The sequence below is a fragment of the Ensifer sp. ENS07 genome, from assembly GCF_014852185.1.
Lineage (GTDB): Bacteria > Pseudomonadota > Alphaproteobacteria > Rhizobiales > Rhizobiaceae > Ensifer > Ensifer adhaerens.
In genome coordinates, this window is record NZ_JACVBE010000001.1 from 509918 (window position 1) to 564598 (window position 54681).

60 protein-coding genes (1 of these 60 running past the window's edge) are annotated in these 54681 nt (G+C 62.7%); 37 read left to right on the forward strand and 23 right to left on the reverse strand.

Annotated features, from left to right (window positions below; all coding sequences use genetic code 11):
* Window positions 1–139 precede the first annotated feature (139 nt).
* The gene (locus IB277_RS02450; protein ID WP_034789290.1) at window positions 140–754 is read left to right on the forward strand and encodes a TetR/AcrR family transcriptional regulator; all 615 of its coding nucleotides are present in this window, start codon (window positions 140–142) and stop codon (window positions 752–754) included.
* 57 nt (window positions 755–811) lie between these two features.
* Here the strand turns inward: IB277_RS02450 and IB277_RS02455 are convergent, their stop codons facing one another.
* The 5 genes from IB277_RS02455 to gstA all read right to left on the reverse strand — a co-directional run bounded on the left by IB277_RS02455 (window position 812) and on the right by gstA (window position 4888).
* Window positions 812–1330: a DUF1697 domain-containing protein gene (locus IB277_RS02455; RefSeq protein WP_060516230.1), complete on the reverse strand. Its 519-nt coding sequence runs from the start codon at window positions 1328–1330 to the stop codon at window positions 812–814.
* Between the two features lie 70 nt (window positions 1331–1400).
* Window positions 1401–3509 carry a S9 family peptidase gene (locus IB277_RS02460; RefSeq protein ID WP_034789294.1) on the reverse strand — a complete coding sequence of 703 codons (2109 nt, stop codon included), beginning with the start codon at window positions 3507–3509 and terminating at the stop codon, window positions 1401–1403.
* 147 nt (window positions 3510–3656) lie between these two features.
* Window positions 3657–3869: a 4-oxalocrotonate tautomerase family protein gene (locus IB277_RS02465; RefSeq protein ID WP_060516229.1), complete on the reverse strand. Its 213-nt coding sequence runs from the start codon at window positions 3867–3869 to the stop codon at window positions 3657–3659.
* A 9-nt stretch (window positions 3870–3878) separates the two neighbouring features.
* Window positions 3879–4274: a nuclear transport factor 2 family protein gene (locus IB277_RS02470; RefSeq protein WP_034789298.1), complete on the reverse strand. Its 396-nt coding sequence runs from the start codon at window positions 4272–4274 to the stop codon at window positions 3879–3881.
* Window positions 4271–4888 carry a glutathione transferase GstA gene (gene gstA, locus IB277_RS02475; protein WP_371813559.1) on the reverse strand — a complete coding sequence of 206 codons (618 nt, stop codon included), beginning with the start codon at window positions 4886–4888 and terminating at the stop codon, window positions 4271–4273. Before gstA ends, IB277_RS02470 begins: the two co-directional genes overlap by 4 nt.
* Window positions 4889–5022: 134 nt before the next feature.
* On the opposite strand from gstA, the gene IB277_RS02480 reads away from it, so the two are divergent.
* Window positions 5023–5454 carry a helix-turn-helix domain-containing protein gene (locus IB277_RS02480; RefSeq protein ID WP_051659156.1) on the forward strand — a complete coding sequence of 144 codons (432 nt, stop codon included), beginning with the start codon at window positions 5023–5025 and terminating at the stop codon, window positions 5452–5454.
* On the opposite strand, the gene IB277_RS02485 is transcribed toward IB277_RS02480, so the two are convergent.
* Window positions 5414–6346 (reverse strand): LysR family transcriptional regulator, encoded by a 933-nt coding sequence (locus tag IB277_RS02485; RefSeq protein WP_090294693.1) that lies wholly within the window; start codon window positions 6344–6346, stop codon window positions 5414–5416. The two genes, IB277_RS02480 and IB277_RS02485, sit on opposite strands and share 41 nt — an antisense overlap.
* Before the next feature lie 135 nt (window positions 6347–6481).
* On the opposite strand from IB277_RS02485, the gene IB277_RS02490 reads away from it, so the two are divergent.
* The 3 genes from IB277_RS02490 (at window position 6482) to IB277_RS02500 (ending at window position 8155) form a co-directional block, all read left to right on the forward strand.
* Complete coding sequence (locus tag IB277_RS02490) at window positions 6482–6754, forward strand: DUF2798 domain-containing protein (RefSeq protein WP_060516228.1); 273 nt, start codon at window positions 6482–6484, stop codon at window positions 6752–6754.
* 164 nt (window positions 6755–6918) lie between these two features.
* The gene (locus IB277_RS02495) at window positions 6919–7284 is read left to right on the forward strand and encodes a hypothetical protein (RefSeq protein WP_090294691.1); all 366 of its coding nucleotides are present in this window, start codon (window positions 6919–6921) and stop codon (window positions 7282–7284) included.
* Between the two features lie 112 nt (window positions 7285–7396).
* Window positions 7397–8155, forward strand: coding sequence for a class I SAM-dependent methyltransferase (locus IB277_RS02500; RefSeq protein WP_192370708.1), 759 nt, complete (start codon window positions 7397–7399; stop codon window positions 8153–8155).
* A gap of 64 nt (window positions 8156–8219) precedes the next feature.
* On the opposite strand, the gene IB277_RS02505 is transcribed toward IB277_RS02500, so the two are convergent.
* Window positions 8220–10379, reverse strand: coding sequence for an inverse autotransporter beta domain-containing protein (locus IB277_RS02505; protein ID WP_162731932.1), 2160 nt, complete (start codon window positions 10377–10379; stop codon window positions 8220–8222).
* Between the two features lie 166 nt (window positions 10380–10545).
* Window positions 10546–11385 (reverse strand): SDR family oxidoreductase, encoded by an 840-nt coding sequence (locus IB277_RS02510; RefSeq protein WP_110818470.1) that lies wholly within the window; start codon window positions 11383–11385, stop codon window positions 10546–10548.
* A 118-nt stretch (window positions 11386–11503) separates the two neighbouring features.
* On the opposite strand from IB277_RS02510, the gene IB277_RS02515 reads away from it, so the two are divergent.
* On the forward strand, window positions 11504–11872 hold the full coding sequence (locus IB277_RS02515) for a winged helix-turn-helix transcriptional regulator (RefSeq protein ID WP_371813560.1): 369 nt from the start codon (window positions 11504–11506) through the stop codon (window positions 11870–11872).
* A 61-nt stretch (window positions 11873–11933) separates the two neighbouring features.
* On the opposite strand, the gene IB277_RS02520 is transcribed toward IB277_RS02515, so the two are convergent.
* Window positions 11934–12812, reverse strand: a complete 879-nt coding sequence (locus IB277_RS02520) for a VOC family protein (protein WP_090294683.1) — start codon at window positions 12810–12812, stop codon at window positions 11934–11936.
* A 300-nt stretch (window positions 12813–13112) separates the two neighbouring features.
* Here IB277_RS02520 and IB277_RS02525 point away from each other — a divergent pair, with 300 nt between their 5' ends.
* Together IB277_RS02525 and IB277_RS02530 are read left to right on the forward strand one after the other, a co-directional pair.
* Complete coding sequence (locus IB277_RS02525) at window positions 13113–13535, forward strand: universal stress protein (RefSeq protein WP_029742913.1); 423 nt, start codon at window positions 13113–13115, stop codon at window positions 13533–13535.
* Between the two features lie 65 nt (window positions 13536–13600).
* The gene (locus IB277_RS02530) at window positions 13601–13945 is read left to right on the forward strand and encodes a TraR/DksA C4-type zinc finger protein (protein WP_029742914.1); all 345 of its coding nucleotides are present in this window, start codon (window positions 13601–13603) and stop codon (window positions 13943–13945) included.
* Between the two features lie 2 nt (window positions 13946–13947).
* Here the strand turns inward: IB277_RS02530 and IB277_RS02535 are convergent, their stop codons facing one another.
* Complete coding sequence (locus IB277_RS02535) at window positions 13948–14418, reverse strand: GNAT family N-acetyltransferase (protein WP_090294680.1); 471 nt, start codon at window positions 14416–14418, stop codon at window positions 13948–13950.
* A gap of 243 nt (window positions 14419–14661) precedes the next feature.
* Here IB277_RS02535 and IB277_RS02540 point away from each other — a divergent pair, with 243 nt between their 5' ends.
* Complete coding sequence (locus IB277_RS02540) at window positions 14662–15318, forward strand: hemolysin III family protein (RefSeq protein WP_029742916.1); 657 nt, start codon at window positions 14662–14664, stop codon at window positions 15316–15318.
* Window positions 15319–15325: 7 nt separating this feature from the next.
* Here IB277_RS02540 and IB277_RS02545 read toward each other — a convergent pair whose 3' ends face one another.
* The 3 genes from IB277_RS02545 to IB277_RS02555 form a co-directional block, all read right to left on the reverse strand.
* On the reverse strand, window positions 15326–15850 hold the full coding sequence (locus tag IB277_RS02545; protein ID WP_060604052.1) for a hypothetical protein: 525 nt from the start codon (window positions 15848–15850) through the stop codon (window positions 15326–15328).
* 106 nt (window positions 15851–15956) lie between these two features.
* Window positions 15957–16364, reverse strand: coding sequence for a peptide-methionine (R)-S-oxide reductase MsrB (msrB, locus tag IB277_RS02550; RefSeq protein ID WP_034789321.1), 408 nt, complete (start codon window positions 16362–16364; stop codon window positions 15957–15959).
* 85 nt (window positions 16365–16449) lie between these two features.
* On the reverse strand, window positions 16450–18042 hold the full coding sequence (locus IB277_RS02555) for an EAL domain-containing protein (RefSeq protein WP_244546711.1): 1593 nt from the start codon (window positions 18040–18042) through the stop codon (window positions 16450–16452).
* Window positions 18043–18465: 423 nt separating this feature from the next.
* Here IB277_RS02555 and IB277_RS02560 point away from each other — a divergent pair, with 423 nt between their 5' ends.
* The 7 genes from IB277_RS02560 to mnhG are packed head-to-tail and all read left to right on the forward strand — an operon-like array spanning window position 18466 to window position 24398.
* The gene (locus tag IB277_RS02560; protein WP_090294679.1) at window positions 18466–20826 is read left to right on the forward strand and encodes a putative monovalent cation/H+ antiporter subunit A; all 2361 of its coding nucleotides are present in this window, start codon (window positions 18466–18468) and stop codon (window positions 20824–20826) included.
* On the forward strand, window positions 20823–21242 hold the full coding sequence (locus IB277_RS02565; RefSeq protein WP_034789325.1) for a Na(+)/H(+) antiporter subunit B: 420 nt from the start codon (window positions 20823–20825) through the stop codon (window positions 21240–21242). Before IB277_RS02560 ends, IB277_RS02565 begins: the two co-directional genes overlap by 4 nt.
* Window positions 21242–21619, forward strand: coding sequence for a Na+/H+ antiporter subunit C (locus IB277_RS02570; RefSeq protein WP_060604062.1), 378 nt, complete (start codon window positions 21242–21244; stop codon window positions 21617–21619). The genes IB277_RS02565 and IB277_RS02570 overlap by 1 nt, the downstream gene beginning before the upstream one ends.
* Before the next feature lie 7 nt (window positions 21620–21626).
* Entirely contained in the window at window positions 21627–23189 is a 1563-nt protein-coding gene (locus tag IB277_RS02575; protein ID WP_090294677.1) for a Na+/H+ antiporter subunit D, read from the forward strand.
* On the forward strand, window positions 23186–23662 hold the full coding sequence (locus IB277_RS02580; protein WP_034789330.1) for a Na+/H+ antiporter subunit E: 477 nt from the start codon (window positions 23186–23188) through the stop codon (window positions 23660–23662). Before IB277_RS02575 ends, IB277_RS02580 begins: the two co-directional genes overlap by 4 nt.
* Window positions 23659–24042 carry a cation:proton antiporter gene (locus IB277_RS02585; protein WP_090294676.1) on the forward strand — a complete coding sequence of 128 codons (384 nt, stop codon included), beginning with the start codon at window positions 23659–23661 and terminating at the stop codon, window positions 24040–24042. Before IB277_RS02580 ends, IB277_RS02585 begins: the two co-directional genes overlap by 4 nt.
* A complete protein-coding gene (gene mnhG, locus IB277_RS02590) occupies window positions 24039–24398 on the forward strand; it encodes a monovalent cation/H(+) antiporter subunit G (protein ID WP_060584314.1) in 360 nt (119 codons plus the stop codon). The genes IB277_RS02585 and mnhG overlap by 4 nt, the downstream gene beginning before the upstream one ends.
* A 121-nt stretch (window positions 24399–24519) precedes the next feature.
* Here mnhG and IB277_RS02595 read toward each other — a convergent pair whose 3' ends face one another.
* Window positions 24520–24711, reverse strand: a complete 192-nt coding sequence (locus IB277_RS02595; protein WP_210187433.1) for a hypothetical protein — start codon at window positions 24709–24711, stop codon at window positions 24520–24522.
* A gap of 88 nt (window positions 24712–24799) precedes the next feature.
* Here IB277_RS02595 and mucR point away from each other — a divergent pair, with 88 nt between their 5' ends.
* Complete coding sequence (gene mucR, locus IB277_RS02600; RefSeq protein ID WP_034789336.1) at window positions 24800–25231, forward strand: exopolysaccharide biosynthesis transcriptional regulator MucR; 432 nt, start codon at window positions 24800–24802, stop codon at window positions 25229–25231.
* Between the two features lie 132 nt (window positions 25232–25363).
* Here the strand turns inward: mucR and IB277_RS02605 are convergent, their stop codons facing one another.
* The 3 genes from IB277_RS02605 to IB277_RS02615 form a co-directional block, all read right to left on the reverse strand.
* Window positions 25364–25786, reverse strand: a complete 423-nt coding sequence (locus IB277_RS02605; RefSeq protein WP_034789482.1) for a SufE family protein — start codon at window positions 25784–25786, stop codon at window positions 25364–25366.
* A gap of 174 nt (window positions 25787–25960) precedes the next feature.
* A complete protein-coding gene (locus IB277_RS02610; protein WP_090294674.1) occupies window positions 25961–26671 on the reverse strand; it encodes a hypothetical protein in 711 nt (236 codons plus the stop codon).
* 185 nt (window positions 26672–26856) lie between these two features.
* Window positions 26857–27303: a DUF5330 domain-containing protein gene (locus IB277_RS02615; RefSeq protein WP_060604068.1), complete on the reverse strand. Its 447-nt coding sequence runs from the start codon at window positions 27301–27303 to the stop codon at window positions 26857–26859.
* Window positions 27304–27944: 641 nt separating this feature from the next.
* Here IB277_RS02615 and IB277_RS02620 point away from each other — a divergent pair.
* The 4 genes from IB277_RS02620 to IB277_RS02635 all read left to right on the forward strand — a co-directional run bounded on the left by IB277_RS02620 (window position 27945) and on the right by IB277_RS02635 (window position 31871).
* The gene (locus IB277_RS02620; protein WP_192370868.1) at window positions 27945–29510 is read left to right on the forward strand and encodes a HAMP domain-containing sensor histidine kinase; all 1566 of its coding nucleotides are present in this window, start codon (window positions 27945–27947) and stop codon (window positions 29508–29510) included.
* Entirely contained in the window at window positions 29482–30444 is a 963-nt protein-coding gene (locus tag IB277_RS02625; RefSeq protein ID WP_060584318.1) for a peptidoglycan-binding domain-containing protein, read from the forward strand. Before IB277_RS02620 ends, IB277_RS02625 begins: the two co-directional genes overlap by 29 nt.
* 78 nt (window positions 30445–30522) lie before the next feature.
* Window positions 30523–30882, forward strand: a complete 360-nt coding sequence (locus IB277_RS02630) for a DUF1491 family protein (protein WP_090294672.1) — start codon at window positions 30523–30525, stop codon at window positions 30880–30882.
* 65 nt (window positions 30883–30947) lie between these two features.
* Window positions 30948–31871 carry a MerR family transcriptional regulator gene (locus IB277_RS02635; RefSeq protein WP_110818468.1) on the forward strand — a complete coding sequence of 308 codons (924 nt, stop codon included), beginning with the start codon at window positions 30948–30950 and terminating at the stop codon, window positions 31869–31871.
* Between the two features lie 62 nt (window positions 31872–31933).
* Here IB277_RS02635 and IB277_RS02640 read toward each other — a convergent pair whose 3' ends face one another.
* Window positions 31934–33007, reverse strand: a complete 1074-nt coding sequence (locus IB277_RS02640; protein WP_090294808.1) for a DUF2336 domain-containing protein — start codon at window positions 33005–33007, stop codon at window positions 31934–31936.
* A gap of 294 nt (window positions 33008–33301) precedes the next feature.
* Here IB277_RS02640 and IB277_RS02645 point away from each other — a divergent pair, with 294 nt between their 5' ends.
* The 3 genes from IB277_RS02645 (at window position 33302) to IB277_RS02655 (ending at window position 34932) form a co-directional block, all read left to right on the forward strand.
* Complete coding sequence (locus IB277_RS02645) at window positions 33302–34003, forward strand: SH3 domain-containing protein (protein ID WP_090294668.1); 702 nt, start codon at window positions 33302–33304, stop codon at window positions 34001–34003.
* A gap of 154 nt (window positions 34004–34157) precedes the next feature.
* A complete protein-coding gene (locus IB277_RS02650) occupies window positions 34158–34439 on the forward strand; it encodes a hypothetical protein (RefSeq protein WP_060516210.1) in 282 nt (93 codons plus the stop codon).
* Window positions 34440–34761: 322 nt separating this feature from the next.
* Entirely contained in the window at window positions 34762–34932 is a 171-nt protein-coding gene (locus IB277_RS02655) for a hypothetical protein (RefSeq protein WP_164475067.1), read from the forward strand.
* A gap of 182 nt (window positions 34933–35114) precedes the next feature.
* On the opposite strand, the gene IB277_RS02660 is transcribed toward IB277_RS02655, so the two are convergent.
* The 3 genes from IB277_RS02660 to IB277_RS02670 all read right to left on the reverse strand — a co-directional run bounded on the left by IB277_RS02660 (window position 35115) and on the right by IB277_RS02670 (window position 38613).
* On the reverse strand, window positions 35115–35660 hold the full coding sequence (locus tag IB277_RS02660; RefSeq protein ID WP_034789350.1) for a membrane protein: 546 nt from the start codon (window positions 35658–35660) through the stop codon (window positions 35115–35117).
* On the reverse strand, window positions 35653–36240 hold the full coding sequence (locus IB277_RS02665; RefSeq protein ID WP_034789353.1) for a DUF1214 domain-containing protein: 588 nt from the start codon (window positions 36238–36240) through the stop codon (window positions 35653–35655). The genes IB277_RS02660 and IB277_RS02665 overlap by 8 nt, the downstream gene beginning before the upstream one ends.
* Before the next feature lie 156 nt (window positions 36241–36396).
* Entirely contained in the window at window positions 36397–38613 is a 2217-nt protein-coding gene (locus IB277_RS02670; RefSeq protein WP_090294666.1) for a transglycosylase domain-containing protein, read from the reverse strand.
* Window positions 38614–38765: 152 nt separating this feature from the next.
* Between IB277_RS02670 and IB277_RS02675 the strand changes: the two genes are divergently transcribed.
* Window positions 38766–39233, forward strand: coding sequence for a YcgN family cysteine cluster protein (locus tag IB277_RS02675; RefSeq protein WP_034789489.1), 468 nt, complete (start codon window positions 38766–38768; stop codon window positions 39231–39233).
* Between the two features lie 56 nt (window positions 39234–39289).
* On the opposite strand, the gene IB277_RS02680 is transcribed toward IB277_RS02675, so the two are convergent.
* Both IB277_RS02680 and IB277_RS02685 read right to left on the reverse strand, forming a co-directional pair.
* Complete coding sequence (locus tag IB277_RS02680; RefSeq protein ID WP_034789357.1) at window positions 39290–39628, reverse strand: MmcQ/YjbR family DNA-binding protein; 339 nt, start codon at window positions 39626–39628, stop codon at window positions 39290–39292.
* Window positions 39629–39942: 314 nt separating this feature from the next.
* Window positions 39943–40083 carry a hypothetical protein gene (locus tag IB277_RS02685; protein WP_164475066.1) on the reverse strand — a complete coding sequence of 47 codons (141 nt, stop codon included), beginning with the start codon at window positions 40081–40083 and terminating at the stop codon, window positions 39943–39945.
* A gap of 808 nt (window positions 40084–40891) precedes the next feature.
* On the opposite strand from IB277_RS02685, the gene IB277_RS02690 reads away from it, so the two are divergent.
* The 12 genes from IB277_RS02690 to IB277_RS02745 all read left to right on the forward strand — a co-directional run.
* Complete coding sequence (locus IB277_RS02690) at window positions 40892–41146, forward strand: hypothetical protein (RefSeq protein WP_034789359.1); 255 nt, start codon at window positions 40892–40894, stop codon at window positions 41144–41146.
* A 140-nt stretch (window positions 41147–41286) separates the two neighbouring features.
* Window positions 41287–41958, forward strand: coding sequence for a two-component system response regulator FeuP (gene feuP / locus IB277_RS02695; protein WP_034789361.1), 672 nt, complete (start codon window positions 41287–41289; stop codon window positions 41956–41958).
* A complete protein-coding gene (locus IB277_RS02700; protein WP_034789363.1) occupies window positions 41948–43333 on the forward strand; it encodes a HAMP domain-containing sensor histidine kinase in 1386 nt (461 codons plus the stop codon). Before feuP ends, IB277_RS02700 begins: the two co-directional genes overlap by 11 nt.
* Before the next feature lie 237 nt (window positions 43334–43570).
* Window positions 43571–44011 (forward strand): membrane protein, encoded by a 441-nt coding sequence (locus IB277_RS02705; RefSeq protein WP_034789364.1) that lies wholly within the window; start codon window positions 43571–43573, stop codon window positions 44009–44011.
* A gap of 130 nt (window positions 44012–44141) precedes the next feature.
* The gene (gene ccmI / locus IB277_RS02710) at window positions 44142–45284 is read left to right on the forward strand and encodes a c-type cytochrome biogenesis protein CcmI (RefSeq protein WP_034789365.1); all 1143 of its coding nucleotides are present in this window, start codon (window positions 44142–44144) and stop codon (window positions 45282–45284) included.
* The gene (gene ccmE / locus IB277_RS02715) at window positions 45281–45733 is read left to right on the forward strand and encodes a cytochrome c maturation protein CcmE (RefSeq protein WP_034789366.1); all 453 of its coding nucleotides are present in this window, start codon (window positions 45281–45283) and stop codon (window positions 45731–45733) included. The genes ccmI and ccmE overlap by 4 nt, the downstream gene beginning before the upstream one ends.
* Window positions 45730–47718: a heme lyase CcmF/NrfE family subunit gene (locus tag IB277_RS02720; protein WP_034789367.1), complete on the forward strand. Its 1989-nt coding sequence runs from the start codon at window positions 45730–45732 to the stop codon at window positions 47716–47718. The genes ccmE and IB277_RS02720 overlap by 4 nt, the downstream gene beginning before the upstream one ends.
* Window positions 47715–48170 carry a cytochrome c-type biogenesis protein gene (locus IB277_RS02725; RefSeq protein WP_034789377.1) on the forward strand — a complete coding sequence of 152 codons (456 nt, stop codon included), beginning with the start codon at window positions 47715–47717 and terminating at the stop codon, window positions 48168–48170. The genes IB277_RS02720 and IB277_RS02725 overlap by 4 nt, the downstream gene beginning before the upstream one ends.
* Before the next feature lie 327 nt (window positions 48171–48497).
* Window positions 48498–50057, forward strand: coding sequence for a Do family serine endopeptidase (locus IB277_RS02730; RefSeq protein WP_090294665.1), 1560 nt, complete (start codon window positions 48498–48500; stop codon window positions 50055–50057).
* Between the two features lie 189 nt (window positions 50058–50246).
* Window positions 50247–50945, forward strand: coding sequence for a response regulator transcription factor (locus tag IB277_RS02735; protein WP_034789385.1), 699 nt, complete (start codon window positions 50247–50249; stop codon window positions 50943–50945).
* A complete protein-coding gene (locus IB277_RS02740; protein WP_090294664.1) occupies window positions 50942–52348 on the forward strand; it encodes a HAMP domain-containing sensor histidine kinase in 1407 nt (468 codons plus the stop codon). The genes IB277_RS02735 and IB277_RS02740 overlap by 4 nt, the downstream gene beginning before the upstream one ends.
* A gap of 82 nt (window positions 52349–52430) precedes the next feature.
* Window positions 52431–54681: the 5' portion of a bifunctional [glutamine synthetase] adenylyltransferase/[glutamine synthetase]-adenylyl-L-tyrosine phosphorylase gene (locus IB277_RS02745; RefSeq protein WP_192370709.1), read on the forward strand. 704 nt of this gene lie beyond the right edge of the window; the window shows 2251 of its 2955 coding nt (coding positions 1–2251); it begins with the start codon at window positions 52431–52433; its stop codon lies beyond the right edge, outside the window.

The following is a 54681-nucleotide window of genomic DNA, read 5'->3' on the forward strand; positions in this document are numbered from 1 at the left end:
GACGACTTGCGGTATACTATTGCTAATATACTAAATTAGTGTCGAAAAATCAGTGACTTACTGGCTTGCAGCCGCCGCTGCGCTAGGAGCTGGCCGCCGAGTAATTGCTGGAAACCGTACCAATGGTAGGGAGCAGCTAATGCGAAAGGGTGAGGAAACGCGCGCCAGAATCCTCGACGTCGCCGAGGCGGCGGTGCTTGCCAAGGGTTTCGGCGCGACTTCGATCGACGAGCTGATCGCCGAGACCGGCATCACCAAGAGCGGATTCTTCTACCATTTCCGCGACAAGAACGAACTCGCGCGGGCTCTGCTCGAGCGCTACATCGAGAACGACGAGCGCATCTACGACGAGATCTTCGGCCGCGCCCATCAATTGTCAGACGACCCGCTGCAGGCTTTTCTTCTGGGACTGAAGATGCTGTCGGAAATTCTCGCTGACCTGCCGAACGGCCATCCCGGCTGCCTGGTCGCGGTCATGTGCACGCAGGAGCGTGCTTTCGATCGCGAGATCCAGGAGATCAACCGGCAGGCGGCGCTGATGTGGCGTCGGCGTTTCGGCACGATGTTCGAGGCGATCATGCAAGTCTACCGGCCACGCGAGCCGCTCGACGTCGACCAGCTGGCCGATATGGTTTCGACCGTGCTTGAAGGCGGCATCATCCTGTCGAAGGCGCTGAAGCAGCCTGAAAGCCTGCCGCAGCAGCTGCTCGTGCTCCGATCCTTCGTCCGGCTGCTGTTCCAGCCGGCAGCCTGAGCAATTCCAGGAAAAGTGTGGCGCGGTTTTCCGTCCGGAATGGCGCCTTGCGGTGCGTCAACCTTCCATCTCAAGCGCCAAGGCAGCAAGCTTGCGCACCGTGTTGAGGTTGCGCGCGGTGCCTGGCTTGGCGGCCGGCAGCTTGAACTTCGAACGGCCGGAGCCGTTCGGGAAGTGGATATAGATCTCAGCTCCGGCAACCTGGGCTTCTTCGCCATCGGGTGCCACGAGTTTGTCGAGCGCGTCTGATGGTGCCGGCTCGCGCAGGAAAACGACAAGCAGCAGATTGGGCTTGGCGTCCGGGAAGGGGGCCTGATCGGCGATCGCCTGCAATTGCGCGCCGGTCCTGATCATCACGCCTGGCGCCTTACCGAGCTTTTCCTGAAGTGCGCTGTCCAGCATTGCCGCCGCGTCTGCCGCCGGCAGATCGGAGCGGAACAGCACGTTGCCGCTCTGGATGTAGGTCTTGACGTCGGCAAAGCCGAGCCCCTCGCAGATCGCCTTGAGGTCGGCCATTGGAAGCGATCCCGTACCACCGACATTGACGGCTCGCAGCAGGGCGACGTGGACGGGCATGGCGGGACCTTTCACATCAGGTGGCAATGGGATGAGAAAAACGCAAACAGGTTTCCTCATCCCGATCCGTTTACATCTTGCCGGCGACCTTGATGGCAAAGGCGTATTCGAAGGCGATCTCCTCGAGCCGCTGGAAGCGACCCGAAGCGCCGCCATGGCCGGCGTCCATGTTCGTCTTCAACAGGATCGGCGCGCTGCCCGTCGTCTTCTCGCGCAGCCGCGCGACCCACTTCGCCGGCTCCCAATAGGTGACGCGCGGATCGGTGAGACCGCCGAGTGCCAGGATCGCGGGATAGGACTTCGCCTCGACATTGTCGTAGGGCGAGTAGCCGGCGATGATGTCGTAGAACTCGCGGCTCTCGATCGGGTTGCCCCATTCCGGCCATTCCGGCGGGGTCAGGGGCAGGGTGTCGTCGAGCATGGTGTTGAGCACGTCGACGAAGGGTACGGCCGCGATAACGCCGGTGAACTTCTCCGGCGCCATATTGGCGATCGCGCCCATGAGCATGCCGCCGGCGGAGCCGCCTTCTGCGACGATCTTCGCGTAGGACGTGAACTTCTGTTGATTCAGATAGTCAGCGGCCGCTATGAAATCCTTGAAGGTATTGGTCTTCTTGGCCATCTTGCCGTCTTCGTACCAGGCAAAGCCGCGATCCTTGCCGCCGCGGATATGGGCGATGGCATAGACGAAGCCGCGATCGGCCAGCGACAGGCAATTGGTGTTGAAGCCGGCCGGAATGGTGATGCCATAGGCGCCATAGCCATAGAGCAGGCAGGGCGCCGAACCGTCGAGCGGCGTGTCCTTGCGGTAAAGCAGCGTCACCGGCACTTCGGTGCCATCCCAGGACGGCGCGAAGACGCGGCGGGTGACATAGTCGTCCGGGTTGTGGCCCGAAGGCACTTCCTGGGTTTTCAAGAGCGTGCGCGCGCGCGTCGCCATGTCGTAGTCGAAGAGCTGCGACGGCGTGGTCATCGACGAGTAGGAGAAGCGGATGACGTCGGTGTCGTATTCGGCAGCACCGGAAAGGCCGAGCGAATAGGCCTCTTCGGCAAAGGCGATCGCGTGCTCTTCGCCGGTCTTGCGGTCGCGGATGACGATCTCCGGCAGGCCTTCGCGGCGCTGCAGCCAGACGAGGTGGCGGGCATAGGCCATGTGGCTGAGGATCAGTGTGCCGGGCTTATGCGGCACCACCTCGCGCCAATTCTCCTTGCCCGGTGCCGTGACCGGCGCTTCGACGATCTTGAAGTCCTTGGCGCCGTCGGCATTGGTGAGGATGTAGAAGACGTCGCCGCCTTCGGTCATCGCGTATTCGAGCCCGGTGACGCGCTCGGCGACGAGCTTCGGCTCAGCCGTCAGATCCTTTGTCGAGAGCAGTCGGTATTCGCTCGTCTCGTGATCGTGGATGTCGATGTAGATGAAATCGTCGAGCAGCGAGCCGCCGACCGACATGAAGAAGCCGGGATCCGTCTCCTCGAAGACCAGCCGGTCGTCGGTCTGGGCGGTGCCGAGGATATGGTGGAAGATCTTCGACGGGCGGTGGTTGTCGTCGAGCACTGTGTAGAAGAAGCTCTTGCCATCGGGCGCCCAGGCGCCGCCGCCGCCGGTGTTCTCGATCACGTCTGCCAGGTCTTCGCCCGTTGCGAGGTCGCGCACCCGAAGCGTGAAATACTCCGAACCCTTGTCGTCATAGCCCCAGATGCCGAGGCTATGGTCGGTCGAATGGTCGAGCCCGCCAAGGCGGAAATAGGCCTTGCCTTCGGCTTCCTTGTCGCCGTCGAGCAGCAATTGCCGGATCGCCTCGTCCTTGTGGTCGCCGTCACGGGGAATGCGGAAGTAACGCGGCTGCTCGCCGCCGGTGACATAGGCATGGCCGTAGGCGAAGGGACCGTCCTTGACCGGGATCGAGCTGTCGTCCTCCTTGATCCGGCCGCGCATCTCGGCAAACAGCGTCTTCTGAAGAGCCTTGGTGTCATCCATCGCCGCGTTCATGTAGGCGTTTTCGGCCTCCAGATGCTTGCGGATATCAGGATCGAGGATCGAGGGATCCTTGAACATCGCCTGCCAATTGTCCGCGCGCAGCCAGGCATAGTCGTCGGTGCGGGTAATGCCGTGGCGCGTGTCGCTGACCGGCTTCTTTGCGGCGACGGGAGCTTTGGGGAGGTTGCTGAATACGGACAAGATACGTCTCCGGGATCAATGCGGCGGGAGACAATGAGATAGAGACCCTGTCGAAAGCGATCAAGCGCAATCGAGCTACGCGCGGATCACCGCGGCATCGGGTGGGCTGCTGCCCCTTCCATCGTGGTGGGTAGGGGCAGCGTGTTGCTACGATTTTTCGCCGACCTTTCGCCGGTACGCATCAACCGGCAATCCACCGACGCCCCAGTCTTCGAGCGCCACTTCGTCGATGACAACGAAGGTGGTGGCCGGATCCTTGTTGAGCACGGTGTGAAGCAGATCGGTGACGCCCTTGATCAGGGTTGCTTTCTGCTCGGGGGTTGCACCCTCGCGGGTTATCTTGATGTTTACGTAGGGCACAAGCTTCTCCTATTGCGCGGATGCGATGTCGTAATGGAAGACCTTGGCGATGATCTGCCAGCGGCCGTCAAGAAAGACCAGGGACAAAAAGTCGGTGAAGGCCTTCTCGCCGATGGCGCATTGCACCTTGGCAAATGCGGTTACGGGGCCTGCGAACTCAATGGAAAGAATACGGTCGATGCGCGCTTCGTCTCGGCTTTCGGGCGAGGGACGTTTTTCGACGATCGGAAAGTACCTGTTCATGTCGAGTTCGAGCAGGGTTCCGTCCGTTGCGGTGGCATAGAGCGCCTTCGGGTGGAAGACTTGCCTGAGAATGTCGGTGTCGCTGCGATAGAGCCCGTCGAAGTAGCGTTGCAGGACGTGGACGATGGCTGCGAACTGCGGATCCTTCGGTGACGCGCTCATGCCGCGACCAGGCCTTCCGCCTGCATTGCGCTGCGCACGGCAGGACGTGTGCCGATCCGTTGCATGTAGGCTGCGAGATGCGGCCATTGCGTGAGCGCGATCCCGGTGCCGCTGCTCCAGTTGACGACCGTGAAGAGATAGGCGTCGGCGACGGAGAAGACCTCCCCGAGCAGGTAAGGGCGCCCGTCCGCGAGCAGGCTTTCGACATGGGTCAAGCGTTTCGCCACCTGCAGCGTGGCTGCCTCCTTTGCATCGGGGGATGCGGTCGGGTCGAACAGCGGCGAGAAGGCCTTGTGCAGTTCCGATGAGATGAAGTTCAACTGTTCCTGAAGGCGGGTGCGCGCCAGCGTGCCGTTTTCAGGCGCAAGTTTCGCCGCCGGAAAGCGATCGGCGATGTACTGCACCACAGCAGCACCTTCGGTAACGACCTCGCCGCTTTCCAGCACCAGCGCCGGTACGTAGCCCTTGGGGTTGACCGCCTTGTAATCCGCACCGGTCTCGGTGCGATGAGTCTTGGTATCGACCCGGACGATCTCGAAATCGGCACCGGCCTCGTGCAGGCTGATATGGGGGGAAAGCGGACAGGCGCCGGGGGCGTAATAGAGCTTCATCATCTGGTTCCTTCTGAAATGATTGTCCGTTTGTCGAGGACGGCGGAACCTAAGCGGAAGCGGTAACCTTTGTATATCAGATAACCTTATGTTACCTCCCTTTCCGGTTTCCCCGCGGTAACTGGAAAGTTTTGCCCATGAGCTTGAAAATTCGGAAAAATCGGGCCGCGGCCTTGCCGCCGAACTGCCCGGTCGGCGAGTGCATGGTGCTACTCGGCGGCGCATGGACGCCGAACATCCTCTGGTCCTTGAGCGCCGGGCCGCGCCGCTTCAGCGAACTGAGGATCGACGTGCCCGGTATTTCGGCAAAGGTGCTGAGCACTCGGTTGAAGGAACTTGAGGAGAAGGGTGCTGTCGAGCGGCGGATCATGCCGACGTCGCCGCCTTCCGTGGAATACAGCCTCAGTGAGCTCGGCGCGGAGTTCATCCCGGCCATCCATGCCATCGTCGAGGTCGGCTATCGGCTGAAGCAGCGGCGAGGCGTCGAGGTCGTGCGCAAGGAAACGGCTGCCGCTCCGGTCCCGGTCACTACCAGCGCCCCTTCAGGCTCTGCACCGCATGCTCGATGAACGCGCGCACCTTCGGCGTTTGCGCCTGGCGGTCGGCAAAGCAGGCATAGAAATCGAAGGGCTCGTGGTCGGTGCTGGCCAATCCCTCCTGCGGCAGTTCGCCGAACAGCGGCACCACCAGCCCGCGTTCGATCAGCGGCGCTGCGATGAAGGCGCCGAGCCGGGTGATGCCGGCGCCGGCGATCGCCATCTCGGCGAGCGTGTCGATATCGTTGCTGACGATCGTCGCCTTCAGTTCCGGCTCGAAGCGCAGGCCGTCGCGGGTAAACGCCCAGCGAAAGATCCGGCCATGCCCCGCATAGCGGTAGACCAGGCAATCGTGGTGCACGAGATCTTCCGGTTGCTGCGGGCGGCCGCGTCGCTCCAGATAGGAGGGGGCTGCACAGATGATCATCGGCACGGAGGCAAGCTTGCGGGCAATCAGCCCCTGTTCGAGCTGCAGACCGAAGCGCACGCTGATGTCGATGCCTTCGCCGATATGATCGATCTCGCGGTCGGTGACGACGAGCTCGATCGAGACATCCGGATACCGGGCGGCGAAGGAGGGAACGAGCGGCGCCACCACATGGCGGCCAAAGGCGACGGATGAGGCGATCTTGAGCGGCCCGCGCGGCTCGGTGCTGAGTGCCGAAACGGCGGCGGCTGCAAGCTCCAGCTCGTGTACGACGCCGCGCACCCTCTCGTAGTAAATCCGCCCGCTCTCGGTCAGGCCCAACTGGCGCGTGGTGCGGCTGAGCAGCCGGCTGCCGAGCGTTCGCTCCAGGCGGGCGATGTTCTGGCTCGCGGAAGCGGGTGTAATCCCGAGCTTTCGTGCCGCCGCGGCGATGCTGCCTTCCTCGACGCTCCTGACGAAACTCTCGACGCCGCGCAAAGTGTCCATAATCCAAACCATCGAATAGAAACATCCATTCGATGGTTTTGCCTGTTTCTGAACAAGGCTGCAATGGCCTACCTGGCTGCGACGCGATCCGTATAGTGCGGCCAGAAACGAGGGGGTGGTCCCCTCGATCAAACCAGGAGACTTCTGATGGAAGACACCCTATCGGCGCCGCGGCTCGCGCGCAGCCGCAAGCTACCGCCGCGTGCGGCCCCCGTTGCCTTCGCCTTCTTCATGTCGGCGATCATGGCGTTCCTGATGTGCTGCGTCATCGTCGGCGTCAACACCGGCATCGACGCCGGCTACCCGGCCCGCGTGCTCGGTTCCTACGCGCTCGCCATGCCCGTCGCCTTCGTCTGCGTGCTCATGGTCCGCCCCGTGGTCGCGCGGCTGGTCGGCGTCGTCTGCCGCCTGCCGGGCTGACAAGACCCCGTCCCGGAAAACCGGGGCGGGCGGCATGCCCACGTCGTCATGGGATAAGGGGCGCTCTCGTCGTGAATCCATTCAGTTGCAATTCAGCCGAGGGGTCGCATTCTGTTTTCTGCCGCAACGACTGGCGGTCTGATCAAGGGGCAATGGAGATGGGCATGTTGAACAAGCTGGTGCAGGCGGCCATTCTGGCCGGGTCGCTCTCCACCGCACTTCCCGCTACCGCAAGCACGTTCGCCGCCTGGGAAGTGTCCGGGGTCGACTGGAACGACGTACTCAACGCGCGCGCCTGGCCATCCTCCTCCTCGGCGATCCGCGCCGGCTATCCCAACGGCACGAAACTGCAGATGACCGGCCGCTGCATGAACGGTGTCGATCTCAAGCGCATCGCCCGCTGGTCGGCTTCGGCCCAGCGCCAGGCCGTGCGGGCCACCTGGTGCCAGATTTGGCACGATCCGCAGCGCAGTGGAAACTGGCAGGAGGGCTGGGTTTACGGCAAGTTCATCCGGCCGGCGCGCTTCTGACACGTTTGGGCGGTGACGATAAAGCGTCGGCGTGGCTGGCAAACAACAGCCCTGGTCGCATACTCCCGTATAAAGCACAGCGTTGCTTTGTTTTATCGGGAGCAGAGGTATCGTGAACAATACCTATGGCAGACTTGCCTCTCATGTTTATAATTTAGACAAATATATTGGTAAGTCTTTCGGCGACATCGAGTATTATCGGCAGAGGCTCGAGGGCTATCGTGGGCCGATCCTCGAACCAGCCGTCGGCAACGGCCGAGCGCTGATCCCGTTGCTGGAGGCCGGTTTCGATGTCTGCGGGTTTGATGCCTCGCAGGACATGCTCGACTATTGTCTCGCCCAATGCGCCGGCCGCGACTTGGCGCCGGCCCTGTCTCGCCAGACCTTCGAGACCTTCACCTATGCAAAGCGCTTCGATGCGATTGTCGTGCCCACCGGTTCGTTGCAGCTGATCGCCGACCATGCAGCGGCATCAGCCGTGCTGAAGCGCTTTTACGATCACCTGGCGCCGGGTGGTCGATTGATCTTCGATCTTTACCCGGGCGACATGGTCGCCGACCTGCAGCCGAATATCCGCAGCTGGCAAACGGAGGCGGGCGACGTTTTGACCCTGACCAGCCAGCGGGTGAAGACCGACATCCTCGGCCAGACGACCGTTTCGCACCTGCGCTACGACCTCTGGCAAGAGGGACGGCTGGCGTCGAGCGAGCTCGAATTCTTCACCATGCGCTGGTGGGGCGTTCAGGAAATGGCACTGACGCTGCAGGCAGCCGGTTTCGCCGATATCGTCGTTTCCGGCGATTATGCCTTCGGTAGAGTTCCACGAGATGGTGACCACGTGGTCACCTTCGAATGCCGACGCCCGGTATAGATCGCGCGGCGAAGCAAACCGGACAAAAGAGCCACGCCCGGTCGCCCGGGCGTGGCTTCGGTTATCAGCGGCAACGGGCCGCGGCGTTGCCCTGATCGAGCTTCACGCCGTTGACGGTCAGCACCGAACCCGGCGACTGGGTAATCGTCCCGGCCGACCAGCCGTTGTCGAGCAGGCAATCCTTCGGCGTGTTGCTCACGCTGACATTGCCGACGATGTCTTCGGTCGGGCCCGAGAAGTAGAGGCCCGCCTTGCCGGCTTTGTCGACGGTCATGTTCTTCAGCACGACGTCGCGCACCGGTCCTCCAAGGAACTCGAACTCGTTGCCGTAGATGAAGGCGCCATAGGTGCCGGCATTCGTTACCTTGACGTCCTCGAGCGAAATCCCGGAGACGGGATTGAAGAAGATGCCGGCGTTGCGGGTACCGTCGACGGTCAGTCCCTTGACGTTGACGTTGGTGGTCGTCGCATCGAGGTTCGGGCTCGAGACCAGCATCAGACCGTTGATGCCGCCAAAGAGCCGCATGTTGTTGATCGCGACGTTGGAGGTGCCCTGCAGCACAACGAGATCCATGTCCCGGTCCTGCTTGGCATTGTCGACCGTTACACGGTTGAGCCTGACATCCTTGCCGGCGACGAGCAGCACGCCTTCGCGGCGGGAGTTGCTGATCGTCACGTTGTCGAGCGTGACGTTCTGCGTGCCGGTGACCAGTTCGTAGTCTGTCCGTCCGACCTTCCTGAACTCGCCGCCGGCAAAGACCCCATAGGTGACCTTGTCGATGACAGTGTCGCGCACCGTCACGTTTCGGCTGCCGACGGAGCTGACGGCGGCATAGGGCGCCTTGTTGGGGTTGTAGATCGAGAATTCGCAGGTCGTGTTGTTCTCGCAAATGTAGAGGTCGTGGATGCGGCTGTCCTGAACCAGTGCGCCATTAACGCGCGTGAAGCGAATGCCGTCGTGGTTGGTGGCGGCAATGTCGACCTTGTCGACGGTGACATCTGCGGCGTTCGTGGCCGAAATGCCGGCTAGGCCGCCGCGGACCGAAAGCGACGAGATGGTGCTGCCCGACGCCATGGCAATCACGTCCTGGGCCGGGTTGTAGCCGGTGATCGTGGTGGCCGCACCCTGATTGACGAAGGTTGCGGTCGCGCCGCTGCGCGCGCCGCTAACGGCAATTGCGCCGCCGCCGCCAAGGAGTGTCTGGCCGTTGCCGAGCGCGAGTGTGCGGTCGAGACCGAGGTTGCCGTCCGCGAGGATCAGCGCGTCGGCGCCGGCAGCCCCGATCAGGGCGTTGATGTCGGAGGCATTGCCGGAAGCCGAGGAAACGGTCACCACCCGGCCGGCGTTACGGCCGGTGCCGGCAAGCTGCGCGGCCTCGACATCGCCGGTGGCGCCCGCATGGGTGCGGATGCGGGTGGCGCGCTCGACACGCTGGGTCATCGGATCGAAGGCGTCGGCGGTCGAGCCGGTCGCGCCGAACGGGATGCGCAGCCGTGCCATGACGGCGCCCTTCAGCTTGTCCTCGTTGTCATAGGTGCCGGTCACGCCGAGCGAGACGGTCGATCCCTCGGAAAGGCCCGGCAAGTCGGCAAAGGTCAGTTCCGCACGCAGCTTGGCGCCGAACATGTCGCCGAGGTTGCGGCCGCCATACCAGTAGCTGCCGCCGAAAACCTTCAGCTGAACGTTGGAGTCTTCCGCAAAGACAGGCAGGCGCCCGCCGATTTCGGCGTCGATGCCGCGTCGCGCCCGTTCCTTGCCTTCCTGGAGGACGAGCACGTGGTCGCGCACATAGGCGGCATTGAAGGCGCTCAGCGTCTTGGCGCCGGTCAAAGGCAGATAGAAGTTGCTGCGCATTTCGAGGTCACCGCTGAGCGCCTCGAAGCCGAAGGACAGCTGGCTGAAGGCGTTGCCGTGGTCGCTCTTCAGATAGTCGTAGTAGCCGTAGCCGCCGATGACCCATTGGTCGTTGGCACGGAACCGATAGCCCACGCCGACGGAGCCCTGGCGGACGGAATCGTTGGCAATGGCCCCGCGTGTATCGATGAAAATCGCATCGCCCGAATCGAGCACGAAGGGGAGGAAAAAGCCGCCGCCGGCAGCTGACCCGCCGCTGAAGAAGCCGCCTTCGATTTCCGCCTGCGGACGAAAATCCACCGCCAGCGCGGGGCTCGAAAGAAGGGTGCTGCTCGCCAGGGCAGCCGCAAGAAAATTCTTATTTTTCATATTATTAACTCCGCATGAATGCGACCTTGGGCGAGGCCGATTGGGCATGCGGTTAAAATATGTGAGTATAATACTCAAGTTTATTGATCGGTTGTCTGGGAACTATCCAGCGGCGTGTTGACGCAGGCCGCCCGCGCGGGAACGAGCGGCCATCGTCCGGGTTCGGTCAGGCCCTGAGAGCCTCGGCATTGTCCTTGGCGTAGGTTTCCAGGCTACGCGGCTCGTGGCCTGTCAATATCTTTACGTCGCCGGTAGGGTTTGCCACCCAGCCTTCGCGCACGGGATGGAAGATCGACGCGAGGAAGCGGGCGTAGTCCTCGGGCACCCCGGCGCCGACCAGCACGCCGACGAAGGTCTCGTCATCGACAGGCGTGTAGGCGATGGGCTTAACGGTCACGCGTGACAGGATCGCTGCCGCCTCGCCGTAGCTCAGCGCTTCCGGCCCGGTGAGGTTGAAGGCGCGGCCGTTGAAGGCTTCGCTGGTCAACGCTGCCACGATGCTTTCGGCAATGTCGCGTGTATCGATGAAGCTCGTCTTGCCTTCGGCCGCCGGAACCGCGATCGCGCCGTGGCGGATACCCTCGATCCAGTAGCTCTGGAAATTGTCGGAGAACCAGTTTGGCCGGAGGATGACGAAGGGTGTTCCGGTTTTCTCGAGCTGCAGCTCAAGTTGGCGATAGGGGATGTTGTCGTCCGCATCGACGCCGATGACGGTCATCAGCACGACCTTGATGCCGCGCGCGGCAGCGGCGGCCATGATCGGTCCGACCAGCCCGACCGGGTCGAGATATCCCGCCGGTGTCAGAACGAACAGGCGGTCGACGCCGTCGAGCGCCGGGCCAAAGGTCGTGGCATCCTCGTAGTCGAAGGCGACGGCTTCCGCGCCATCAACGGCTGTCGCCTTTCGGGACGCAGCCCTGACCGTTTCGCCACGCGCGACCAGCGCCCGTACCACCTTGCTGCCGATCGTCCCGTTCGATCCAAGAACCAGAATCTTGCCTGCCATCACCGTTCTCCTAAGTATCCAAATGAAACCATGTTGCGGATGGACACTGGATATTGGTCCGGGAAAATGCTGTAAAGGAGGCAGTTTTTGGTGACATGGTTTCCGCTCGGAAACCGCGATGGGGTGCCCGATGGAGTACGACGTCTATATCCAGACCTGTCCGACCCGCCTGGTGCTGGACAGGCTTGCCGACAAATGGGCCGTGCTGGTGCTTGGAAAGCTCGATGAACAGCCGGTGCGCTTCAACCAGTTGAAGCGCGAGATCGACGGCATCTCGCAGAAGGTGCTGTCGCAGACCCTGAAGAAGCTGGAGCGGGACGGGCTCGTCAGCCGCAGCGTCTTTGCGACGGTGCCGGTGACCGTGGAATATGCGATCACGCCGCTCGGTCGCACGCTGACCTCGACGGTCGCGGCGCTGACGCGCTGGGCGGAGGAGAACATCGAGGCTGTGCTGCAAGCCCAGCAAAAATACGACCGCAGCACCTGAGGCGGCTGCGGCCGGCAAGTTTGCCACTGGCGCAAAGGCGCCTGTGGCCTGGGAGAGAGGATCAGGCGACGAGCTTGAGGCCGATGCCCCAGGGGTCGACGAGGCTTTGGCCATTGCCGTTGCGGCTGACAGCGATTTCCAGCGTATCGAGCTTCGCGAGCGCCGCTGTGAGCTCGCCCGGCTCCTTGTACTGGATCGTATAATCCGAAAGTCCGGTCATGTGGCCTTCGCGCTTCGGCGCACCCCGCGAGTTCCAGATATTGGCGGCGACGTGATGGTGGTACTTGCCCGCGCCGAAGAAGCTCGCGCCGGGATAGCGTGCCATCAGCCCCAGGCCCAGCACGTCGCGGAAGAAAGCATCGGCCTGAGGAATATCGGACACCTGCAGATGGATATGGCCGATGGCCGTCCCGTCCGCCATGCCGCCCCAATTGTCCTTGGGTGCTTCGTCGTAGAGCGCCTGCAGATCGAGCGGCAGCGTATCCATGCCGACGGTCCCATCCGGCTTAAACGTCCATTCGCTCCGCGGCCGGTCGCGATAGACTTCGATGCCGTTGCCTTCCGGATCGGCGAGGTAAATCGCCTCGCTGACCAGGTGGTCGGACGCGCCCTGCAGCCTGATATTGTTGTGCGCGATATGGGCGAGCCAGCGGCCGAGTTCTTCGCGGCTCGGAACAAGAAAGGCGTTGTGGAAGAGGCCAGGCGTGTTGCGTGGCGCCCGCGCGGCGTTGCCTTCGGTCGTCAGGGTCAGCAGCGGGTGGCCATTGACGCCCAGCGTCTCGCCGCTCTTGCTCGCTTCGATCGGGCTCAGGCCCATGATCTTCTGATACCAGGCGGACACGGCCGGCAGATCCTGGACGACCAGATGCGCATGCTCGACATGCGCGGGCATGGCAAGCGCATGGTCGGTTGGCATGTCGAAAGTCTCCTGCGAGGTCATGTCTGTCTCCTTGGCATCGAAGCTACGGCCGGTTCGCCGTTTCAGTTTCATCGAAACTGTTGGGAATATGGGCCGCCTCGTTCGTTCACGGAAGCCTGTCAGTCACTTGATGTTGTGTTCGACGCGCGTTGACAGTGGTTGTCGTCGCCCTACCTCATTTCGAGTGGGGCCATGCGCGCGCAGCGCTTTCGATTTGATTTCAATCAAAGCCGAAGATGCCGTCGAGGCGCAATCTTGAGACGAGGGATTGGCCTGTGGCAACAGCCTGGCGATCCGCGTGGGCAACAGAAGGAGTACAGCATGTACAAGAAGATCATCGTCCCGATTGCCATGGATCAGCTCGAACACGGCGAGTCCGTGCTCGGCATTGCCGAAAAGCTGATCGATGAGGGGGGCGAGATTATCCTGCTGAACGTCGTCGAGGATCTGAACGCCTATGCGCAAGGCTACATGATCGTGGATTTCCCGCTGGAAATGGTCGAGGAATCCCGAAAGCAGGCGTTAAAGACGCTCGAGGCGCTCAAAACCAAGCATGGGATCAAGGGCCGCATCGAAATCCGCACCGGCGGGGCCGCCGGCACCATTAACGCCCTTGCCAGCGAAGAAAACGCCGATCTCGTCATCATCGCGTCCCATCGGCCGGGCCTCATCGACTACTTCATCGGATCGACGGCAAGCCGGGTCGTCAGCCATTGCCCCTGCGCCGTTCTCGTCGACCGGTAAGCCACGAACAACAAGAGCGCATGCGGCGCGAGACCTTCGCGCCGCCACCGCCAAGGAGTCTTCAGATGGACAAACATGGGCTTGACGACTTTCACGACCGCCTGACACGCCGCAAGGCGGAGCTGCAGGGGCGTCTGGTCAGGATCGAGCACGATCTCGATGAGCCGATGAACGCTGATGTCCCGGACCGGGTGACCGAGCGGGAAGGGGACGAGGTTCTCGAAGGCCTTGGTCTTGCGGGCCAGGAGGAGATCCGTGCGATCGATGCCGCGCTCGATCGGATCGCCGCCGGCACCTTCGGAACCTGCGTGCGCTGCGGCCTGCCGATTTCGGCGGCGCGCCTGCAGGCTGTGCCTCATGCGCCACTATGTCAGGAGTGCGCGGCCGAGGTCGCCCGCGGCGGGCGTTGACGTCAGGCGGTCGGACCGCTCCCCAAATCCACTTTCAGTCGGGGAAGGAACCGCCCGGGGATCACGCTCGACGCGACGACCCCGTCATCGATTGCCCCCATGCGGCGGTAAAAGTCGGCAGCGCCGGGATCCGCATCGATCGTCATGACCATTGCGCCGCGCTTGCGGGCGGCTGCGACGCACCAGTCGAAAAGCTGCCGGCCAATGCCTGCCGCCCGTGCTTCCGGCTCGATGAACAGCTTGTCCAGTTCAACCACCTGTCCGCTCCCGCGGACCTGCGCCAGACCGAGGATGCGCTCGCCCTCCATGGCGACCTGAAGCTCCGAATCCATCCAGTCGTCGGCTGTGAGCGTCAAAGCCGCCCGGCATGCCTCAAGGAAGGCGGCGTCATAACCCCAAACGGCCTTTGATCGCACGCAGAGGTCGCTGAGCGCGGCCGCCTGATCCGGCTGAGGGCTACGCAAGACTGACATGATGATCCTCCCGATCGCATCCTTCGGCCGTTCATGTGGTCATCGCCGTGGCCTTCGGCAAGTCTCCCGTCAAACTTCTCAGACCGGTCATGCGATTGTTGTAATGCGTTGCAAAAGTTGATGCTTTTGCCACGTCCCTGCTTCTTTGCCGCGGCGCGGCCTTGTGGCAGGATGGTGGAAACGTTGCGGTGCGATGGGGCATGCGCGCCGCCGGAGAAGAAAAGGCTCGGGGAGAGGGAAGACGTGGAATTCGCAGGCGTCAAATGGAACTATGACCGTTCGGAACTGATTGCCGACGGCATCGTTCACGGCATCGGCCTGGCGGCTGCCTTGGTTGGCGTGACCGCGCTGATCTTCTACGCAACGCTGTGGAGCACGACCGGCCAGCTTGCCGCCGCCGCCGTCTATGGCGCGGGACTGCTCGCGACGCTCTCGATCTCGTTTCTTTACAACCTCTATCCGGTTTCGCGCACCAAGTGGTTCCTGCGCCGCTTCGACCACTCCTCGATCTTCGTACTGATCGCCGCGACCTATACGCCCTTCCTGCAGCGCGGCCTCGATGATCCCTTCCTGTTCGTGATGCTGATCGGCATCTGGGCGATCGCCGGCCTGGGCGTCGCCATCAAGTGCTTCTTCCCGGGCCGCTTCGACCGGCTGGCGATCCTGCTCTATCTCGCCATGGGATGGAGCGGCGTGCTCGCGGTCGGCCCGCTGCTGTCGGCGCTGACGGCAACGACGCTCGTGCTGATCCTGATCGGCGGCATCATCTATTCTGCCGGCGTGATCTTCCATGTGTGGGAAAAGCTGCGCTTCCAGAACGCCATCTGGCATGGCTTCGTCGTAACCGGAGCGGCGGTACACTATTCGGCCGTGCTGACCTGTTTCAGCGCCGCGTCCTGAGCGGCGATCAGTTTGGCGCTTCGCCGGCGGCCGCGGCGACCGGTGGATGCTGGCAACCTTCTGAAGGTCTCAGCGCCTCTGCCATGCGCGAAATCACGCCATCGAAGCTGGTGAGCCGGGTCTTGCGGTACTGCAGGCGGAAATAGGCGGCGCTGCCGTCACAGAGCGCGATCGCCCGGGTATAGAACACTTCGTCACCGCGCGCGCCCGAGAAACTCGCCCAGGCGGCCGTCACACGCGAATAGGAAATCCGCCAGTCACCCTCCCGCTCGTAGCCCATGCGGTCGTTGACGTCGGTCTCGAAGTCACCGTCCATGAGCGTGCTGCCAAAGACCGAAAGGGTCGCGCCGTTGTCGTTGGCGTGAAAACTCGCGCCATCGCCATTGTCGCCCTGGCTCTGCAGCTCGAAACCGGGAGGAATGTCGAGCACGTAGCCAAAGCGGGCGTTGGCGTAGGGAACCCAGTCTTCGGCCGCCGCCGCTGTGAGGGCGGAGGGAAGCAGCAATGCGAGTGCTGTCAGGATGCGTAGCATGCGGACCTCCTCTCGCTTGCTCGATCTATAGCTTCTAGCGCGGCTGGCGCCATGGGACCGTTCCCGGCGGAACAGCATCCCATGCCACTCCTTCCGCGCCCCGGTGTCAATCCTCGGTAAACGTCATCGCATGGCCGTTCAGGCAGTAGCGCAGCCCCGTCGGCGGCGGGCCGTCGGGAAAGACGTGGCCGAGATGCGCATCGCAATCGGCGCAGCGGATTTCCGTGCGCACCATGAAGTGGGAGCGGTCCTCGATCTCGCGGATCGCCTGATCGTCGACCGCGGCGAAGTAGCTCGGCCAACCGCACCCGGAATCGAACTTGGTGTCGGAGCGGAACAACGCCCGGCCGCAACAGACGCATTCGTAGGTGCCCGTCTGTTTGTTGTTGAGGAACGGACCAGTGAACGGACGCTCGGTGCCCTGCTGTCGCGTGATGCGATACTGCTCCGGCGAGAGCTGTGCCCGCCATTCCGCATCGGTTTTCACCACTTTCGGCGTCTTTACGGTCGTCATGAACGTCTCCTGTCGTTGCCGCGACTATATAGGAATGCAGGACCGCGCGCGCAAACATCACCAGGCCGCGTCCGCGTGAAGGGCCTCAAGCGATTTCGCGGCGGATCACCGCCGGCCCGGCCCCGAGCCTGCGTTTGCTGTCATTGTAGAAGGCAATGAACTCGGCCGCCGGCAGCGCCTTGGAGAACAGCCAGCCCTGGCCGTATTGCACGCCGCGCCCAATGAGATAGTCGGCCTGTTCCTGCCGCTCGATCCCCTCGGCAACGATGTAGAGATCGAGCGAATTGGCGATGTCGATGATATGCGGCGTGATCGAGCTGGTGGCCGAATCGGTGCCGACCGTATCGATGAACGACTTGTCGATCTTCAGCGCATCGAGCGGTAGCTCCTGCAGGTATTGCAGGCTCGAATAGCCGGTGCCGAAGTCGTCGATAGCCACGGAGTGGCCACGCCGGCGCGCCTCCTCGATCGTCGCCCGGGCGGATTTGACGTCCATGAAGCCGCGTTCGGTTGCCTCCAGCCAGATCTGTTCTGTAAGCACGCCGGTGTTTCGAAGCGCCGCCTCCATTACCGGCAGGATGCGTCCGGATTTCAGGTCGTCGGCGGCGAGGTTGATCGCGATGTGCAGCGAGCGGTCGGCGACGAGCACGCTCTTCAATTCGGCGATCATCGCAATGAGGACCTGATCGGTGATTTCCTCGATCAGTCCGTTTTCTTCCGCAAGAGGGATGAAGAGATCTGGCCGGACCATCTGCCCATCGGGGCGCCGCCATCGCACCAACGCCTCCGCGCCGACGCAGATGCCGCTCTTGAGCTCGATCAGCGGCTGGTAGTGCACAATGAACTCGCGCCGCTGCACGGCAATCGAAAGCTCGCCAAGCGGCGACAGACGACGCCGGGATAGCCAGACGACAAGCCCGACCATCAGCGCCGCGACCAGCGCCCCGACTGGCAGGAGCAGCAGGCGTTCCCGATCCATGTCGCTGAGAATGGCGATGCTGGGCGCAGTGGCAACGGCGATCCAGTCGGCGTCCCGTGATGTTGCAAACAGGTCCTCGGCATTGCTGCCGGTCTTCGGAAGATCGGCGAGCCGTTCCGTCAGCGACGGGTCAGGATCGTTGAGGGTGCTGACCAGCACGCCGTTTTTGGTGGCGACAGCAAGCCGGGTGCCGGGCTCGGCGATCACGTCGACGAACCGGACCGGGTTGGTCAGCACCGTGTAGGAGCGATACCGGAACGCCGTCATGGGCGCGCCGGTGCTGATTGTCGGATACATCCGCGGGATGACTTCGACGCCGTTGCTCGCAAAGAAATCGGCAGGCGGCGAGCGGGTGAGCCGACGCGGCGGGTAACCCCACGAGGTGCATCTGAGCAACCCGTTCTCGAAGTAGCCGATATCCTCGATGGCGGTCGTGTTGACGACGAGGGAGCGCAAGGCTGCGATATGCGTGGCCATGCATGGCGGCATGTCGAACCGGTCGGCCGTCTTCAGCGCCCGGGACGCTTCTCCGAGCGCGGCGTCTGCGCGCATGATGGCATAGTCGGCCAGGCGGGCGAGCCGGGCCTGTTCGCCGCGCACGGCGATCGACCAGGAAAGATAGTAGGCCGCAAGCATCGGCAGGATCGCGCCGAGGGCGGCCAGGATACTGGCGATGACGACTATGCGAGATCGTTCCAAGCGGGTCCCGCCCTATTCGAGATAGTGATGTTCTGTTCCGTGCCTGTCGTTATCGATACTGAAGCGGGCAACCGCTTCTGAGCCGTTGCAAGGTCTGCCGGCGGAGGCTTGTGGTCGGTTCGCTCTGAATTGAGAAAGTCTGCAAATACAACTATCACGTCTTGCAGTTCCGTTTCCAGAACGTTCGATCTATCCCCCGCCGCCCGATGAATATTTTGCTAACAGCATTTTAATTGTTGTTGGCGGACACCGCGTAAATCGCGCGAATCTGGTAATGCAAGGCCTCCGCTTCGGTTCGTCCGGCCGAACTGACGGATATATAACGCCGATTTTATCCGGATAAGGCTTGAGACCCCAACACCCTTCTTTTATGTCGGGAGTCCGATCGATCATACGATGAAATAAAAGGAGCAGGCCAGGACGATGGATGTTGCGGCCCTGACATTTCTGGCCCTCGCACTGCCTTTCGTCGCGGCATTGCTCGCGCCGCTTCTGACACGTCTTCTCGGGCACAACGCCGCCTGGGTGCTTGCGCTGTTTCCCTTGGCGATCGTGCTGCACTTTATCCGTTTTTGGCCGGAAGTCGCCAAGGGCGAGGTGGTTACGGGCGGCTATGCCTGGATACCCTCGTTCAACGTCAGCTTTTCCTGGCTGATCGACGGCCTGTCGCTCACATTCGTCCTGCTGATTGCCGGCATCGGCGCGCTGATCGTGCTCTATTCCGGCGGCTATCTGAAAGGCCACCCGCAGCAGGGGCGGTTCTTTTCCTTCATCCTGATGTTCATGGGCTCGATGCTCGGGGTCGTCGTCTCCGACAGCTTCCTGATGCTCTTTGTGTTCTGGGAACTGACCTCGATCACCTCGTTCCTGCTGATCGGCTTCGATCATTCGCGCGAGGCGGCAAGGCGCGCGGCCCTGCAGGCGCTGGTCGTAACCGGAGGCGGGGGCCTGTTCCTGCTTGCCGGACTGCTGATCATCTGGAATGTCAGCGGCGTCACCCAGCTCTCGCTGCTGTCTGCCTTCGGGTCGGAGATGCGCGAAAGCCCGTTCTATCTGGCGGCGCTGCTCCTGGTACTTGGCGGCGCCTTTACCAAGTCGGCCCAGTTCCCCTTCCATTTCTGGCTGCCGAACGCGATGGAAGCCCCGACGCCCGTCTCGGCCTATCTGCATTCGGCGACCATGGTGAAGGCCGGTGTCTATCTGCTGATGCGGCTGAACCCGGTGCTCGGCGGCACACCCGAATGGCAGATCCTTTTGCCGCTCTTCGGCGGCGCCACACTCGTCATCGGCGCGGCGCTCGCTTGCCGCCAGACTGACCTGAAGCTGATGCTCGCCTACACGACGATGGCGTCCCTCGGCCTGCTGGTCATGCTGACAGGGCTTGGCGCACCCCACGCGATCGAAGCGGCGGTGCTCTATCTTGTCGCCCATTCGCTGTTCAAAGGCGCCCTGTTCATGGTCGCCGGCATCATCGACCACGAGACCGGCACGCGCGACGTGACGAGGCTCGGGGGGCTTCGCTCCGCCATGCCGCTCACCTTCGTCATAGCGCTTGCCGCGGCATTCTCGATGGGCGGGCTGTTTCCCTTCTTCGGCTTCATCGCCAAGGAGGAGATCTACTACGCACTCTCAGGCTTCGATCGCCGTTCCCTGGTCTTTGCCGCGATTGCGATCCTCGGCAATGCACTGATGTTCGCGGTGGCCTTTGCCGTCGCGCTCAAGCCGTTCGTCGGTGCAAAGATCGAGACGCCGAAGGCGGCCCACGAGGCTCCGATCTTGCTCTGGCTCGGGCCGGCGCTGCTTGCCGCCAAGGGGCTCTCCGCGGCGCTGCTTTCCGGACTGACGCATGAACTGGTATCGACGCCGATGGCGTCGGCGATCGCGGGCGAACCCCGTGCGGTCACGATTTCGGTCGTTCCTCACGTCGGCTTGCCCTTGATCATGTCGATCGTGACCGCAGTCATCGGCATCGGCTTTTATCTGAAGCTAGACCGTGTGCGTGCCTTCATGGCGACGATCCTTGCCGATATCGGCTGGGGTCCGGATCGTGGCTTCGACCAGTTCATCCGCGAGCTCGTTCGTTTCTCCGTCGCACTGACCCGCCGGCTGCAATCCGGGCGCCTCGAAGTCTACATGACCGCGACCTTCATCCTCATTGCCTTCGTGCTTTTGGTCGTGCCGATCGCCTATGGCGAGTTCCCGCGCCCGCCGCTCTTTGCCGCCGACGTGCCGCTGCATGAATTGGCGATCATGGCGATCGCGGTCATTGGCCTCATCGCGGTGGTGCTTGCTGCCGACCGGTTGACCGCCATCGTTTCGCTCGGCATCCAGGGCTTTGCCGTCGCGGTCATCTTCCTGCTCTATGGCGCGCCGGATCTGGCCTTCACCCAGTTCATGATCGAGACGCTTTCGGTCGTCGTCCTTGCGCTTGTGATGACGCGGCTCCGGTTGTCGCCGTCGGACCATCGTCCGCTTGCGCAAAAAATCCCGGATGTCGCGATCGCCCTTGCCTGCGGTCTCGGCTTCGGGCTGATGCTGTTGAAGGTGACGGGTGTACCCTTCGATGCGACGCTCACCGACTTCTTCAATCTCTACTCGAAGTCGATCGCCCACGGCGCCAATGTGGTGAACGTCATCATCGTCGATTTCCGCGGCACGGACACGCTGGGCGAGATCGCAGTGGTGATGGTCACGGGTCTTGCGATCCTGTCCTTGGTTCGCTTGAGGGCGGGTTCGCTGCGGCGCGTCGCCGATAACGATCCGGATGCGGAGGAACGCGCATGAAGTCGGTGATTTTCCGCGCCGTCGCGCCGTTCCTGACGAGCCTCATGGTGCTGTTTTCGATCTTCGTCCTGTTGCGCGGCCACAACGAGCCGGGCGGCGGTTTCATCGGCGGCTTGATCGCGGTGTCGGCGCTGGCGATCTACGGCATCGCCTGCGGTGTCGAGACGGTGCGCCGTGCGATCTATTTCCACCCGATGGCGATTGCCGGGGCAGGCCTCCTGGCCGCGACGGTCGCCGGCCTGATCTCGATCGCCGCCCGCGTTCCCTTCATGACCGGCCTGTGGGTCTATCCCTCGGTGCTCGGCCTGGAAGTACCGCTCTCGACGGTGATGCTGTTTGATTGCGGCGTTTATCTCGTGGTCGTCGGCGCGATCAGTTCGATTGCGCTTTCGCTCGAAGAGCGGGGAGGCGAATGATGGAAGCCTGGTTCGCTCTGCTCGTCGGCATCTTCTTCACGGTCGCCGTCTATCTGCTCCTGTCGAAGTATGTCATCCGGGTGCTGCTTGGCGTTGCCATCCTCGGAAATGCCGTCAACCTCCTGATCTTTACCGGTGGCAGGCTCACGCGTGGCATCCCGCCGGTCGTTCCCAGCCACAAGGATGCGCTCGTCGGCCCCGCCGCCAACGCCCTGCCGCAGGCGCTGATCCTGACGGCGATCGTCATCTCCTTCTCCTTTTTCGCGTTCCTGCTGGTTCTTGCGTGGCGGGCATACGAGCAGCTGCAAACCGACAATACCGACGAGATGCGCGTTGCCGAGCCGAAGGACGAGCCGGCTGCGCCGCTTGGATACTGACCGACCCATGGCCGCTACAACCTCTCCCCCCGCAGATCTCTCCGCCGCGCTCGTGCTCGAGCCCGTCGCGTCTGCCGACTGGCTGGTGATCCTGCCAGTTGCCTGGTGCCTCGCAATCGGCGCCCTGCTCGTGATGCTGCGCCGGAAAATTGATTGGCATCCCTACATCGCGGTTGCCGGCCTGGCCGGGCTCGTCATCATCGACGCGCTCCTACTTCGCCATGTCCTTGCAAGCGGACCGGTAACGATGGTCATGGGGCGCTGGCTGCCGCCTTTCGGCATCGCCTTCACCGTCGACCTGACCGGCGCGCTCTTTGCTTTGACGGCCTCCGTCGTGGCGCTTGCCGGCGGCGTCTATTCGCTCGCCGACATCAACGACAGCGGTCGGCGCTACGGCTTCTATCCGTTCCTGATGCTGCTGATGGCCGGCGTCTCCGGCGCCTTTCTGACCGGCGATATCTTCAATCTCTATGTCTGGTTCGAGGTGTTGCTGATCTCGTCCTTCGGCCTGATCGTGCTCGGCTCCGAACGCGAACAGATCGACGGAGCGGTGAAATACGGCTTCCTCAACCTGGTCGCGACGACCCTGTTCCTGATCACGACCGGCTATCTCTATGCGAGCTTCGGCACGCTCAACATGGCCGATATTGCCCGCAAGGCCGAGGGGCTCGCGGGTACGGCGCCGCTGATGACGCTGACGGCGCTGTTCGTGCTTGCCTTCGGCATGAAGGCTGCTGCCTTTCCGGTGAACTTCTGGCTGCCGGCGTCCTATCATACGCCGCGCGTGGTCGTGTCGGCGCTCTTTGCCGGTCTGCTTACCAAGGTCGGGATCTACGCCTTGATCCGCGTTACCGTCATGCTGCTGCCGGTCGAGCGCGAAGAACTGAGCTTCGTCATCGCCATTGCCGGCGCGCTGACGATGCTCGTCGGCGTTCTGGGCGCGTTGGCGCAGACGGATTTCCGCCGCATGCTCGGCTATCTCGTCGTCTCCGGCATCGGCTCGATCCTTGCGGGTGTCGCCGTCGGCGGCCCGGGCGGCATCGGCGGCGCGATCTTCTACGCGCTGCATTCGATGCTCGTCATGACCGCGCTTTATCTCGCGTCCGGTGTCGCGGCGAGGCTCGGCGGCAGCTTCTCGCTTGTCTCTCTGGCGGGCCTCTATCGCCGCCATGCCGGTTTCGCGGCGCTGACGCTCATGCTTGCCTTCGCCGTCTCCGGCCTGCCGCCGTTCTCCGGCTTCTGGCCCAAGGTGATGCTGGTCAAGGCGGCGCTCGATATCGGCGCCTGGTGGCTGGCGGCCGTCCTGCTTCTGACCGGCTTCCTGACGACCATCGTCACCGGCCGCTTCTTCCTGCTCGCCTATTGGCGTGATGCGGCCTCTGGTGAGGGCGGCGCTGCGTCTGCGACGATCGCGCCGGCGGCACTTCTGCCGCTTGCAGCCTTGACTGTGCTGGCGCTCGCGATCGGTCTTTATCCGGAGCCGTTGCTTGCCATGGTTCAGAGTGCAGCGGCGGGCCTTTCCGAGCCGTCGGCCTACCTGGACTCGGTCTTCCCGGGAGGTGCCCCGTGACCAAGTTCCTGACCATCAATCTCGTGTTCACGGCGATCTGGGGCGCCATCAGCGCCAGCTTCTCGCCGGCCAACCTGATCCTCGGTTTTGCCGTCGGAGCACTGTCGCTCTTTCTCATCCGGCGCGAGCTTCAGCCGGTTGCCTACCCTGTGCGCCCGATCAAGCTTTTCCTGCTGACGGCGCTGTTCTTCAAGGAACTGGCAATTTCGGCGACCAAGGTCGCCTTGCTGGTCATTCAGCCGAAGATGGTGTTGAAGCCCGGCATCTTCGCCTATCCGCTGACGGTCAAGAGCGACTTCGAAATCGCGCTGCTGGCCAATCTCATCACGCTGACGCCGGGAACGCTGTCGGTCGACGTCTCCGACGACCGCCGCACGCTCTATGTTCATGCGCTCGACTGCGCCGATCCGGGCGGCCTCAGGCGCGATATCGCCAATGGCTTCGAGCGCCGGATCAAGGAGGCCTTCGAATGACCCTGTCGGCGCAGATCCTCGCCCTTCCCACCGGCTTTGCCTTTGTCGTCCTGTCCGCAGCGCTTCTGATAACGGTCTGGCGCATCATCCGCGGCCCGACATTGCCGGATCGGGTGCTCGGCCTCGATATGCTGGTGGCGATCGCCATCGGCCTCATCGCCGTCGTCGCCATACGCACCGGCTTCAACCTTTACATCGACATTGCCATCGCGCTCGGCCTTGTCGGTTTCCTGGCAACGGTCGCCTTCGCCCGCTTCGTCCTCGCGCGCGGCCTCTCGCCGGAGAGGGCGGCTGTCGAAGGGGGCGGAGTGCAGGTCAAACGCGCGTCGGCGACGAGAGGCAAATCGACGCAGCGCAAGCGCAAGGGGGCGCGCCGATGAGCCCGGTCCTCGAGATTGCCGTCACCCTGCTGGTCGCCGTTCTGTTGGTTGTCGGCGCGATCTTTTCGCTGCTGGCGGCGATCGGCATCATCCGTTTCCCCGATCTCTATACGCGCATGCATGCGGCCTCCAAGGCCGGCACGATCGGATCGGGCCTGTTGCTTCTGGGCGCAGGCGTGCATTCTCTCGATCCAGCCATCTTGATTCGCGCGCTCGCAGGCTTCTTTTTCTTCGTTCTGACTGCGCCGATCTCGGCTCATCTCCTGGCAAAAGCCGCACATCAGGTAGGTTACAGACTGACAAAGCTGTCTGTCATAGATCAGCTTCCGCAAAAGGAAGAGCCGCGTCGCGACTGATCGACGACAGTTCTGAAACTGTATTTCAGAACATTACGATCGAGTGTGGCCATTTTAGCAATTTGGAGATAAACTTGCTAAGTGTCGCTAAATTTATGTTTGGATTTTTCGCGCATCGATGTTAATCGAGTAAATGTAAAGTGTCGTCGTGGAAAATACTTTGATCTGAAATTCCAGCTTGAGTTGTGAATGCTGATTGTTGCTTTGAGAGTTCGGTCGTCACCGGTGACTCGGCAGCAGGTTTTGTAATCAAATTCCAGCTCTTGATATCGCGGCCGGTGTTTCTCCTTGCCGCGTTGATGGTCCATCCCAAGGCAGCCAAGGCTTCCTGACGGCTCTTGCAAGCGTTCCTCCCCCGAAACGCCGTTTCGGGTTGTGCTTAAGTCCGATAGGAGAAAGAAATGACTGAAACAGCGCTTGGCGCGAGCCATGAACTTCTGGTTGAGCTGACGGCGGAAATCGTTGCCGCTTACGTCAGCAATCATGTGGTTCCGGTCGCCGAGCTTTCCACGCTGATCGCAGATGTGCATTCGGCGCTGAACAACACGGCGGCTCCCGCGCCGGTCGTCATCCCCGTCGAAAAGCCGAAGCCGGCCGTATCGGTCCGCAAGTCCGTTCAGGACGACCAGATCACCTGCCTCGAATGCGGCGGCACCTTCAAGTCGCTGAAGCGCCACCTGATGACCCACCACAATCTGTCGCCGGAAGAATACCGCGAGAAGTGGGACCTGCCGACCGATTACCCGATGGTCGCGCCCGCCTATGCGGAAGCACGTTCGCGCCTCGCCAAGGAAATGGGTCTCGGCCAGCGCCGCAAGCGTCGCGGCAAGTAAGACTGGTCGTCCCGCGGGCCCAATTGCCCCGCGCATGACGGATATGGGCATGTTCACAAAGGCCGGACCAGAGTGTCCGGCCTTTGTGTTTCGATGGCAATGGAGAAGGTCGTGCGTCCGGCCCCGCGCTGTTCAAGCCGCCAGGCGAAGCTCCGCCTCGTTCTTGATGCGGCGGATCATCGAGCGCAGACCGTTGGCGCGCTGGGTCGACAGATGCTCGATCAGGCCGATCTTGCCGAAGGTGTCGATCGCATCGATACGGGCGATGTCGGAGGCATGTTTGCCGGAGTAGATGGCAAGCACGATGGCGACGAGCCCGCGCACGATATGGGCGTCGGACTCGCCCTCGAAATTAAGGACGGGATCCTCGGGATTGCCGGCCGCATTGGTGACGAGCCAGACTTGGCTGGCACAACCCTGAACCTTGTTTTCCTGCGTGCGCTTGGCCTCGGGCATTTCCGGCAGCGCTTTGCCGAGCTCGATCACATAGCGATAGCGATCCTCCCATTCTTCAAGAAAGGCGAAATCGTCGATGATCTGGTCGAGCGTCGTCATGGTCCGGTCCATTCGTCGGGAGATTATAGGCTCGCCGGTCCTTGCCGCGAACACTTTCATTCCTGTTCTTGCCCGCCGCTTTCACGCGCTCGAGCTTTCAGCCTTCATATAGGCGATGGCAGAGCCATTGAGAACCGGCAAATATACGACGGATGCGGAGCACCTATCTCTTGGTCAGACCGAGATGCTTGTCGGGATACTGATTGAAAAGGTCACGTTGCCGCCAGCGCCCTCGATATTGCCGGTGGCGGCCGAAAGCGACTGGCCGGCGGTCCGGGCCTCATCCGCATCGCGGCCGGATCCCTTGGCGCGTAATTCCTGCTCCGCCTTGCGCAGCAGTTGCTTCACTTGTTCGGCAACGGATTTGAGTTCGGCTGCCACCTTCGCCAGGGGATCGGAGCCGCCGTCATCCCCGCCGAATTCGCGATAGGCACGCTCGGCAAAGCTTGTCCGTTCCGAAGAGGGCTCAGCCTCACCGCCGGTCACGGGGGCATCGGTTTGCGCGCTGGACGCATCTGCTTGCACGGTGCCGGCATCGGCAAGCACGGCTGCGGCCGAGGCGGATGCGACGCCGCTTGCCGCTCCCCCGCCGCCGGCGCCGGCCAGCTGTTGGGCGGCCGTGCCGAGCTGTTGTGCAAGCTGCTTGGCGAGCCTTGCAAGCGTTTCCGGGTCCGATGCGAAGAACCGGAGCATGCGGAGCTGCTCCTTGACTTCGTCGAGCTTCTTTTTAGCGGCAGCGGCGCGGTTCGCAGCACTTTCGTCATCGCGGCCAAGAAGCAGGGCGGTCGAGGCAGGGCTCTTGCTTTCGCCAACTGCGCCGGGGGCGGCGCCGGACGCCGCCGGGCGTGTCACGCTGGCGTTCGAGAAAAGCCCATAAATCTGCATTGTCTGCCTCCAGCCGTCGGTGCGGCGGACCTAAGCAGGCAGGGCTTGCGTGTGGCTGTGCGGCGAGAAAATCAGCGGTTGCGGGTGCAAAAAAGAAAACGCCGCGAGGGGATGGGATCCTCGCGGCGGCCGCAACGGGACGGCAAGTCAGGCAGTAAGTCAGGAATGTGCAGGATGCGGCGCGGTCACTGGATAACGGCAGCCTTGGGGTCGAGGCGCTTTTCCGGAACCGGGGTGCGCTTGAAGACCGGTTCGGCGTCGAGGGTGCTGACCTCGGTCGCCGGAGCTGCCACGTCGGCAGCCGGCGTGACCGTACCGGTCGTCACCTTGGCATCCGGCGTCGTGGCATCGGTTTCGGCAAACTGTGTGTCGAGGAATTCGTAGGCGATGCGGGCGCCTTCGCGGGCTCGGTGGCCGAGGGCAACGAAGGTTTCGGCACCCTTCTGGCAGACATCCGGCTTCTGGATGCAGATGGCGCTGATGTATTGGAACGCCTCATTGGCAGCAGAGAAGGTGTCGCCGAGTTCTACTTTCGGGGCGTGTTCGAGTTTCTGCGCGCTCGAAGGGTCGAGGAACGGCAGCAACACCAGTACCAGCGAAAACCAGAATGTCGCCTTGATGAGAAACCACATGTTCTGCCCATCCTTCGTTCGGCTGCCGCGGCCCGCCAGTCTTGTAGCCGGCTTTTGCACCTTCGACATCCCGCAGCGCCGTGGTATCCCCTGATACCCGTTCACGCCACCTTCTAATCCTTGGAGCCTGCCGGCGTTCTCTTGGTGCCCGGCCCCTTGTTGAGATCGACATTACGGCGGGAATCACAAGACGGCTTTTCGAAATCGAGCGGCATTTGCTTCAAATTTTAATGAAATGCCGGTGTCCGGCGATTTGCAGGGCATTTGTGTCGCATTTTAGCGTTCGCCGTTAAGGTTCGTGGCAGAGCCGGGCGCGGCAACCCCGAACGCAGCGGCAATCGCACGCCAAAAGCCGCGCCACAATCGTTAACACAGTGCAGAAAATGCACAGAAATCCGTTGCTTACGCCCCATTAACCACAAGAAATGAAGGTCGCCCGATTTGGCTCAAAACGGGATTTTTCGACCGTTTCGCACGGTTCCGGCACGGCCGCGTTTATTCTTTCATTAAGCCGGGGGTGCGAGATTCCGACATGTCACGAGGCGGCTTGAGTCTCGATCCAAAGGGTCGTGAAAACAGAGAGCGTCGGCCTCGCAAGAACAACAAATGTAGCAGGGTAAAGCGTGAGCGTATTGCGTAACATGGCTGGCAGATGGACGTCCCGTGTGGACGAGGTCGCGGCCCTGTGGCTTCCCCGTCGTGAGGCGTCTTCGCCGGCCGATCTCCGCCATGCGAAGCGTTTGCGCACGCTGGCAGCGGTTTCCCTGACGGCCCTGCCGGTGGTGCCGCTTGCCCTGTCGCTCGCCATGCCCGTGTCTTCGGCTCTTCCTTTGGGCACCGCTCTTTGGGTCTCGGCCTCGCTGCTTGCGGCTGCCGGCGCGATTGTTCGCGGCCGCGCGCCGGAAGATGTGGCACCGCCATTGGAGCCGGTCGTTCCGGATCTGTCTGCCGCCTATGACCTCTTTGCGGGTCTGGTGACTGTGCATGATCTGCGCGGCAACGTGCTTTCCGTGCACGGCCGCGACGCGGCCGAGCATCTGACCCTGATGCGCGATCCAGCGGGCCGGGGTTTCATCGAGCAGATCCACATATCCGATCGCATCACCTTCCTGAGCGCGATCGACATTCTTCGCCAGGGCGGCGACCGGGCGACGGTCGACATCCGCATCGAGCGGCGCACGCTGCCGATCGAAGGCGAACAGTTTGTCTATATGTCCTGTGAGCTGGCGCCGCTGCGCGACGACAATGGCCGGCTGGTCGCGATCCTCGCTCAGTCGCGTGATGTCTCGCAAGAAGCGGGCCTGCGCGCCGAAGCTGCGGCCAGAACAGCCGAGGCGGTATCGGCAAACGATGCCAAGACGCGCTTCCTTGCCGCCGTCAGCCATGAACTGCGCACGCCGCTCAATGCCATTCTCGGCTTTTCCGACGTGCTTGCCGGCGAGTATTTCGGCAAGCTCGAGAACGATCGCCAGCGCGAATATGTGGGCCTGATCCATAAGTCCGGCGAGCACCTGCTTTCCGTCGTCAACACCATGCTCGACATGAGCAAGATCGAAGCCGGTCGCTACGAGCTGATGCCCGAGCCCTTCGGTGTGGCCGAAGCCGTTTCCGCCTGCGAGGCGATGTTGTCGCACCAGGCCACGGAAAAGGGCGTGAAGCTTGCAAGCCGCATCACCCGCGGCATCGGCGAGATCAACGCAGACCAGCGCGCCTTCCAGCAGATCCTCATCAATCTGGTCGGCAATGCCATCAAGTTCACCGATCAGGGCGGCGTCGTCACGATCGATGCGGAGGCCGACGGCGCGATGCTGAAGCTTTCCGTCAGCGATACCGGCATCGGGATTGCGGCCGACAAGCTGGCGCTGCTTGGTCAACCTTTTGTCCAGATCCAGAACGATTATACTCGCCGCTACGAAGGCACCGGCCTTGGCCTCTCGCTGGTCAAGGGTCTGGTTGCGTTGCACGGCGGAGAGCTTTCCATCCGTAGCCGCGAAGGCGAGGGTACCGTCATCGTCGTCACGCTGCCGCGTGATGGCTCCGGTATCGCCTGCGCGGAGCAGGAAGAAGCGCGTACGCCGGTGACGGTGGAATTTCCGCCGCGCCTGAAGGATTGTGATGTCGCCCCGGCCGCCGAAGGGGGGCGGTTCGAGGGGAAAAGCTTGAACGAGGAACGGGGATATGGCACCGCGCAAGCGAAAACAGCCTGACCGGAAAAAGGCTGCGCGGCAAACGCCCGGCCTGGCCGTGCGCGGGCTGGTCCTTGCCGGACGGGGTGCTGGGCTTGCCGGTCGTCTGATGGCGCGCCATCCGTTGGTGTCCGGTGGCTCGGCCGCCTTCCTCGTCGTGTTCTCCTTCGTTGCGGCCAATGCCATGTGGTATCAGCACGGCACGCACCCGTCGCCGCTGTTGCGCACCCGCGTCCCGCTCGTCAGCGCCGAAACGGCGCAGCGAATCGCCATCGCCAAGGGCGAGGAGATCGAGCCGCGAAAGGTGACCACCTTCGTTATCGAGCGCGAGGGTGAGGCAAAGGCTGAAAACGTCGAGGATGTGATCGCGTCTGCCTCCGCGGACGTGGCGTCGGAAAAGCCGTCGCCCGAACGGGTCGCGAGCGTGCCGGATCCGGCGCAGTCGAAGCTTGTCTCCGAGATCCAGAAGGAATTGGGCCGGATCGGCCTTTATGACGGCGCGCCGGACGGACGGAGCGGTCCGCGCACGGCAGCAGCGATCCTGCGGTTCGAGGAGCGAGCGGGTCGCACGGGAACCGGCGCGGCGAGCGTCGAGCTGCTGCAGGCCTTGAAGTCTGCACCGGCTGAAAAGGCCGCCGCGGTTCCGGCTGGACGGCCGCTTTCCGAAACGAAGGGCGGGGGCGTGGAAATCGATCCGGTCGCTGCGGCCATCCGCTCGGCCGAGAAGGAAAGCACCTTCGTTCCGCGTGCGGAAATTCCGGTATCGAGCGAACTGGTGCTGAACATCCAGAAGGGTCTCAGCAACCTTGCCTATGCGGACGTGGCGGTCGACGGTGTTGCCGGAGAACAGACGCGGGCAGCCATTCGCCACTTCGAAAAGCACTACCGCCTGCCACAGACCGGCGAACCCAATCCCCAGGTGCTGAAGAAGCTCAAGGAAATCGGCGCGCTCTGACGCATTTAGTGCACGCTCGCGCCTGTCGTCGCTCAGCTGCGGTTTGCCTCCTTCGCTCCGCGCGTGTATCAGCCTCCCATGCGCCTGAAGTCCTACATCTTCGTCTCGTCCCTGCTGCGTCGTGCGTTTTCGCTTGGCGGCTATGCCGCGGTGCTGCGCAAGGGAGCAGAGGACGCCGGCGCGATCTTCATTCGCCAGCGGACGCGTTTGGGCACCGAGACGCTCTTTGCCCCGGCGCCGCAGAATTTCTTCGCCGACGAGATTGATCTCGGCCGCAAGTTCGAAGTGCGGCTCAGCGACAGCGACGCCGAGCAGGTCGACGCGGCGCTTGCAAGCGAGATCCGCTTCGATCCGGATTGCTGGATCGTGGAGATCGAGCTGGACGACCGCGGCGATCTGTTCGAGGTCGTTGCCGAAGATGGAAAAGGCCGGCCCTGACGCCGTCTTGCCGAATGCGCCGACCTGCTTGACTCTCCACTTGGTGGAGGCGGTAGGACGCGTTTATGGACGATCAGATCTTTTCGATAGGCGAAGTTTCGAAGCTGAGCGGCGTACCGGTCAGGCGGCTTCGGTTTTACTCGGACAAGGGGTTGCTGCCACCGTCCACACGGACGGAGAGCGGTTACCGCATGTATTCCGGGGCCGACCTGGCGCGGCTGGACCTCGTCCTTGCCCTGCGTGAAGCGGGCGTGAGCCTCGCGGACATCAGCAAGATCCTGGCCAGCCGAACCTCGTTTACCGACGTTCTGGCTTTGCGGCTTCGAACGCTCGAAACGGAAATCCGGTCAAAGCGCCGGATCGCCACGGCCTTGAGAATGGCTTTGAGGATCCATGAACCCTCCCCAACGGATCTCAGGAGATTGTGGATCGTGACCAAAATTTCAAAGACGGAATTTCGTGCCGCGCTCGAGCGTTTCTATGATGACGTCGCCGGCGGCGCGCCGATGGATGCGGCGTGGAAGACGAAAATGATGGATGCCGGTACGCCGGACCTGCCGGACGACCCGACAGCCGAACAGGTCGACGCCTGGGCGGAACTGATGGAGATGCTGTCGGACAAGGCCTATGCCGCTGAGATGCGCGCCCACATGTCGGACCTGTGGACGCAGGAGTTCGATCCCGCCGCCTACGCTCAAGCCGCCGATGCCACCTTTGCGCGGGTGAGAGCGGCGATCGACAATGGCCTGGGGCCCCAGTCGGCCCTCGGCAGAGAGATCGCTGCCGAGTGGCTGGCGCAGTCGGCAAGGGCGATGAAGCGGGCTCCGGATCAGGTTTTCCTGGATTGGCAGCTCGAACAGTATCGCAAGCACCACGCCCGTTCGGCGCGTTACCAGGAATTGATGGCGGTGTTGCAGGGGCAGGCGCCGCAGGCTCCGACCGGTCGTGAGTGGAGCTGGATCATCGACGCGATGAAGCAGCTTTTCTAGGGCGGGAAGGTCGGCTCCATCGCCGAAGTTGCAAGACATGCCCGCATGAACGGCAGCATGTGTCAGCCGCGGCGGCGGCCAAATAGTCGCTGCGGCTGGCCGTTGACGGACGTTGCTGCAACTTTGCGCGGGCCAACGTGGCGCGTGTCGTTTGCAGTATTTTCGGCAAAATAGGCTTCGTGCCTTGCCGCGGGCGCCGCGTTTTCGGCTTCCGCCTCGAGCCAGGCATCGAGCTGCGCGCGACAGGCGGTGCGGTCTATGGCGCCAATCAAGGCGGCGGCATGGCTGGTTTCGCCAAAGGGCTCGCGAAGATGTGGATAGAGGGCCTGAAGCACGAAGCCGGCATCGGCCACATCGACGTCGAGTGCGACCAGGCTCGTTGCCAGCATCTGTCCGGAAATATCGAGCAGGATGCGCTCGACCTGCGCATCCCTGGTGCCGAGCGCCTGACCGAGGACACGCGAGAACAGGATAATCTCGCCGCTCCTCGCAAAACGCACGAGCAGAGCGGCATGTACGTCTGTCATCGTCGCGGACGACGGCGTCTGTGGAATATTTTGCGGACGGGCGCCAGCGAGCGCCTTGATCTCGCGGCGAAGCGCCTCTTCGCGCGCTGTACGCAATGAAGCGGCTTCGTCTTCCTGGCTCGCTTGCTCTGCTGCTGCCGCTTTCACGGCGCTGCTGCGCGCTGCCAGTCCCGGCGGGTTGTGATGTTCGACGAGCGCATCGACGACGAGCGGAGAGAGGTTCGGGCGGCGGCCAATGGCGGCGGCATGTTCCGGCCCGCGCTCACGGATGATCGTTATCAGCGTACGGTCCGCGATCGCCTTCGAACGGGTCAGGAAAATTGCCGCGATGGCGATCGGCATACCGCCGATCAGCGCTGCGACTGTCTCTGGAATTTGCTGGCATTGCGAAAGGGCGGCTGCAGCCTGCCGGCGGGCTTCGTTGCTGGAACCAAGGAAGAGCGGCTCGAACAGCTCGGCAAATTGCTTCATGTCGGACTTGCGGGGAAAACGCAGGCTTTCGAAACCGGTGACGGTCGCCATCAGGACGACGTCCTTCAAGCGGCCAGTCTGTGGCCTTTCCAACTCACGAAAGCGATCCGTCACGATAATTCCCTGCACGCAAAACATGATCGCCATTGCCGGCGATCCGGAACGGCACACGTCGCAAAAATTAGAAGAAAAGCGTTAGCGTACTGTTAACTATGGATGTTGGAGCTTTATTCAGGCTTGCGGCACGCCGAGGGCGGGCGGAGCGCCTACGGATCGCCGCGCCGGCACCGCAAATCTCGGGGACATCCGCGGCCGTAGCCATAAAAAATCCACATGCTGTCATGAGTTATCGCGGCGACGGTGAAGGGCCCGGACGCCCGCCGACGTTGGGGGCCGTGTGAAGAGGGGCCTCTCCATGGGAGATATGGAACTGTGAAGAAATTTATTCTGCGCGCAGCGGCGGTCTGCGCGCTCCTTGTGGCTCCGGCGATTGCGCAGGCTGCCGAGGGTTTTGCTACCGCCAACGTCAACATGCGCTCCGGTCCGAGCACGCGCTACCCGGCGGTGTCGATGATCCCGGTTGGCGAATCAGTCGAAATCCATGGCTGCCTTGCGGATCTGCCGTGGTGCGACGTGTCGTTCTACGGCGGCCGTGGCTGGGTTGCCGGCCGTTATGTCCAGGCCGACTATCGACGCAACCGCGTCTATGTCGAACCGCGTTATTATCGCCCGCTCGGCATTCCGACGGTTGTCTTCCAGTTCGACAGCTATTGGGACCGCAACTACCGCGGCCGCGATTTCTATCGTGAACGCGATCGCTGGCGCCGCGGACCGGATTGGGTCGATGACCGGCGTGATCGCCGCGATTGGGAGCGGCAGCGCGAGCGCGAGCGCCGTGACTGGGAGCGTGAGCGGCGCAGCAATCAGCGCGACTGGGAGCGCCGGCAGCGCGACGAGGACAAGTGGCGCGACGACGAATGGCGCCGTCAGCGCACGGAACGCGAGGATCGGCGTGATTGGGAACGCCGCGACGACGGCGTGCGCGTGCGACAGGACGACGGCACCGTCTATGAGCGCGCCCGTCCGGCTCCGATGGTTCGCTGCCAGATCGACGATCCCTACTGCGAGAACTGATCCGCACACGGCGCGTCGGCGCGCCTTGTCTGATGGGAAAAAACGGGCGGCCCTGGTCGCCCGTTTTGCGTTTCGCGAACCTGCTTTCAACGGTTTTTGGCGGAACCAAACGCCAGCCGGCGCGTTGAGCCCGCGCAGACAAGGGAGCGTTGTAATGGTCGAAAAGAAACTGCAAGCGGTGGAAAAAGTTGCCGTGAGTGAAGCCGAATCGGACGCCCGCGCCGAGGTTGACGCACAGATCGCCGAGCTGCGCGCGGAAATCGCCCGCCTGACGGAAGCGGTCACGGCGATCGGAACGAGCACGAAAGCGGTTGTGCAGGGCGAGGCGGATCTTCTGGCTGAGCGCGTGCGCGAGCGTGTGCGCGAAGAGCCTCTGTCGACCCTGGTTGCCGTTGCGGGCGTGTCCTTCCTGTTCGGTTTGATGTCCCGGCGCTAGCGGGTGAGGCGGGTCTTCGCCCGGATTGCCGTTGTTACCTTGGATACATCGCCGGGACCGTTCGACAGACATACTGAACGCAGGTTGGGGTTGCAGATCGTTTATTAGTAATCTGTTAACCAACCTGTGGCTCAATCGAAGCGGACCCGGTATCATCGGGTCGCGTCGTGAACCAGAACAGCAACATCCGGGCGACCGGAAGAAGGAGCAAACGAGAAAGGCGCGCCTGTCCAGGAAAGATCTGGGAAAATGCGCTGGCCCGAGAAGGGCAGGGTGAAATCTGTACGGTAGTTCATCCGTCTCAAGATTTGTGGAGACGAGCATGGCAGACGTTATCAGAATTCAGGACCGCAAGGTTCGTATACCGCCGCACCGGCCTCCGGCCATTTCGGGTGGAGCGAAAGTGCTGCTGTTCACCGGCATCCGCTACGAGCGCCTCGATCGCGACCCGCAGCCGACAGCGCCGGACGGACGCCGCATCAAGAAGCAGTGAGCCGCGGCACTCCTGCGTATTAGGCCACACAAACGGTCGCGTTCAAGACACTGTCCTTGCCCGGTTCTGCGGGCTCATCCCCCATGCACTGCTGCGCCCGACGGGGCATCGAATCATCGCCGCGCATCTCGGCGTGGATTTTCTTAGCTTGCCGCTGTTGCTCGACGACCATAGCGGATGGTCTAGCGACGGAACGGTTCGCAGGTCGATTCCGCAAGGAAGTTCCGGACCTGCTCTTCAAAGCTGTCGACCGGCGCCATCGCTCTCAGCACGGCAAAGCCATCCTGTTCCTTCATCTCGACCATGATCGATTGTGCAAGCGCCTGTGGCGGAGATTTTCGCAACTCGACCAACTGGATTGGCGTTGCGACGACAAGGTCCAGTTTGCCGTTGACCGCCGTGTGGTCGTTCATGCTGAAGACCTCGTTCGAATTGCCGTCGAAGACGGCGAGCGACCAGAACGGCACGTTGCCGCTTGCGAGGAAACGCGCCGGTCCATCCGAGATCGAGAAGCTGCAGACCGCGGTTCTCAGATAAGGATCGTCATTGGCAAGGCCAGTCGGCCCTGGTGTGCTGGTCAGCGCAAAGAAGCTGTCCATCTCCAAAAGCCCGAGGATGCGGGTATAGGCATCGCGGCCGGTGAACTGCGGCAGCGCCAGCACGATGATGATGTGCAGCAGGGCGGCGCCGACCAGACCGAGAATTGTGGCGAAGAGCACGCTACGCATCGCCGCAACCCGTCTTGGTGATAACCGGCATGGCGAGATCGATCAGGCCGGACGAGCCGGCCGTCGGCGTATCGAGCAGCGTCAGCACCAGCCGGAACGTGCCCGAGTGGCGCACGGCCAGCCAGTTGTCGGGCTTCGCATTCGGCGACACATGGATGCTGAAGTTGCTGTTTTCGCCGCGCAGAACGCTCCAGGAATTGAGCGCCGAGGGGAGGTCGGAACCGGGCCTCAGTGGCAGGCCTTCGGCATTTGCGGCGTAAAGCGTCCAGAACCGGGCCTGCGGCGTCAGCCCCGCAACATCATAGGAGCAGGCCGCCTGAAGCTTCTCGCCCTTGCTATCGACCTGGGCACTGAACATCAGCCCTTCGGCGCCGCCATAGAGCAACTCGCCGGCGCGCGCCCGATGTGCCTTGGCATAGGGGTCGGCATTGGCCGTCTGCGCCTCGGGAAAGGCGACCCAGGGGCCGATCGCGATCGAGCCGAAGCCGACGGTCGCTTTCAACGCCCATACCGCCGAGGCGATGCCGCCGCCGAAGGCGATGGCAAGGGTAAGCGCGACGAGGAAGGGGATTCGAAACAAGGGCGACTCTACCGGATATGGTCCTGCGGCGTAGCACCGCCGCGTTGACACCCTATGTCGCCGAAATCCGCGCCCGGCGCAACGGCGACCGCGTCGCCGGTCCCGAACCCGACACCGCAATCGCGAAGCGGAAGAAGAGTGGACATGCCCGAAACGTCAGTTGCTGGCGGCATCGGGCTTCGCCTGTGCGGACCGTGGTTCATCATCCGCGCCGAGAGAGGCAAGCTTGCCGCCGGCCTTCTCGGGCGCCTTCAGTGCGGGGGCCTTTTCGAAGGTCTCGCCGATGCTGCGCAGCAGCCGGGTGACATCGGTCGAAAGCGAGCGTGGCCGCACCAGCGGCGGCAATGCGTTTTCGTCCGGCTTCGCGGTTGCCACCTGCGGCGGCTGCTTCGCCGGCGCCGTCGGCGCGGTGATCCCCGGGATCGTCCGGTGTTCGATGCCCTGTTCGGCGTAGTCCATCAGCCGCTTGAAGGTCATCGCCGGCAACGAGCCGCCGGTCATGTTGTTGGTCGAGGTGTAGTCGTCGTTGCCGAACCAGACCGCGGTCGTATAGTCGCCGGTGAAGCCCACGAACCAGGCGTCGCGATAGGCCTGTGTTGTGCCGGTTTTGCCGCCGACGACGATGCCGTTGTCGAGCGCGGCCTTGCGCGCCGTACCGATGACCGGGATCTGCGTCAGCATGGAGTTCATCGACGTATTGGCGGTTTCGGAGAGGATGCGCCGGGCCGGCGGCTCGTCACGTCCGAAATCGTAGAGAATGTCGCCGTCATAGTTGAGGACCTGGCTGATCCCGTGCCGGCGTGACTGCATGCCACCGGCTGGGAAGACCGCGTACGCCGTCGCCTGGTCGAGCACGGTTACTTCCGAGGTGCCGAGCGGCATGGTCTTGTCCGTGCGGATCGGCGTCTCGATGCCCATGTCCTTGGCCGTCTGGGCGATCAGGTCAGTGCCGAGCTTGTCCTTGGCGAGGCGCACGGGAATGGTGTTGATCGACTTGGCGATGGCCGTCAGGATGGTGATGCGGCCGGCATAGCTGCGGCCATAATTCTGCGGCGACCATCCGCGCCAGGTGATCGGCGCGTCGACGACAACCGTTTCCGGCGTCATGCCCTTTTCCATCGCTGCCGCGTAGGTATAGACCTTGAAGGAAGAGCCCGGCTGACGCAGGGCCCGTGTCGCACGGTTGAACTGGCTCTCGCCATAGTCGCGGCCGCCGACCATGGCCCGCACGGCGCCGCCGTTTTCGACCATCACCAGCGCACCCTGCTTCACGCGGAAGCTCTCGCCATATTGGCGCAGGCTCGATTCCACCGAATCTTCAGCGGCATTCTGCAGGCCCATGTCGATCGTGGTGCGCACGATCAGCGAATGCTGTGCGAAGGGGCGGGCGATGCGCTGGACTTCGTCGAAAGCCCAGTCGAGGAAGAAGTCGGGCGCCTTCACCTGGGCGCGGTCGATGACCGTCGCCGGGTTGAGGCGTGCGGCGATCACCTGGCCTTCGGTCATCAGGCCGCCCTGGACGAGGTTGGTCAGAACCTCGTTGGCGCGTCCGCGTGCGGCCGGCAGGTTGACGTGCGGGGCGTAGCGGGCTGGCGCCTTGAAGAGGCCGGCAAGCATCGCGGACTCGGCAAGGCTCACGTCGGTGATCGACTTGCCGAAATAGAACTGCGCCGCGGCTGCCGCACCGAAGGTGCCGCCGCCCATATAGGCGCGGTCGAGATAGAGCCGGAGGATTTCCTTCTTCGACAGGTTGCATTCGAGCCAGACGGCGAGGAAAGCTTCCTTGATCTTGCGCTCGATCGTCCGCTCGTTCGACAGAAAGAGGTTCTTGGCGAGCTGCTGCGTCAGTGTCGAACCGCCCTGGACGACTCCACCGGCGCGTGCATTTTCGGTCATGGCGCGGGCAAGGCCGAGGAAGTCGATGCCCCAATGGTCGAAGAAGCGCCGGTCTTCGGTCGCCAGCACCGCCTTGATCAGATGATCGGGCAGCTCGTCGATCGGTACGGAATCTTCGTGGATGATGCCACGATGGCCGATCTCGTTGCCGTAACGATCGAGGAAGGTGACGGCGAAATCGCTCTGGGCACGCCAGTTGCCCTTGGTTTCCTCGAAGGCCGGAAGGGCGAGCGCCAGCATCAGCACCGAACCGACAGTGCCCCAGTTCATGCCTTCGCCGAGCACCTCGAAGACGGCTTTTTTCCAGCCCGTCACGCGGAAGCGGCGGAAGAAGATGGTGGTGTCTTCCCACCATTGCCCCAGCTTGAAACCGGCATTCCAGACTGAGGAATCGATCCAGGAGTCGATCCTGAGAAAGATGTGCCGTTTCTTCGGCCGATTATCGTCTTTCCTCGGTTCCCGCACGGTCTCAACCACCTGAAGGCTCTACGGCATCATGCCGGCGCCATGTAATATTTGCACGGCGTCAAATTCCAATCTACTTGCATATCGCGCCGCCGGCCTTAAAAAACCGGCAATTTTCTGCGAAATTTCTGTATCGCGAGCGATTTGACGAAAGTGTGATGACGATGGGCGAAATGCCTTTCTGGAAGGCGAAAAGCCTTGAAGACATGACCGATACCGAGTGGGAAAGCCTCTGTGACGGCTGCGGCCTCTGTTGTCTCAACAAGCTCGAGGATTGGGACACCGGCGAGATCGCCTGGACCTCGATCCGCTGCACGCTTCTCGACGGCGAAAGCTGTCGCTGCAAGGACTATCCCAACCGCCAGGCGACCGTGCCCGACTGCATCCAGCTGACGCCGAAGGCCGTGCGCGAGATCACCTGGCTGCCGCCGACCTGCGGCTACCGGCTGGTGGCTGAAGGGCGCGATCTCTACTGGTGGCATCCGTTGATTTCGGCCGATCCGGAAACGGTTCACGCCGCGGGCATTTCCGTCCGCGGCCGCACCGTTGCGGAAGACGGCATCGACGTCGACGACTATGAGGATTATCTCGTCACCTGGCCGCTGGAAGTGGGGCAGGAAAACGTGGAGTGACAAGGGGTTAGTCGAGGCGGCGGAATCGTTTTGGCAGTGTGTCGGCCGCGACGCCTCTAATGGCTGCCGCCGTTCTTCTTGACGAGGCTCTTCGGCGCAACGTTGCGCCACGCCGTCTCCATCGACTGCCGCACGAGATCCTCGTCGGCCTGGACGAAATAGAGCGAGGTCCAGCCACGGTCGCCCCAGCCGCCGGGCACCGCGGCGCAGACGCCGGGTTCCATCTCCAGAAGCATGCGCTGCTGATCCGGTGTGAACTTGAAAACGGCGCGCCCGGCTTCCGGCAGGCTCATGAAAATACGCTTCCCAACGCGGAAATCTCGCGTTCCGAAATGCGCATTCTCCTCCGTTCCAGGCAGGCTTAGCGCGAGTCTTTCGATCTCTTCCGTCAGCATGAAGAAAGATTAACATGCTTTTGCCGAATGGCAAAAAGGCTGAAAATCACTACAAAAATTGCAAGGAGTGTCCTTGAAGCGCGGGCTCGAGAAGGGCGCTGGCGGAGCCTGATCGGGCTGCGTTTATGGCCTTTGCGGTCAGTGGTCGATCACCCACGGCATAGGGCCGGAAACGCCGCGACCGGCGGTGGTAGGCTCACCGCCGGTTCGCTACGGAATGTCGAAAAACGCCTTAAACAGGCGCTGTCCGACGACAATCTATGGATATGGAGGTGAAGGGCCGGTGACGCCTAGGCGCGCCACTCAGGCGGGCCTCATTCGGCCGGTGCGACCGGCTTCGGCGTTGCCTCGCTCGCGGCGCGCATCTCACGCCATTCGCTCTCGAAACGGTCGAGCAACGATTGCGGTACTTTGGACTGCTGAGATGCGGGCTGGTTGTTTGCGAGCGTCTGCATGCGATCCTCCCGGGTTCTGTGACGGTTTCATGATGTAAGGTGTGGCGGACAATTTCACATCGCAAAGGCTTTGTAAATCAGTGGCTTAAATCATTTAAACGATTGAAAAATCTTTAAATCGATTAATTTTTCGTTTATACACAGCACGCATCGCGCCCGGACGTCAACAGGTTTAAGTTGCAGGTATTTTTGAAGTAATTTACGCGCATAGATTGCGGCAAAGGGCCAACCGTTTCGCGGCTCTCTATTAAGAGAGAAACGGTGCTGCGGCGTGATCGGTGCCGTCATGACGGATTGCGTCGACTGGTTCGAAGGACACGATGGCTGAGCCTTGTTCGGGAGCGGCGCCGACGGACCTGAATCAGTTTCTGAGATGTTTGATTCACGCTGCGAGCGACAGCCGCCAAAGGATTCAAAAGAATCGAGAAAATGCGTGCGCAGCCATGCCGCGCTTGATCGGGAACGGGTTCTTTCGCGTTAGCGCATGCCGGCGAAGAGATGCTAGCGAAACATGCTTAACGAAAGCTGACCGTTGGCTGGCGTCGTCTGGTGGCCTTGGGTTCCGGGCCGTGTTCCTCGCGTGATTGCGTCGCTAAAACTGTCGCAGGAAGCGGCTATGGCTTGGCAAGGGAATGAGCAATGCGGGTTTCCACCAGGGAAGAATCGCCGCAATCTAAGGTCGGATTTCGGGGAAGGTAATGCGTTTCCCGGTAGTGCCTGCCGGTCCAAATGGCCGACATTCATTTGCCATTCAGCCTCGTTCGGTTATTGCTTCTGCCATGATGCTTCCCAAGTCGAAAGTGCGTTCATGTCTTCACCAGTGATCATAGCCGCGCTTGCTGCAGGCCTCGCCGGCTTCAGCCCGCCTGCGATCAGCGTGCCGTCGGATATTGTCGTTCGTGTGTCCGGCGATTGCAGCGCGGCTGCAGCGCAGGTCGTTGCCGACACTGGTGGCGAGTTGCTGTCGGCACAGCCGACGTCCGATGGCCAGTGCGTGATCACCGTGCTTGTTCCTGGCAATGGCGGTAGGCCGAAGAAGGTCACCGTCAAGGTGCCGATGTAGGCTATCCCTGCAGCGCCGCGTGCCGTATCAGGCGTACGAAGGTCGCTGTAGCACTTTGAATGGCTGCGTGTTCTTATCCTTAAATCAGCCAGATTTGGCGAAGCATGCAGCAGGATGGCCGCGAGAGGAAGTAAAGACGGATGCGCATTCTGATTGTCGAGGACGACGCCAACCTGAACCGGCAGCTCGCCGAGGTGCTGAAGGAGGCCGGCTACGTCGTTGACCAGGCCTATGATGGCGAGGAGGGGCACTATCTCGGCGACGCCGAGCCCTATGATGCCGTGATCCTCGATATCGGCTTGCCGGAAATGGACGGCATCACCGTGCTTGAGAAATGGCGCGGCGACGGCAAGACCATGCCGGTTCTGATCCTGACTGCGCGTGATCGCTGGAGCGACAAGGTGGCTGGCATCGATGCCGGCGCCGACGACTATGTTGCCAAGCCCTTCCACGTCGAAGAAGTTCTTGCCCGCATCCGCGCCCTGATCCGGCGCGCCGCCGGCCATGCGAGCTCGGAGATCGTCTGCGGCCCAGTGCGCCTCGACACCAAGGGTTCCAAGGCAACGGTCGATGGCGTCGCATTGAAGCTGACGTCGCACGAGTTCCGGCTGCTCTCCTATCTCATGCACCACATGGGCCAGGTCGTTTCGCGCACAGAATTGGTCGAGCATATGTACGATCAGGATTTCGATCGCGATTCCAATACGATCGAAGTGTTCATCGGCCGGCTGCGCAAGAAGATCGGCAACGATCTGATCGAAACGGTGCGCGGTCTCGGATACCGAATGCAAGCGCCGGGCAATGGCAATTAGATCGCTCACCGCACGCGTTCTGGTGGTTTCCACCGTCTGGGCGGTGGTGGCTCTCGTCGTGATCGGCGTGGTGATTTCCGAGCTTTATCGCCAGGGCTCCGAGCGCGGTTTCAAAGACCTGCTGCGCGCCCAGCTCTTCAACGTCGTCAACTCGATCTCCGTCAACGAGAGGACGGTGCTGTCGGGCAGTCCGCAGCTTGGCGACCTCCGGTTTTCGCAGCCGCAGACCGGCTGGTACTGGATCGTCGATCCGATCGGTGAGTTCGATACGCCGCCCCTGATCTCGACCTCGCTCGGCAACGGCAAGCTACCGATCGCCAGCGTCGACGAGGTGCCGTTCGATACCGGCTATGTCCGCTTCTACACCACCAAGGATCCCTTCGGGAACGAGGTCGAGGTCTCCGAGACCGAGGTCGTTCTCGACATCCAGGGCCATACGGCGCGCTTTCGCGTGGCGGGCAACCGCGACGTGCTCGAAGCCGATATCAACCGCTTCACCCGCAACCTGACGATCGCGCTCTCCATCTTCGGTCTGGGAGGGCTCGGGGTCAACGCGCTCACCATTCTCTTCGGCCTGAGGCCGCTCGATGAGGTCCGGCGCTCGATGGAGAAGATCCGCGCCGGCGAAAGCGAACGGTTGGACGGCGCTTTCCCGCGTGAGATCCAGCCGCTCGCCAACGAGGTCAATGCCCTGATCGACAGCAACCGCCGCATCGTCGAGCGCGCCCGCATGCAGGTCGGCAATCTTGCCCATTCGCTGAAGACACCGATCGCGGTCCTGCTCAACGAGGCCCGGGTGCTCGAGGCATCGCATGGCGAGTTGGTGCGCACTCAGGTCGATGCAATGCAGACCCAGGTTCAATCCTATCTGAGCCGCGCCCGGATTGCGGCGCAGCGCGAGTCCGTGCTGGCGCGGACCGAAGCACAGCCGGCGCTCGAACGCCTCGTGCGCGTCATGCGCAAGCTCAATCCGGAAAAGCAGGTCCATCTGTCGATCAACCCGCCGGGACTGGTTCTTGCCATGGAGCTGCAGGACGTCGAGGAGACCGTTGGCAACCTGCTCGAAAATGCCGCCCGCCACGCCCGTGGCGAGGTGTGGCTGAATGTCAGGCCGGCACCGAGCGAGGTTCATGCCAAGGAGCCCGGCCGGCAGTGGATCGTTCTCGACATCGACGACGACGGGCCGGGGCTCAATCCCGACCAGATCGCAGTGGCGATGAAGCGCGGCAAGCGGCTCGACGAAAGCAAGCCCGGAACCGGGCTCGGTCTTTCGATCGTCAGCGAGATCGTCCGGGAGTATCAGGGCACCATCACCCTGTCGCGACGGGACGAGGGAGGGTTGCGTGCGGAACTGGTTTTGCCGGCGGCCGTTTAGAGGGTGATGAGGAAATGCGCGGGTCCGGCGTCGCTCGCTTGCGAATCCATCGTGATTTAGGGGTCACACCCGTGCTTGAAAATGTCACACCCGCAGGGCTCGCCGTTGCCTCGGCACGCGGGGAATGCCAAAAGAAAATCAAGGACTAGTCGTCATCGTGCTCGAATGGAACGAGCTTAAGAATGCGGCTTCGGATAGGATGATTGAGTGTCGCGGATCATGAGGAACCAGGCAGAAATGACACGGGCTATTGTCGTCGGCGGCAGGATCGTTGTGATCGCCTCGGCCGTCGCGCTTGCCGGATGCGGCACGACGGGCAGCAAGGGCGCGGCCGCCGGCCTCGGCTCGACGGCAACGCGTGGTGCGACCTCGACCAATTACATCGCGGCACTCCAGGGTGGGGTGATCGCGCGTCTCACCGATCTCGACATCGGGACATCCGACCGTCAGCGTGCTCTGGAAGCGGAGTACCGCGCACTTGAAGCGGCCCCCGGTGGGCAGCCGGTGACCTGGGACGGGCGCGGCGTCAACGGTTCGGTCGTTGCAGCCGCTCCCTATCAGGTCGGGTCGCAGAACTGCCGCCAGTATAGCCACACGGTTACCGTCAAGGGACAGCCGAAGACGGCGCGGGGTGCTGCCTGCCGCAACCCGGACGGCAGCTGGACACCGCTGACCTAAGGCGTAGCCGGTCGCGCTCTCCCGGATGTGCTCAGGCGGATCGAGCCGCCGTTGCGGCGAAACGCCTCAAATCTCCGTCATAAGGGGTTTTCGAGTTGGAATGGCATGGGGGCCATAGTATTGAGCTTCCATGTTGTTCTGGATCCTCGTCGCCACTCTGACGGCGGCTGTTGCTGTCGTGCTCATCCTTCCGCTGCTGCGGGCGGGGGAAGCCCCGTCGTCTCCCCACAGCCATGATGTCGAGGTCTATCGCGACCAGCTCGAAGAGTTGAAGCGGGACCAGGATAGCGGCCTGATCGGCGGCGACGACGCCGAGCTTGCGCGCGCCGAAGTTGCGCGCCGGCTGCTGGCCGCTGGCGAGAGCGACAGTGAGGCGATTGCGGCTGCCGCGCCGCGCCGCGGTGTCAGCCGTCTGGCCCAGGCCTTCGTGCTTCTCTGTCTTCCGGCCGTCGGCCTCTGTCTTTACTTGCTGACGGGCAGCCCGGGCATGCCGGCGCAGCCGCTGGCCGCCCGCCTGGCCGATCCCAATGGCGACATCAACATCCTGATTGCCAAGGCTGAGAATCATCTGGCGGTAAACCCGAATGATGGCGCCGGCTGGGACCTGCTTGCGCCGATCTACATGCGCAACGGCCGTGTCGAAGATGCGGTCGATGCCTATGACCGGGCGATCCGCCTGCTTGGCCCGACGCCGGCACGTCTCGGCGGCTATGCCGAGGCGATGGTCGTGCAGTCCGACGGCGTCGTGACGAGCAAGGCGCAGGACGCGCTGAAGCAGGCGCTGACGCTCGATCCCAATGACCCGCGCTCGGAATTCTATCTTGCCCTCGGCCTCAAGCAGGAAGGCAAGAAAGCGGAAGCGCTGACTGCCTTCAACCGACTAGTCGCGACATCACCCGCCGACGCGCCCTGGCTGCCGCTCGTCAAGCAGCACGTGGCAGAACTGGGGGGCGCCGGCGCCACCAGCGCTGCAGCGCCCGGCAATCCAAGTGCCGATGACGTGGCCGCCGCCGAAAGCATGAGCGCCGGCGATCGCCAGGAAATGATCCGGGGCATGGTCGGCAGCCTCGAAAGCCGGCTGAAGGAAAATCCGGATAATCTCGAAGGCTGGGCGCGTCTGATCCGCTCCCATGTTGTCCTTGATCAACGAGACAAGGCACTGGCCGCGCTAAGGGAGGGCCTGAAAACCTTCCCGGCCGATGGTGACGGCGGCAAGCAGCTGCTGGCGCTGGCGCGTGAGCTCGGGATTGCCACCGACGGAGTAACGCAATGACGCGCAAACAAAAAAGACTGGCGATCATCGGCGGCGGTGTCGGCTTCCTGGTGCTTGCAGCCTTCCTCGTAATGTTCGCCTTCAGCCAGGCGATCGCCTATTTCTATGTGCCGAGCGACCTCGAAAAGGCCAACGTACCGCCGGGAACCCGCATCCGCCTCGGCGGTGTCGTCGAAACCGGCTCCGTCAAGCGCGGCGACGGCAAGACGGTGACCTTCACCGTCACCGATACGCTGAGCGGCGTGCCGGTCACCTATACCGGCATCCTGCCTGACCTGTTCCGCGAAGGGCAGGGCGTGGTGACGGAGGGAACCTTCGTTGCCGGAAGCTCGGTCTTCGTGGCCGATTCCGTTCTTGCCAAGCATGACGAGACCTATATGCCCAAGGATGTCGCCGACCGTTTGAAGGCGCAGGGCGTCGAGCTCAGCGGGAAGGAAACCATCAAGTGATCATCGAGCTCGGACACTACGCTCTGGTTCTGGCGTTGGCGACGGCGGTCATTCAGGCCGCCTTACCGATCCTTGGCGCACGATTGAACGATCGCGGCCTGATGGAACTCGCATCCAGCGCCGCCGTCGCCTGCTTTCTGCTCGTCGCTTTCGCTTTTGCCGTCCTCACCTTCGCCTATGTGACCTCGGATTTCTCGGTCCGCAACGTCTGGGAAAACTCCCACTCGCTGAAGCCGCTGATCTACAAGATCTCGGGCGTCTGGGGGAACCATGAAGGCTCGATGCTGCTGTGGCTGTTGATCCTGACGTTCTTTTCGGCGCTGGTTGCCGCCTTTGGGCGCAACCTGCCGGAGACGTTGAAGGCAAACGTACTCGCCGTGCAGGCTTGGATCGCGATGGCCTTCGCGCTCTTCATCCTGCTGACGTCCAATCCGTTCGCTCGGCTGATGCCCGCGCCGGGCGAGGGCAAGGACCTGAACCCGATCCTGCAGGACGTCGGCCTCGCCATTCATCCGCCGTTGCTCTACCTCGGCTATGTCGGTTTTTCGGTCTGCTTCTCCTTTGCCATCGCGGCCTTGATCGAGGGCCGCATCGACGCCGCCTGGGCTCGCTGGGTCCGTCCCTGGACGCTTGCCGCCTGGACCTTCCTCACCGCCGGGATCTCCATGGGTTCGTACTGGGCCTATTACGAGCTCGGCTGGGGTGGTTGGTGGTTCTGGGACCCGGTCGAAAACGCCTCCTTCATGCCGTGGCTCGCGGGGACGGCGCTTTTGCACTCGGCGCTGGTCATGGAAAAGCGCGAGGCGCTGAAGATCTGGACCGTGCTGCTTGCGATCATGACCTTCTCGCTGTCGCTGCTCGGCACCTTCCTCGTGCGTTCGGGTGTCCTGACTTCGGTCCACGCCTTCGCCACCGACCCGACGCGCGGCATCTTCATCCTCGCCATTCTCGTCTTCTTCATCGGCGGTGCGTTCACGCTCTTCGCCCTGCGCGCCTCGCACCTGAAAGCCGGCGGCATCTTCGCGCCGATCTCGCGTGAGGGTGCGCTGGTCTTCAACAACCTCATCCTGACGACGGCGACCGCGACGGTCCTGACCGGCACGCTCTATCCGCTGGTGCTCGAAGCGCTGACCGGCGACAAGATCTCCGTCGGGCCGCCCTTCTTCAACATGACCTTCGGCCTGTTGATGCTGCCGCTGCTCTTTGCGGTGCCTTTCGGCCCGCTGCTTGCCTGGAAGCGCGGCGACCTTGCTGGCGTTTCGCAGCGGCTCTTCGCAGCGGTTGCCATCGGCCTGCTCTTCGGCGTCACCTATTATTACTTCATGAATGGCGGCCCGGTTCTGGCGCTCTTCGGCATTGCCCTTGGCGTCTACGTGATTGTCGGTTCGTTGACGGACCTGGCGCTGCGCTCCGGCCTCGGCAAGGTCGCAGGCAACGTCGTCTGGCGACGCTTCTCCGGCCTGCCGCGTTCGGCTTTCGGCACGGCGCTTGCGCATATCGGCCTCGGCGTCACCCTGATCGGCATCGTCGCCGTCACGGCCTTCGAGACCGAAACCGTGGTCGAGATGAAGCCCGGCATGACGGTGGATGCCGGTGGCTACACCCTGCGCTTCGACGGCATGCGCAATGGCAGCGGCCCGAACTATTCCGAGGAGTCCGGCCACTTCACCATCAGCCGCGGTGGCGCTGCGATTGACGACGTCTGGTCTTCGAAGCGTCTCTACCAGGCGCGCCGCATGCCGACGACCGAGGCGGGCATTCGCACCTTCGGCTTGAGCCAACTCTACGTCTCGCTCGGCGATCAGATCAGCGAAGGCGGCATCGTCGTGCGCATCTGGTGGAAGCCGATGATCCTGTGCATCTGGGGCGGTACCCTGTTCATGATGGCGGGTGGTTTCGTCTCCTTGAGCGACCGCCGCCTGCGCGTCGGCGCGCCGGCCAAGGCCAAGCGACCGAAGGCGGTGCCTGTGGGGGCTGCGGAATGAACCGTCTGCTCCTGGCACTCCTGCTGTTGCTCGCGCCTGTCGGCTCGGCCTTTGCCGTCAACCCGGATGAAGTGCTTGCCGATCCCGCGCTCGAAGCGCGGGCGCGGGCGATCTCGGCGGAGCTGCGCTGCATGGTCTGCCAGAACCAGTCGATCGACGATTCCAACGCCGAGCTTGCCAAGGACCTGCGCGTGCTTGTACGCGAGCGGCTGGCGAACGGCGACAGCGACAAGGCCGTCATCGATTACGTCGTGTCCCGCTATGGCGAATTCGTACTGCTGAAGCCGCGCTTCGAGACGAAGACCCTGATCCTCTGGGGCATGCCGGCGACCCTGCTTCTCGTCGGGGCGATTACCCTCGTCATCGCCTCTCGCCGTCGCGGCGCCCAGCCAAAGGGGACGCCGCTTTCCGAGGACGAGAAGGAAAAGCTGAAGAAGCTGCTTCAGCCTTAATGCAGCGCTCGCCGAACGCGCATTCGTTGGATCGGCTTCAGCACTAATCTCTTGATATCGCTTGAGATCCCTGCCGGTGGCGGGCAATTCCGTTCGCGCCAACGCGCAGTCCCCGGCAGGCCTTTGGCCGAGCCCGGGCCAGCTCTTCACAACATTACCAAAAATTCATTTTCCGGACAGAACTCAGTAAGGTCCCATCCGTTACATCTTTCGTCATCGGCTGTTCCTCCAGTCAGCCAAAACGAATTCCGCCTTCCCTGAGGCGGCTTCGCAACCAGGTTTCGGTGCCGTCTCCGATGGCATCTAGGAAGAGAAAAGGCAAAACGGATGTTTACGACCAAATCCCTGCGTCCCTCCCTCAAGACCGTTCTGAAGACCTCGACCATCGCCGGCCTTGCCGCCGTCATGCTGACCTCGGGTCTGCCGGCAAGCATCTCGCAATCCTTTGCCGATCCGGTGAAGGTGGAAGCGCCGTCGGTGCCGAGCTTTGCCAATGTCGTTGATGCCGTTTCGCCGGCCGTCGTTTCGGTGCGCGTCCAGTCGCGCGTCAACCCGGTGGCCGAAGATGGCGGCGACTTCAGCTTCGATTTCAACGGTCGCGGTTTCGACGATCTGCCCGACGATCACCCCCTGAAGCGCTTCTTCAAGGAATTCGGTCCGCGCGGCGATGACCGTGCCGACCGCGGCCCCAACCGCCGTGGCCCGCATGGCGAAGGCCGCCTGCGTCCGACCGCTCAGGGCTCCGGCTTCTTCATCTCCGAAGACGGCTACCTCGTCACCAACAACCACGTCGTTTCCGACGGTTCGGCCTTCACGGTCATCCTCAACGACGGCACCGAACTCGATGCCAAGCTGGTCGGCAAGGATAGCCGCACGGATCTCGCCGTGCTCAAGGTCGATGACAAGCGCAAGTTCACCTATGTCGGCTGGGCCGATGACAGCAAGGTCCGCGTCGGTGACTGGGTCGTTGCCGTCGGCAACCCGTTCGGTCTCGGCGGCACGGTGACCTCCGGCATCGTTTCGGCGCGTGGCCGCGATATCGGCTCCGGCCCCTATGACGATTACCTGCAGGTTGATGCGGCGGTGAACCGCGGCAACTCGGGCGGTCCGACCTTCAACCTCTCCGGTGAAGTCGTCGGCATCAATACCGCGATCTTCTCGCCGAGGGGCGGCGGCAACGTCGGTATCGCCTTTGCCATCCCGTCGACCGTTGCCAAGGATGTCGTCGCCGACCTGATCAAGGACGGCTCGGTTTCCCGCGGCTGGCTCGGCGTGCAGATCCAGCCCGTTACCAAGGACATCGCCGAATCGCTCGGCCTTTCGGAAGCAAGCGGTGCGCTCGTCGTCGAACCGCAGACCGGCTCGCCGGGTGAAAAGGCCGGCATCAAGAAGGGTGACGTCGTAACCGCGCTGAACGGCGACACGGTCAAGGATCCGCGTGACCTTGCCCGCAAGGTTGCGGCAATCCGCCCGGGCACCACGGTTGATCTGGCCCTGTGGCGCGACGGCAAGGCGGAGACCGTCAAGCTCGAAATCGGCACGCTGCCCAAGGACGACAAGGACGCTGCCAAGAGCCAGGACGACCAGTCCGAAGAAGCCCAGCCGTCGAGCGAGCAGGCACTGGCCGACCTTGGCGTCTCTGTCGTGCCGTCTGATGATGGCAAGGGCGTCACCATCGCCTCGGTCGACGAAGAGTCTGATGCCAGCGATCGCGGCCTGAAGCAGGGCGAAAAGATCGTCTCGGTGAACAATCAGGAGGTGAAGTCCGCCGACGACATCCTGAAGGTCATCAACACTGCCAAGAAGGACGGCCGTAGCAAGGCGCTCTTCCAGATCGAGGCCGACAACGGCAGCCGCTTCGTGGCCCTTCCGATCGACAAGGGCTGATCGCGGCAGTCAAATGATTGACCGGAGCGCCGCGATTTCCAAGTGATGTCGCGGCGCTCGCCGTTTGGAGCGGGATGTGAAAAGGTGTGTGCGGTTCTCCGCCCGCATCCCGCTTTTCCCTCACGAGAGCACTCGCCAACCCGGTTGTCGAAAGTCGAAACCGGTTGAGACAGACAGGGGTCCGGGACTATGGTCGCGCGTATGAAGATTCTCATCATTGAAGACGATCTCGAGGCGGCAGCCTATCTGGCGAAAGCCTTCCGCGAGGCGGGCATCGTGTCCGATCACGCAAGCGATGGCGAGAGCGGCCTGTTTATGGCCAGCGAGAACAATTACGACGTTCTCGTGGTGGACCGCATGCTGCCGCGTCGAGACGGTCTCTCTGTCATCACCGAGCTTCGTCGCAAGGACATCCACACGCCGGTGCTGATCCTGTCGGCGCTCGGCCAGGTGGATGACCGGGTCACGGGTTTACGCGCCGGCGGCGACGATTATCTGCCGAAACCCTACGCCTTCAATGAATTGCTCGCCCGTGTCGAGGTGCTTGGGCGCCGCAAGGGCACGCCCGATCAGGACATGGTTTACCGCGTTGGCGATCTGGAACTCGACCGCCTTTCGCATTCCGTGCGCCGGCAGGGAAAGGAAATTCCCCTGCAGCCGCGCGAATTCCGCCTGCTCGAATATCTCATGAAGAACGCCGGCCAGGTCGTCACCCGCACCATGCTGCTGGAAAACGTCTGGGACTACCACTTCGACCCGCAGACCAACGTCATCGACGTGCATGTCTCGCGGTTGCGCTCGAAGATCGAGAAGGATTTCGATGTGCCGCTGCTGCGCACGGTGCGCGGTGCCGGCTACATGATCAAGGATGACCGGGCGTCCGCATGAGCAAGCTTCGCGTTCTCTTCAGAACGACCGCAGTCCGGCTTTCCGCCCTCTACCTCATTCTTTTTTCTCTCTGTGCTGCCTTTCTCGTCTTCTACGTCACCGGCATGTCGGAGCGGCTGCTGCAGCAGCAGACCCGTGACGCGGTCACCGCCGAGGTGGCGCAGATCGAGCAGGTCTATAGCCGCGCCGGCATGAACGGCCTGTTGCGCTCGCTCGAGCGGCGGGCACGCCAGCCGGGAGCCAATCTCTACGTGATTGCGGGACCGAGCGGCGAAATCCTCGCCGGCAACGTCGCGAGCCTGGAGCCGGGCCTGCTCGACAGCGAAGGCTGGACCGAACGTCCCTTCGCCTATCAGCGCTATACGGACGAGAGCAAGAAGGACACCCACGTGGCTCTTGCCCATGTGCTGGTGCTCGACAATGGTCTGCGCATTCTTGTTGGCCGCGACCTGCAGGAGCCGCAGAAGTTCCGCGCCCTTGTGCGCCAGGCCCTGATGGTGGCGCTCGGCGTCATGGGGCTTGGCGCCCTCGTCATCTGGTTCGGCATCGGCCGCAACGCCTTGAAGCGCATCGACCGCATGTCGGAGGCGAGCACCAAGATCATGGCCGGCGATCTGTCGCAGCGTCTGCCGATGAGCGGCTCCGGCGACGAGTTCGACCGGCTGTCGGAATCACTGAACGCCATGCTCAGCCGCATCGAGAAGCTGAACGAAGGGCTGCGGCAGGTCTCCGACAACATCGCTCACGATCTGAAGACGCCGCTGACGCGGCTGCGCAACAAGGCGGAAGCCGCACTTTCCCGCAAGGGCACGAGCCAGCGCGGTGCGCTCGAGGAGATCATCGGCGAATCCGATCAGTTGATCCGCACCTTCAACGCGCTTCTGATGATTTCGCGCGTCGAGGCCGGCTCGTCCGTCGCCGAGATGAGCGACATCGACCTTTCGCAGATCGTCGCCGATTGCGTCGAGCTCTACGAACCGGTGGCCGAAGATGGCGGTCTGAAACTTGAAGCCGAAATCGCCCAGGATCTCGTGATTTCAGGCAACCGCGAACTGGTCGGCCAGGCCCTCGGCAACCTCATCGACAACGCGGTCAAGTATGCCGATGGCGCCGGGAACCCTCTGATCAAAGTCTCGCTCGAAAAGCGCGAGGGGAATGTGTTGCTGTCGGTTGCCGATCATGGAGCGGGCATCCCCGCAGCGATGCGCGACGAGGTGATCAAGCGTTTCGTTCGCCTGGATGAGAGCCGGTCCAAGCCTGGCACCGGCCTTGGCCTGTCGCTGGTCGAGGCCGTCATGGAAATGCATCACGGCGCGCTGCATCTCGCCGACACCGTTCCTTCCGCCGAAGATGGCGCCAAGGGGCTGACGGTTCAGATGGTTTTCCCGATGACTGCAACCTGATAGACCGGTTTTGGGAGAACGAGGTGGAGTGAGGCAGCGCGCAGTTGTTCCGCGCCGTCCGCTCCGGCCAGAGGGAGACGGCATGCAGGAACAGGTGCAGCAGTGCTGGGCGATCGAGACGACGCCGATCCGTCCGGCGACACAAGCCGATGCCAAGACAGCGCTTTCGGTCTTGAAGGATATGGCCAAGGGTCATGAAAAGGTCGCAAGCCTGCTTGCGTCCGAAACGCAGTTCAAGACCTTCATCGTCTCGGCCTTTGCCCTTTCGCCTTTTCTTCGCGACACCGGCGACAGTCGCCCCGCCATTCTCGAAGAGCTTCTCTCGACCGATCTCACGACTTTCCTGAGCGAGCGCGTGCGCGGAGCCCGCGATGCCTGGAAGCCGAATGAAGGCGGCGCGGCATTGCCGGATACCGAGATCATGGCGCGGCTCAGAAGGGCCAAGCGCGAACTTGCCTTCGCCGTCGCTCTCGCCGATCTCTCCCGCCATTTCGACGGGCGCGAGACCACCCGTTGGCTCAGCGAATTCGCCGGTGCGGCCGTGTCGGCGACGATCGACCATCTGCTCCTGAGCGCGCATGAGAGCGGCAAGCTTAAGGTCAAGGATGTCGCAAACCCGAGCGCCGGTTCCGGCGTCGTCGTGCTCGGCATGGGCAAGCTCGGCGCCTTCGAGCTCAACTATTCCTCCGATATCGACCTCGTTGTCTTCTACGATCCGCAATCCGGCATCATCGTCGATCGCGACGATGCCTCGGAAACTTTCGGCCGGCTGTTGCGCCGCCTGATCCGCATCCTGCAGGAGCGCAGCGGCGACGGATACGTCTTCCGAACCGACCTGCGCCTGCGCCCGGATCCGGGCTCGACGCCGCTCGCGATCCCGGTAGAAGCGGCGATGCTCTATTACGAGGGCAGGGGGCAGAACTGGGAGCGCGCCGCCTTCATCAAGGCGCGGCCGGTCGCCGGCGACATCGAGGCTTGCGAGCACTTCCTCAAGGATCTGGTCCCCTTCGTCTTCCGCAAGTATCTCGACTATGCGGCGATCGCCGACATTCATTCGATCAAGCGCCAGATCCATGCCCACAAGGGGCACGGCGAGATCGCGGTCAAGGGCCACAACATCAAGCTCGGCCGCGGCGGCATCCGCGAGATCGAGTTCTTCGTCCAGACCCAGCAGCTGATTGCTGGTGGCCGCATGCCGGACCTGCGCCAGCGCGCGACGGAGCCTATGCTGCGGGCGCTCGTCAAGGCCGGCTGGATCGACGAAGAGACGGCTGACGAACTCGTCGAAGCCTATTGGTTCCTGCGCGATGTCGAGCACCGGATCCAGATGGTGCGCGACGAGCAGACGCATGTCCTGCCCGAGACCGAAGCGGAACTGAAGCGCATCGCCTATATGCTCGGCTTCGAGGATACAGCCGCCTTTTCCAAGGCCCTCTCGCGCGTGCTGAAGACCGTCGAGCGTCGCTACGCTCAGCTTTTCGAACAGGAAGCCAAGCTCTCGACCGAGACCGGCAACCTCGTCTTCACTGGCCAGCGCGACGACCCGGACACGCTGGAGACGCTGAAGAAACTCGGCTTCCAGCGGCCGTCGGACATCTCCCACACGATCCGCACCTGGCACTATGGCCGCTACCGCGCGACACAGTCGGTGGAGGCGCGCGAGCGGCTGACAGAGCTGACGCCGGAGCTGCTGCGGGTTTTTGGCGAAAGCCGCCGCGCCGACGAAGCGCTGCTGCGTTTCGACAATTTCATCTCCGGCCTGCCTGCCGGCATTCAGCTGTTCTCTCTGCTCGGCAACAATCCGGGCCTCCTGTCGCTGATCGTCAATGTCATGTCGTCGGCCCCGAGGCTTGCCGAAATCATTGCCGCGCGCCCGCATGTCTTCGACGGCATGCTCGATCCGGGCCTGCTCGCCGAATTGCCGACGCGGGAGTATCTGGCGCCACGCATCGCCAACTTCGTCGGCGGTGCTCGCCATTATGAGGAGGTGCTCGATCGCCTGAGGATCATAGCCGCCGAGCAGCGTTTCCTGATCGGCATTCGGCTCCTGACCGGCGCGATCTCGGGCGCGCAAGCCGGCCGCGCCTTTACCGATCTTGCCGACCTCATCATCGCCGCGGCGGTAAAGGCGGTTGAGGATGAAGTTCGCTCCGTTCACGGCGATTTCCCTGGAGGCCGTATCGCCGTTGTCGGCATGGGCAAGCTCGGCAGCCACGAGCTGACGGCGGGATCCGACGTCGATCTGATCCTGCTCTACGATTACGACGAGACGGCAACCGAGTCCGACGGCGCCAAGCCGCTTGATCCGACGCGATACTTTACACGGGTGACGC

Excerpts from the sequence above, each read along its gene's own strand:
- IB277_RS02675 (WP_034789489.1), top strand. The coding sequence starts at position 38,766 with ATGGGCGAAATGCCTTTCTGGAAGGCGAAAAGCCTTGAAGACATGACC.
- IB277_RS02630 (WP_090294672.1), top strand. The coding sequence starts at position 30,523 with ATGCGCCTGAAGTCCTACATCTTCGTCTCGTCCCTGCTGCGTCGTGCG.
- ccmI (WP_034789365.1), top strand. The coding sequence starts at position 44,142 with ATGTTGTTCTGGATCCTCGTCGCCACTCTGACGGCGGCTGTTGCTGTC.
- gstA (WP_371813559.1), bottom strand. The coding sequence starts at position 4,888 with ATGATGAAGCTCTATTACGCCCCCGGCGCCTGTCCGCTTTCCCCCCAT.
- IB277_RS02735 (WP_034789385.1), top strand. The coding sequence starts at position 50,247 with ATGGTCGCGCGTATGAAGATTCTCATCATTGAAGACGATCTCGAGGCG.
- IB277_RS02520 (WP_090294683.1), bottom strand. The coding sequence starts at position 12,812 with ATGACCTCGCAGGAGACTTTCGACATGCCAACCGACCATGCGCTTGCC.
- IB277_RS02505 (WP_162731932.1), bottom strand. The coding sequence starts at position 10,379 with ATGAAAAATAAGAATTTTCTTGCGGCTGCCCTGGCGAGCAGCACCCTT.
- IB277_RS02510 (WP_110818470.1), bottom strand. The coding sequence starts at position 11,385 with ATGGCAGGCAAGATTCTGGTTCTTGGATCGAACGGGACGATCGGCAGC.
- IB277_RS02655 (WP_164475067.1), top strand. The coding sequence starts at position 34,762 with ATGGCAGACGTTATCAGAATTCAGGACCGCAAGGTTCGTATACCGCCG.
- IB277_RS02690 (WP_034789359.1), top strand. The coding sequence starts at position 40,892 with ATGTCTTCACCAGTGATCATAGCCGCGCTTGCTGCAGGCCTCGCCGGC.
- IB277_RS02625 (WP_060584318.1), top strand. The coding sequence starts at position 29,482 with ATGGCACCGCGCAAGCGAAAACAGCCTGACCGGAAAAAGGCTGCGCGG.
- mucR (WP_034789336.1), top strand. The coding sequence starts at position 24,800 with ATGACTGAAACAGCGCTTGGCGCGAGCCATGAACTTCTGGTTGAGCTG.
- msrB (WP_034789321.1), bottom strand. The coding sequence starts at position 16,364 with ATGACGACCGTAAAGACGCCGAAAGTGGTGAAAACCGATGCGGAATGG.
- IB277_RS02585 (WP_090294676.1), top strand. The coding sequence starts at position 23,659 with ATGACCCTGTCGGCGCAGATCCTCGCCCTTCCCACCGGCTTTGCCTTT.
- IB277_RS02725 (WP_034789377.1), top strand. The coding sequence starts at position 47,715 with ATGAACCGTCTGCTCCTGGCACTCCTGCTGTTGCTCGCGCCTGTCGGC.
- IB277_RS02660 (WP_034789350.1), bottom strand. The coding sequence starts at position 35,660 with ATGCGTAGCGTGCTCTTCGCCACAATTCTCGGTCTGGTCGGCGCCGCC.
- IB277_RS02680 (WP_034789357.1), bottom strand. The coding sequence starts at position 39,628 with ATGCTGACGGAAGAGATCGAAAGACTCGCGCTAAGCCTGCCTGGAACG.
- IB277_RS02565 (WP_034789325.1), top strand. The coding sequence starts at position 20,823 with ATGAAGTCGGTGATTTTCCGCGCCGTCGCGCCGTTCCTGACGAGCCTC.
- IB277_RS02495 (WP_090294691.1), top strand. The coding sequence starts at position 6,919 with ATGTTGAACAAGCTGGTGCAGGCGGCCATTCTGGCCGGGTCGCTCTCC.
- IB277_RS02705 (WP_034789364.1), top strand. The coding sequence starts at position 43,571 with ATGACACGGGCTATTGTCGTCGGCGGCAGGATCGTTGTGATCGCCTCG.
- IB277_RS02730 (WP_090294665.1), top strand. The coding sequence starts at position 48,498 with ATGTTTACGACCAAATCCCTGCGTCCCTCCCTCAAGACCGTTCTGAAG.
- IB277_RS02620 (WP_192370868.1), top strand. The coding sequence starts at position 27,945 with ATGGCTGGCAGATGGACGTCCCGTGTGGACGAGGTCGCGGCCCTGTGG.
- IB277_RS02560 (WP_090294679.1), top strand. The coding sequence starts at position 18,466 with ATGGATGTTGCGGCCCTGACATTTCTGGCCCTCGCACTGCCTTTCGTC.
- IB277_RS02450 (WP_034789290.1), top strand. The coding sequence starts at position 140 with ATGCGAAAGGGTGAGGAAACGCGCGCCAGAATCCTCGACGTCGCCGAG.
- IB277_RS02525 (WP_029742913.1), top strand. The coding sequence starts at position 13,113 with ATGTACAAGAAGATCATCGTCCCGATTGCCATGGATCAGCTCGAACAC.
- feuP (WP_034789361.1), top strand. The coding sequence starts at position 41,287 with ATGCGCATTCTGATTGTCGAGGACGACGCCAACCTGAACCGGCAGCTC.
- IB277_RS02635 (WP_110818468.1), top strand. The coding sequence starts at position 30,948 with ATGGACGATCAGATCTTTTCGATAGGCGAAGTTTCGAAGCTGAGCGGC.
- IB277_RS02615 (WP_060604068.1), bottom strand. The coding sequence starts at position 27,303 with ATGTGGTTTCTCATCAAGGCGACATTCTGGTTTTCGCTGGTACTGGTG.
- IB277_RS02700 (WP_034789363.1), top strand. The coding sequence starts at position 41,948 with ATGGCAATTAGATCGCTCACCGCACGCGTTCTGGTGGTTTCCACCGTC.
- IB277_RS02515 (WP_371813560.1), top strand. The coding sequence starts at position 11,504 with ATGGGGTGCCCGATGGAGTACGACGTCTATATCCAGACCTGTCCGACC.
- IB277_RS02545 (WP_060604052.1), bottom strand. The coding sequence starts at position 15,850 with ATGCTACGCATCCTGACAGCACTCGCATTGCTGCTTCCCTCCGCCCTC.
- IB277_RS02650 (WP_060516210.1), top strand. The coding sequence starts at position 34,158 with ATGGTCGAAAAGAAACTGCAAGCGGTGGAAAAAGTTGCCGTGAGTGAA.
- IB277_RS02640 (WP_090294808.1), bottom strand. The coding sequence starts at position 33,007 with ATGTTTTGCGTGCAGGGAATTATCGTGACGGATCGCTTTCGTGAGTTG.
- IB277_RS02685 (WP_164475066.1), bottom strand. The coding sequence starts at position 40,083 with ATGCAGACGCTCGCAAACAACCAGCCCGCATCTCAGCAGTCCAAAGTA.
- IB277_RS02490 (WP_060516228.1), top strand. The coding sequence starts at position 6,482 with ATGGAAGACACCCTATCGGCGCCGCGGCTCGCGCGCAGCCGCAAGCTA.
- IB277_RS02575 (WP_090294677.1), top strand. The coding sequence starts at position 21,627 with ATGGCCGCTACAACCTCTCCCCCCGCAGATCTCTCCGCCGCGCTCGTG.
- IB277_RS02470 (WP_034789298.1), bottom strand. The coding sequence starts at position 4,274 with ATGAGCGCGTCACCGAAGGATCCGCAGTTCGCAGCCATCGTCCACGTC.
- IB277_RS02455 (WP_060516230.1), bottom strand. The coding sequence starts at position 1,330 with ATGCCCGTCCACGTCGCCCTGCTGCGAGCCGTCAATGTCGGTGGTACG.
- IB277_RS02605 (WP_034789482.1), bottom strand. The coding sequence starts at position 25,786 with ATGACGACGCTCGACCAGATCATCGACGATTTCGCCTTTCTTGAAGAA.
- IB277_RS02480 (WP_051659156.1), top strand. The coding sequence starts at position 5,023 with ATGAGCTTGAAAATTCGGAAAAATCGGGCCGCGGCCTTGCCGCCGAAC.
- IB277_RS02485 (WP_090294693.1), bottom strand. The coding sequence starts at position 6,346 with ATGGTTTGGATTATGGACACTTTGCGCGGCGTCGAGAGTTTCGTCAGG.
- IB277_RS02535 (WP_090294680.1), bottom strand. The coding sequence starts at position 14,418 with ATGTCAGTCTTGCGTAGCCCTCAGCCGGATCAGGCGGCCGCGCTCAGC.
- IB277_RS02530 (WP_029742914.1), top strand. The coding sequence starts at position 13,601 with ATGGACAAACATGGGCTTGACGACTTTCACGACCGCCTGACACGCCGC.
- IB277_RS02570 (WP_060604062.1), top strand. The coding sequence starts at position 21,242 with ATGGAAGCCTGGTTCGCTCTGCTCGTCGGCATCTTCTTCACGGTCGCC.
- IB277_RS02740 (WP_090294664.1), top strand. The coding sequence starts at position 50,942 with ATGAGCAAGCTTCGCGTTCTCTTCAGAACGACCGCAGTCCGGCTTTCC.
- mnhG (WP_060584314.1), top strand. The coding sequence starts at position 24,039 with ATGAGCCCGGTCCTCGAGATTGCCGTCACCCTGCTGGTCGCCGTTCTG.
- IB277_RS02610 (WP_090294674.1), bottom strand. The coding sequence starts at position 26,671 with ATGCAGATTTATGGGCTTTTCTCGAACGCCAGCGTGACACGCCCGGCG.
- ccmE (WP_034789366.1), top strand. The coding sequence starts at position 45,281 with ATGACGCGCAAACAAAAAAGACTGGCGATCATCGGCGGCGGTGTCGGC.